This is a genomic window from Corynebacterium sp. HMSC055A01, from assembly GCF_001809405.1.
Taxonomy (GTDB): Bacteria; Actinomycetota; Actinomycetes; order Mycobacteriales; family Mycobacteriaceae; genus Corynebacterium; species Corynebacterium hesseae.
Window position 1 is genome coordinate 1 of sequence record NZ_KV797517.1, and the last position, 57,342, is coordinate 57,342.

Sequence of the window (57,342 nt, forward strand, 5' to 3'; positions counted from 1 at the left end):
ATTTATCCACACGAAATGTCCCTTAAGCCTTCACCAAGACCGTGTCCCGTCCTGATCAAGCTGGCGCCGAGGCTGCTGGGTTGAGATGGCTTGCGCAGGCGCTTGCCGCCGTCGTCGTGGACGTCACCGAAGTCACCTCTACTTCTCTTAGCACGCGGCGGGTGGAGCAGGCGCGGCCGAGCGCTCCTGCTGCCCGCGCCTTTGGCGCTGCGCTGCGCACGGTCCATGAAGCGGGAGCGCCCGCCTTTGGCGCGCCGCCGGCGGGCTGGGAGGGCGCGAACTTCATTGGGCGCGTGGAGCAACCCTGCGAACCATGCGAATCCTGGGGCGAGTTCTACGCTGAGCAGCGAGTGCTGCCTTTCGTGGATGGACTGCCTCAGGGGGTGCAGGGGATTGTCCGACAAGCATGCGAGGCGATAAAAGCTGCGGACTGGGACGTGAAACCGGCTCGCATTCACGGTGACCTGTGGGCAGGTAACGTACTGTTTACTGACGTTTCGGCCGTGATGATCGACCCAGCTGCACACGGCGGTCACCCGTGGACGGACCTCGCCATGCTCGAACTGTTTGGCACGCCGTTCTACGAGGAAATCCTCCGCGGGTACGGGGCGCCCAAGGAATACGAGAATTGGGTGCCCATGCATCAGCTGCACCCGCTGGCGGTGCATTCCTTAACGCATGGGCCCGCGTATTACGGCCCGCTCGAACAGGCGGCGGAGGCCACGCTCGACGCGTTGCGTTAGCGCGATTCCATTGCTTAAGAGCGCACTGCAACAGGCAGAAGATTATTGCGGCCCAGGCGGCATGGTGCGCTTGTGGGCGCCGCGGCGCCACAGGGTCTCGATGCGCGATTGGGCGGCGGCAGGCACGTCCTTCCCCTCGAGGTAGTCGTCGATGTGGGAGTAGGTGACGCCGAGCGCTTCTTCGTCAGAGAGCAAGGGGCGGTCATCCTCTAGGTCTGCGGTGGGAACCTTCTTCCACGTGGAATCTGGTGCGCCGAGATGCTTCAGAAGCTGAGCACCCTGGCGCTTGTTGAGCCCGGCGAGGGGCAGGACGTCGGCAGCGCCGTCGCCCCACTTGGTAAAGAAGGCGGTGACGTTTTCGGCGGCGTGGTCTGTACCGATGACCAGCGCGCCGACTTCGCCGGCCAGCGCGTACTGCGCGGCCATGCGCAGGCGGGCCTTGAGGTTGCCTCGATTGAAGTCCCCCAGGGAGTCCTGGTGTAGGGCGTTGGCCACGGCGCCGTCGAGAGCCGCGGTGGCCTCGGCGATGTTGACGGTGAGGCAGTGGTCGGGCTCGATAAAGTCGAGGGCGATCTGTGCGTCATCCTCGTCGGCCTGTACGCCGTGGGGAAGTCGCACGGCCCAGAAGTCCGCGCCGTCGACGCGGGCCACCGCCAGCTGTGCCAAGCGCCCAGCCAGGGTGGAGTCCTGGCCGCCAGAGATGCCTAGGACAAAGCCCTTCGCGCCGGTTGTGCGTAGGTAGTCCACCAAAAATGCGACGCGGCGCTCAACCTCTTTTGCCGGATCGATACTGGGTTTTACGCCGAGGGCCTTGATGATGTCGTGCTGGAGGTCTATGGATTCATGTGACATGACGCCAATGGTAGCCGCCTGCGACAATAGGAACCCGTGAACAAAGATACGTACGTCATGATGGTCGCAGGTGTCGCCGCCCTGGGTGGCCTGCTCTTTGGGTATGACACCGGAGTGATGTCCGGCGCCCTCCTCTTCGTGGGGCCGGAATTCGGCATGTCCGCCCACGAGGAGGGGCTGGTGACCTCGATGCTGTTGGTTGGGGCGGCTGTCGGCGCGCTGGCAGCTGGGCGAGTGGCGAGCATGATCGGGCGGCGTCGCACCCTCATCGCCGGTGGACTCATCTTCGTGGCTGGTTCCGTGTGGTGCGCGCTTTCAAGCTCGGCCGCTGAACTCGCTGCCGCCCGCACATTCCTCGGCGTGGCAGTGGGCGCGGTGTCGATCGTCTCCCCGATGTATATCTCCGAAATCACCCCGGCGGCTGTGCGGGGCCGGATGGTCTCCCTCAATACGCTCATGATCGTCGTGGGGCAGCTGCTGGCGTATGGCGTGAACTCGCTGTTGGCTGCAAGCGGCAGCTGGCATTGGATGCTGGGGCTGGCCGCGGTCCCGGGCGCGGCGCTGGCGCTCGGCATGGTCTTCCTGCCCGATACCCCGGCATGGCTCGCGGCACAAGGGCGACCGCGTGAAGCTGCCGCGGTCAGCGCTCGGGTCGGTGCGCAGGGAGCGGAGCTGGAAACTGGCGCGCGGCCGAGTACGGGTGAATGGAACGCTGTGCGACGCCACCGCTGGATGCGCTGGGCCATCGCACTCGCCATGCTCATGGGCTTGACCCAGCAGATTACGGGCGTGAACGCCATCGTGTACTTTGCGCCCGCGATGATGAACCAGGTGGGTATCTCCACCACTAACTCGGTATATACGTCGATGGTGATCGGTGCGGTGTCCGTCGTGGCGTGCCTCGTGGGCATGCGCGTGATTGACCGGCTGGGACGCCGCCGGCTGCTGTTGGCGGGCCTAGGCGGAAACGTGGTCTCGCTCGTGGTCCTCGCGGTGGCCTATCACTTCGCCCATGACTCCATTCCGCTGGCCATGCTGTCGTTGGCGTGCATGGCGGCATTCATTGCCTTCCAACAGGCGGCGGTCTCCCCGGCCACGTGGTTGCTCATGTCAGAAATCGTGCCGCCTGAGGTTCGAGGGGTGGGCATGGGAATCGCCGGGCTGGCGCTGTGGGTGAGTAACTGGGCGGTGGCGCAGTTCTTCTTGCCGGTGGTGGAGTGGCTCGGAGGTTCGCTGGCCTTTGGAATCTTCGCGGTCTTAGGCCTCGTTGCGGTGGGATATACCCGCGCACTCGTTCCGGAAACGGCGGGGGAGCGCCTCGAGGATGTTGCCGAGCAGCTGCGCTCCCGCTACTCCGAAAGCTGAGTGTTTTGGTAATGATGCGCGTGTGGGGTAACATTTTTCCTCGTGTCATTGCTGGGTGTCTTCCCAGCTATGCTTTGAACTAATCAATCGCATCAAGATTGCGCATAACGAAAGGAGCGCCCGATGAAGGTTCGCAAGTCGCTTCGGTCGCTGAAGAAGAAGCCGGGCGCCCAGGTTATTCGCCGCCACGGTAAGGTCTTCGTGATCAACAAGAAGGATCCGCGCTTCAAGGCTCGCCAGGGCTAAGAAACGAGTTTCCTCGTCTCCGCCTTCCCCGTTTTGTGGGGAGGGCGGATTTTTTATGCCCACCTGCCTGGACAGATGCAGTTTAATGAATATAATTATCGGGCGGACTTCAGCAGGGGTCCGGAAGATAGTTGAAAGAAAGAAGAATAATGAAGAAGCGTCTCGCGGCGGCGGTGTGTGCTGCTGCAGTTGGGTTCACTGTCCCGGTAGCTCATGCTGCGGACTTTGAGTTTGAAAGCTTGGCGGATCCCTCGCTGGGAATCAACGAGCCCTCGTGCGAGCCGAGCGGCGAGGTACGTGAGCCGGTGGTGCTTCTCCACGGCACGTCGGACAATTCTTCGACGTGGAACGAACTGATCCCGGTCCTGCAGGAGGAGGGGATGTGCGTGTGGGCCTTTGACTACGGCGCGGACGACGTGACGCTGCAGAACGCGAATCCTCGTGCCAAGGCGATTGCGGACTTGGATGAGTCTGCGCGCGAAATTGCAGGGCAGATTGATTACGTGCGCGAGGTGACCGGAAGCGACAAGGTTAATCTGGTGGGCCACTCGCAGGGCGGGCTGCACATCAAGACCTACACGCAGATGTACGGTTCGGCTGAGCACGTTTCCCACGCTGTGGCCATTGGTGGCAACCTCCATGGCACAACCCTCAACGGGATGGGCGGGGTTCTGGCCAAGATGATTGCGGCGATGCCACACTTTGCTCGGTTCTTGGCAAGCTCTGCAGGTATCCAGCAAGTTGTCGGCTCTGAGTTCATGGAGAACCTCAATGCGCTGCCTGATACGGCGCCGGGGCCGCTCTATACCTCGATCTATTCGCCTGCCGACGTCACGGTGACCCCGAACTCTTCCTCCATGCTTACACCTGTCGACGGCGCCGACGTGGTCAACATCGATCTAGGGGAGCTGTGCGGAGCGGAGCCGCTGCATCCGGACCTGCCGCGGGATCCCATGACGATGAGCCAGGTGCTCTTTGGTCTGACCCGCGAGGCGGGGCAAGGGGCTGATTCTGGAACCTGTGTCGAGCCAATGCTTGATTAGATTTCATTGGCAATAAAAGGGGCCGGTATCGAGGGCGCGACCTGGGGCCGCGCCCTTTTGTGGACTTTGTCACAAACTAAGTGAATCTTCGGTAAACGTGCAGGGAATATCAACGGTGTAGTTACCGCCGTGGGGACGGGCGGAGTGATGGGGTGTCAACATGTGGGGTCGGGCCAAGTTACATCCTGGGAATACCAGGCATGTAACTACTACATGTAGTGCTAGTTGCGGGGTGCGGGCACAAAGTATAGTGTCGTTGATGTTGCTCGAGCGGCGGTCCGATATCGCTGTTCAGAGCCTGTAGGCAGAGCCGTTGAACGCTCTGCCAGTATCGAATTCAACAGTCACTCCGCGTGTAGCGCCGAAGGAAGCCAAAGGAACGTCACATGAGCATCACTGTCTACACTAAGCCCGCTTGCGTCCAGTGCAACGCCACCAAGAAGGCTCTCGACCGTGCTGGTCTCGAGTACGAGTTGGTGGATATCTCCCTCGATGATGATGCCCGCGACTATGTCATGGCCCTCGGATACGTCCAAGCGCCGGTCGTGGAAGCGCACGGCGAGCACTGGTCCGGCTTCCGCCCGGATCGCATCAAGGCCCTCACTGCGATGGTGGCGAGCGCCTAGGTTAACGCCATGTTGGTCGTGTATTTCTCTTCCGCTACGGAAAACACCCACCGCTTCGTCGAGAAGCTCGGCCTTCCCAGCGCACGCATCCCGCTGCGTCTTAATGACGAGCCCCTCACCGTGAATGAACCTTATGTTTTGGTCTGCCCGACATACGGGGGAGGGGCGTCGATAAGCGGGCAGAACACGCGGCCTGTACCCAAACAAGTCATTCGTTTCCTGAATGATGAACACAACCGCAGCTTCATTCGCGCCGTTGTAGCCGGAGGAAACAGTAACTTCGGCAGTGACTTTGGCAAGGCGGGTGACGTCATCGCCGCCAAGTGTAAGGTTCCTTATGTGTATCGCTTCGAGCTTCTCGGAACCGAGGAAGATGTCACAATTTGCCGTGAAGGCCTCCTGGCCAACGCGGCAGCTTTAGGTTTAGCCGCCTAAAGCCTCATCCGTACTATTTCGTCTCTCCATTTCGCCATAGCAAAGAAAGGCCCGTGAACGTCGTGACCACGCAACTGGGTAAGACCGTCGCCGAACCTGTGAAGCCGGCCGAGCAACTGGATTATCATGCACTTAACGCGCTGCTGAACTTGTATGACGAGAACGGCAAGATTCAGTTCGACAAGGACCGCGAGGCCGCGAACCAATTCTTCCTCCAGCACGTCAACCAGAACACTGTCTACTTCCACGACTTGGAAGAGAAGATGCGCTACCTGGTGGAAAACAAGTACTACGAGCCAGAGCTCATCGAGCAGTACGACTTCGATTTCATCAAGTCCCTGTTCAAGCGTGCCTATGCCTTTAAGTTCCGGTTTAAGACCTTCCTTGGCGCCTACAAGTACTACACGTCGTACACCCTGAAGACCTTCGACGGCCGCCGCTACCTCGAGCGCTTCGAAGACCGTGTGTCCATGACCGCACTCTTCTTGGCTGATGGTGACACGGAGGTGGCTGAACACCTCGTGGATGAAATCATGACCGGCCGCTTCCAGCCGGCTACCCCGACCTTCCTTAATGCCGGCAAGGCCCAGCGTGGCGAGCTGGTGTCCTGCTTCCTGTTGCGCATCGAGGACAACATGGAGTCGATTGGGCGCTCTATTAACTCCGCCCTGCAGCTGTCCAAGCGCGGCGGCGGCGTTGCCCTGCTGTTGTCCAACATCCGCGAATCCGGCGCGCCCATCAAGCACATCGAGAACCAGTCTTCCGGCGTCATCCCCGTGATGAAGCTGCTGGAGGATTCCTTCTCCTATGCCAACCAGCTGGGCGCTCGCCAGGGCGCTGGTGCGGTGTACCTCAACGCGCACCACCCGGACATCATGAGCTTCCTTGACACCAAGCGTGAGAATGCGGACGAGAAGATCCGTATCAAGACCCTTTCGCTTGGCATCGTGATCCCCGACATCACCTTCGAGCTGGCAAAGCGTAACGATGACATGTATCTGTTCAGCCCGTACGATGTCGAGCGCGTCTACGGCAAGGCCTTCGGCGATATTTCCATCACCGAGCACTACGAAGAGATGGTCGAGGATCCGCGTATCCGCAAGAAGAAGATCAACGCTCGCCACTTCTTCCAGACCGTCGCGGAGCTGCAGTTCGAGTCCGGTTACCCCTACATCATGTTCGAGGACACCGTGAACCGCGCCAACCCGGTCAAGACTGGGCGCATCAACATGTCGAACCTGTGCTCCGAGATTCTGCAGGTGAACGCCCCGTCAGAGCTTAACGACGACCTCACCTACAAGACCTTGGGCAGCGATATTTCCTGCAACCTTGGCTCCCTCAATATCGCGGCTACCATGGATTCCCCGGACTTCGCCTTGACGGTGGAAACCGCTATCCGTGGCTTGACGGCTGTGGCGGACAAGACCTCCATCGACTCCGTTCCCTCCGTGCGCAAGGGCAACGATGATTCCCACGCGATTGGCCTGGGGCAGATGAACCTGCACGGTTACCTTGGCCGCGAGCACATTGAGTACGGCTCCGATGAAGGCTTGGACTTCACCAACGCTTACTTCGCCGCCATCATGTACGCCGCGTTGCGTGCGTCCAACAAGCTGGCCCGCGAGCGTGGCGAGTACTTCACCGAGTTCCCCGAGTCTGACTATGCCAGCGGTGAGTTCTTCGACCGTTATGATCCGGCTGACTTTGCTCCGCGCACGGAAAAGGTCAAGGAGCTCTTCGCTAAGTCCTCGATTCACACCCCGTCGGCGGAGGAGTGGGCTGCGCTGAAGGCGGACGTCGCCAAGCACGGCATCTACAACCGCAACCTGCAGGCAGTGCCGCCGACCGGATCGATTTCGTACATCAACAACTCGACGTCCTCGATTCACCCGATCGCCTCCAAGATTGAAATCCGCAAGGAAGGCAAAATCGGCCGCGTCTACTATCCGGCGCCGCACATGGACAATGACAACCTGGAGTACTTCAAGGACTCCTATGAGATCGGCTACGAGAAGATCATCGACACCTACGCCGAGGCCACGAAGTACGTTGACCAAGGTCTGTCGCTGACGCTGTTCTTCAAGGACACCGCCACTACCCGCGATATCAACCGCGCCCAGATCTACGCATGGCGCAAGGGTATTAAGACCCTCTACTACATCCGCCTGCGCCAGATGGCTCTGGAGGGAACCGAGGTTGAGGGCTGCGTTTCCTGCATGCTCTAGTCCCTGTTAGTCCTTGTTCGCACGCGCCTCAATCAGGATGGCGCGTGCGATTTTTTCTGCCTCGGGGGAGTCGCCGCGGTGGATTGCCTCCGCTAGATCCAGGTGGCGCTGTTCGGTGCCGGCCGTGGGGTTGCGTTTGCGGGAGCCAAAGAGGGAACGCCCGCGCACCATGGACAGCAGATAGGGGCTGAGAGCTGAAAACATCTCATTGCCCGAGGCGTGGAGAACCATGGCATGAAAACGCAGGTCGGTAGCGAGGTGTTCACCGACGCGCCGCGTTGGCGTGTCTTGGAGGCGTTGGGCCAGCTCTAAGATCTCCTCCTTATCTTCTTGGGACGCATGCAGCGCAGCGAGGCCGGCGGCGACGGGCTCGATGGCAAGGCGCAGTTCATTGAGTGAGGCGCGCTGCCTGTCGCGGGATTTCTCTGAGCTTAGGCGCCACGAAATGATGGCGGGATCATAGACCGCCCACTCGCTGATGGGGAGCACCGTGATACCTACGCGGCGTGAAGAAGAGACCATGCCTAAGTGCTCTAGGGCGCGCATTGCCTCGCGGGCTACGGTTCGGGAAACTCCGAAACGCGCGCAGAGATCGGTGAGCGTAAAACGCTCACCGGCGGCAAGGGTGCCGCTGACGATGTCGGCGCCCATGGTGTCTAGAACGGTGCTGAGTAGGGGAGCGGAGGGCTCAGTCACGGGGAGCCGGTACCTCCATCGACATTCGGGGGCGTGTGAATAGGGCTTAAGTATAAAACACGCAGGAATTTTGGCCCCTAGTTTTACCGGGTACCATGGCACCAGACTCACAATAACTAGTAAGACGAGGTGACGTGCGTGTCTCACGAGTACGACGATTACATCGCTAGCCACGAGGCTCCGGTGAAGGCAATTAACTGGAACACGATTCCAGATGAGAAGGATCTCGAGGTGTGGGATCGCCTCACCGGTAACTTCTGGCTCCCGGAAAAGGTGCCGGTGTCTAACGATATCCAGAGCTGGAAAACTCTGACTGAGAAGGAGCAGGAGACCACCATGCGTGTCTTCGCTGGTCTCACTCTGCTCGATACCATCCAGGGCACCGTCGGTGCGGTATCGCTGCTTCCCGACGCCACCACTCTCCACGAAGAGGCGGTCTATACCAACATCGCCTTCATGGAGTCTGTTCACGCGAAGTCCTACTCCAATATCTTTATGACGTTGGCGTCGACTCCCATGATTAACGATGCCTTCCGCTGGTCCGAAGAGAATGAAAACCTCCAGCGCAAGGCAAAAATCGTCATGTCCTACTATCAGGGCGATGACCCGCTGAAGAAGAAGGTTGCGTCTACTTTGCTGGAATCCTTCCTCTTCTACTCAGGCTTCTTCCTGCCGATGTACTTCTCGTCACGCGCAAAGCTGACGAACACGGCCGATATCATCCGCCTGATCATCCGCGATGAGGCTGTTCATGGCTATTACATTGGTTACAAGTTCCAGCAGGGCTACAAGAAGCTCTCGGAGTCGGAGCAGGAAGAGATGAAGGGCTACGCCTTCGACCTGCTCTATGAACTCTACGAGAACGAGATCGACTACACCGAGGATCTCTACGATGAGTTGGGCTGGACCGAGGATGTAAAGCGCTTCCTTCGCTACAACGCCAACAAGGCGCTCAATAACCTAGGCTTCGAGGGGCTTTTCCCGGCTGATGAAACCCGCGTGTCCCCGGCCATCCTGTCCTCCTTGTCTCCGAACGCGGATGAGAACCATGACTTCTTCTCTGGCTCCGGTTCCTCCTATGTGATTGGCAAGGCGGAGGAAACCACCGACGAGGACTGGGACTTCTAAGTACCATCCACTGCCACGCCGCACCTCCTAGAACGATCAACCGAAAGTTTGATTCTTTCAGGGGGTGCGTTTTCGGGTTTTAGGGGCCCGCACACTCGGCCATCTGTGTTCTAGATCACCGCCTGGTGAGGCATGGTGTAGCGGGTCTGCCACGTACAAGGGGTTATCCGGATAAAACGGGGCTAGCAAGGGCTACGGGGAATATCAGAGCGCTGGAAATTTGGCCCTGAGGTGCCCTAATATAAGGCGAGTAAACCTAGGTGTTTAATCACTGGGCGTGTGGCGCGATAAAACGCGTGATACCGATGTGGTTAGACGCTTGTTCTTCAGGAGGATTTTATGACCGCTGTGGCGCCACGGCTCGACGATTACGTCGCGCCTACACGTCCGGAGCCGACTGGTAACGCAAAGACCGGTTCCAAGGCGTGGATGTTGCTAACCACCACCGACCACAAGCAGCTGGGCATCATGTACATGATCATGGCCTTCAGCTTCTTCTTCCTCGGTGGCTTCATGGCTCTGCTGCTTCGCGCTGAGCTTTTCACCCCAGGATTGCAGTTCCTGTCCAACGAGCAGTTCAACCAGCTCTTCACCATGCACGGCACCGTCATGCTGCTGCTGTTTGCAACACCAGTGGTGTGGGCATTCGGTAACTATGTTCTGCCTCTGCAGATTGGCGCACCGGATGTGGCCTTCCCGCGTCTGAACGCTTTCGGTTTCTGGATTACCTTGACCGGCGGCATCGTGATGCTCGCGGGCTTCTTGACTCCGGGCGGCGCTGCTGACTTCGGCTGGACCATGTACGTCCCGCTGTCTGACGCGGTTCACACCCCGGGTATCGGCGCTGACATGTGGATCGTCGGCGTGGGTGCTACCGGTGTCGGTACCATTGCTTCCGCCATCAACATGATCACCACGGTCCTCACCCTGCGTGCACCGGGCATGACCATGTTCCGTCTGCCGGTCTTCACCTGGGCGGTGTTTACCGCATCTGTCATCGTCTTGATGATCTTCCCGCTGCTGACCGCTGCAGCTCTGGGTGTTCTCTATGACCGCAAGCTGGGCGCCCACATCTTCGACTCCGCCAACGGTGGCGGCATCCTGTGGCAGCACCTCTTCTGGTTCTTCGGCCACCCAGAGGTCTACGTCTTGGCACTCCCGTTCTTCGGCATTATCTCTGAGGTTGTCCCGGTCTTCGCCCGCAAGCCGGTCTTCGGTTACATCGGCCTGGTCTTCGCCCTGCTGGCAATTGGTGCACTGTCCATGGCCGTGTGGGCTCACCACATGTTCGTCACCGGTGCGATTCTGCTGCCGTTCTTCTCCTTCATGACCTTCCTCATTGCGGTTCCGACCGGCGTGAAGTTCTTCAACTGGGTCGGCACCATGTGGAAGGGCCACATCACCTGGGATACCCCGATGATCTTCGCCATGGGCTTCCTGGCAACCTTCCTCTTCGGTGGTATGACCGGTATTATGCTGGCCTCCCCGGCACTGGACTTCCACCTTGCTGAGTCCTACTTCCTGATTGCTCACTTCCACTACACCCTGTTCGGTACCGTGGTGTTCTCCGCCTTCGCTGGCCTGTACTTCTGGTTCCCGAAGATGACCGGCCGTATGCTCGATGAGCGCCTGGGCAAGATTCACTTCTGGCTGACCTTCATCGGCTTCCACGGCACCTTCCTGATTCAGCACTGGGTGGGCAACATGGGTATGCCGCGTCGTTACGCCGATTACCTGGAGTCTGATGGCTTCACGGTCTTCAACCAGATTTCCACCATCTTCTCCTTCGTTCTCGGCGCCTCGGTTATCCCGCTGATTTGGAACGTCTTCAAGTCCTGGCGTTACGGTGAGATCGTCACTGTGGACGATCCGTGGGGCTACGGCAACTCCCTCGAGTGGGCCACCTCCTGCCCGCCGCCGCGCCACAACTTCGTGTCGCTGCCGCGCATCCGTTCCGAGCGCCCGGCCTTCGAGCTGCACTACCCGCACATGGTTAAGCGCATGCGCGAGGAAGCACACGTCGGCCACTAAGCACTCACTAGCTGAGTACTCCTGAAAACGCCGCCTCCCCATCACCGCGATGGGGAGGCGGCGTTTGCCGTAGGTGAAAAGATTACGAACGTGGTGTGAGATAATAGGCCCCGTGGATAGTCAAAGTGAACAAGTCTTCGCCGTTGTTACCGCCTCCGGCCCCGATAAGCCAGGCGTGTCGGCGGCCTTCTTCCGCGTACTGGGCTCTCATGATGTGGAGCTCGTCGACGCCGAGCAAGCCATCTTCTCCGGTCGGATTTCGCTGTCCGCCTACATTCGGGTTCGTGCCTCTCGCCTTGAGGCATTGGAGCAAGGATTGCGCAATACGTTGAGCATCTACGCGCAGTCCATCAACGTGGACCTGCGAGAAGAAGAGTCAACCTCACGCCCGCGCTCGACGCACGTCGTCGTGGTTCTGGGACGCCAGCTCAACGCCAGCCAGATGTCCGCCATTGCTAAGGAACTGGCTAACCTCAACGTCAACATCGACCGGATCCGCGGGCTCTCCACTTATCCGCTCAATGGCTTGGAGCTGTATATCACGATCGATGGTGCTGCCGATCCTGTTCGCGCCATGCTGGCCCGCCTAGCTACCGAGCAAGGCGTCGACATCGCCATCGAGCGCTCTGGCCTGCAGCGCCGTTCGAAGCGGCTTATCTGCTTTGACTGCGATTCCACCCTTATCACCGGCGAGGTCATAGAAATGCTGGCCGCCCACGCCGGCAAGGAAGCCGAGGTTGCCGCAGTGACCGAGCGCGCGATGCGCGGCGAGCTGGACTTCGAGCAATCCCTACGCGAGCGTGTCGCCACCCTGGAAGGTTTGCCGGAGTCCGTCATCGCAGAAACCGCCGCCGATATTTGCCTGACCCCGGGCGTGCGGACCACCATCCGCACGCTCAAGCGCATGGGCTACCGCGTTGCGGTAGTCTCTGGTGGCTTTATCCAAGTCCTCGAGGCTCTGGCACGGGAACTCGACCTCGACTACGTGCGCGCCAACACCCTCGAAATCGTGGACGGTAAGCTCACCGGCCGCGTCATCGGTGACGTGGTGGACCGCAAGGCCAAGGAGAAGTTCCTGCGCGAATTCGCTGCGGATTCGGGTCTGAGCATGCTGCAGACCGTTGCCGTCGGCGACGGCGCTAACGATATCGACATGATTTCCGCCGCCGGCTTGGGCATCGCCTTCAACGCCAAGCCAGCGCTGCGCCAGGTTGCGGATACCTCCGTCAACCACCCGTACATGGATGAGATCCTGCAGATCCTCGGTATCCCGATGGAAGAAGTTGCCAGTGAGTAATCTCCGCGAGGCCCATCGCCGTCTTGCGGCTGCGTGTAGCGAGCGCAGTTGGCGCGATGACCCTGAGGACCCGAACAAACCCGAGACCATTCAGGCGATGCAGATCGCGCTCAACCTGCCCAAGCAGGATCCGCCCGCGCGCACCGAGGTGCTCGAGGCGGCAGCTAAAGGCGTCGTCAAGCTCTGCCTCGATGATAGGGCTGGCCAGGATGGGGCCATCGCCGAGGCCCTAGGGCAGTGGTACGGGCACCGCATCCGCAAGGTGGCGCGCCGCGCACGCAACAAGGCCTGGCGCGATGTGCAGACCCTGCCCGGAGTCACCGTGGATGATCGCGCCCGCGTCTTCCTCCCCTCGGCGGTGCAGGACGTGCACCCACTCGTGGCGAAGCTGCAGATCGGCCACACCGATCTGCCCCAGGATGAGCCAGGGCCCGCGCTTGGCGACGCCCCCGTGATCTACGTCGACGCCTCCCTCGCCATGAGCGCGGGAAAGGCCGCAGCACAAGTAGGGCACGGCTCAATGCTACTGGCCGCGGCGATGAGCGCCGAGGAAGTGGAGGACTGGGCAGCACAGGACTTTGTGCTGTCCGTGCGCGAAATCCCCCATGAGGAGTTTGCCGTGGCTTGTACGCGTCAGGGAGCGGTGGTGGTGCGCGACGCCGGCTTCACCGAGGTCGCCCCGGACTCAGCCACGGTGTGCGCGCTGCGCCGCCCCTAGCGGGCCTCAACTAGGCGCTTGAGCGCGCCGCGCACGACCTGCGGGTCGCTCGTGGGCCACATCTGCGGCATCGAGGCGCGTAGGTAGGAGCCATAGCGCTTGGTTTCCAAGCGGCTATCGAGGACCGCGACGACCCCGCGGTCCGCAGTGGAGCGCAGGAGGCGGCCCGCGCCTTGGGCCATAAGCAGCGCCGCGTGCGTAGCGGAAACCTCCATAAAACCGTTGCGCCCAGCCGCCTTAGCTGCTTCGGTGCGCGCTTGCATGAGGGGATTATCCGGGCGGGGGAAGGGGATACGGTCGATGAGCACCAGGGAACACGCGGGGCCCGGGACGTCGACACCCTGCCAGAGAGTGAGCGTGCCGAACAGACAGGAGTTCTCGTTCTTCGTGAACTTATCAACGAGCGCGCCGATGGAGTCCTCGCCTTGGAGATAAATATCGAAAGGGAGCGTGGGCTTGAGTTCCTCGGCCGCTTGTTGTGCGGCCCGGCGTGAGGAGAAGAGACCGAGGGTGCGCCCGCCCGCGGCCATGATGAGCTCGCGGATTTCCTTAAGCGTCTGCGGGCTGAGTCCGTCGCGGCCCGGCTGCGGCAGGTGCGCTGCGGTATAAAGGATGCCGCTGCGCGCGGGGTCGAAAGGATAGCCCACGTCGAGACTATCCCATGTACCTTTGGGCAGGCCCCATTGTGCGGCCATGGCGTCGAAGCGCCCGCCCAAGGCAAGCGTGGCGGAGGTCAGCACGACAGTCTGTTCGCCGAAGAGCTTTTCGTGCAACATGCCGGCGATGGAGAGCGGGGCCACGGCCAGGGTGTCGTTTAGCGTGCGCTCATCGCGTTCCAGCCACACCACGTCGGCGTGTGCTGCGGGGTCACCGGTGGCGAAGACGTCGAGGATGCGGGCGATGGCTTCGACGAGGCTGCCGAGGTGATTGGCCAGGTTTTGGCGCTCGGCAGATTTTTCTGGGTCTTGGGCCTGTTCGCCTTCGGGGGCGCGGGCGATGGTCTCGCGGCAGTCGCTTAACGTGTCCGCGAGGCTCATGAGTTGTTGCTTGGCTTCCTCCGGAAGATCGGTCCAGCGGCCCGGCGTGAATTCACCGAGTAGTTGGCTCAGTTCATTGGCTTGTTCGCTCAGCCGCTGGTCTTTGCCATTGGCGCCGAGGGACTTGGCGCGGTTGGCCGCCATTTTGAGGGCGCGCCCGGTGATCTCGGCGGTAGAGACCGAGGTGATGCGGCCATCTAGCTCGTGTGCCTCATCGATGATGACGACATCGTGCTCTGGCAGGATGTTGATGTCTGCCACCGCATCGATGGCGAGCAGCGCGTGGTTGGTGACGACGATGTCGACGTCTGCCGCGCGGCGCCGCGCGAGCTCCGCGAAGCAGTCCTCGCCGTGCGGGCAGCGGGTAGCACCAAGGCACTCATTGGAGGTGACGGAGACCTGCCGCCAGGCTAGATCAGGCACTCCCGGTTCGAGGTCCTCGCGGTCGCCCGTCTCGGTGTCCTCCGCCCACTCGTAGACGCGCTGGACATGGCGGCCGAGGCTGGAGATGGCGTCCTGATCGAGCAGGGCGTCTTCGTCGTCAAGCTCAGCGGCGCGGGAAACCTTGTTGAGGCAGACATAGTTGGAGCGACCCTTCATGATGGCGAAGGTCGGCTTCTTTTCCAGGTGCGGTTCGAGGGCCTCGGCGAGGCGCGGCAGGTCTCGTTCCACCAGCTGGCGTTGCAGTGCCAGCGTGGCCGTGGAAACAATCACGGTGTGCCCGGTCTCTTGCGCGTGGCGAAAGGCAGGGACGAGGTAAGCCAGTGATTTACCCGTACCCGTTCCAGCTTGCACGGCGAGGTGGCGCTCTTTTTCCAGCGCGGTGGTCACGGCTTCCGCCATGCGCACCTGGCCGGCACGCCGCGCACCTCCGAGGGCGGAGACGGCAGCGTCGAGGAGGTCAACCGTTGAGTCCTGCATTTGAGTCAGTCTAGTCGGTTGCCTCCCGCACGCATCCTATGAGCCGAACCCGATGAAGCGGGTCGGCACCGCAGGTTCGTCGCGGGTCAGAGCCAAACCTTCCCACGGCAGAGTGGTGATGGCGTGGGCTAGGTACTCGCGGGCTTCGTGGAGGGTGGGCAGATTGTCCATGATCTCCCCGTCGCGCATGAGCGGCACCGTCATGTCGCGGGTGCTCAGCGTTCCGGTGTCTGGATCTTCGGCGGAGAAGGGGAGCACGAGCTCCTCGACGGCCACCCCGGAGGAGCGGTAGGTGCGCAGGGAGCGCTTTGCCCCGCCCTGCGACTTCTTCGAGGAGGAACGCTTGGCCACGGGGTGGCCATCGACCTCGACGACCTTGTACACCATGCTGGCGGTTGGGGCGCCAGAGCCGGTGACCACCGAGGTGCCCACGCCGTAGACGTCGACGGGATCTCCGCGCAGGCCAGCGATGGCGAACTCGTCTAGGTCGGAGGAGACAACGATCTTCGTGTTGTGGTTGCCCAAGTCATCGAGCTGTTTGCGCACGCGGCGGGTGACAGCGGCCAAATCGCCGGAGTCGATGCGAACGCCGCCCAGCTCGGGGCCGGCTACCCGCACGGCGGTTTCCACGCCCTTGGTGATGTCGTAGGTATCCACCAACAGGGTGGTGCCCACGCCGAGGGTTTCGATCTGTCCGCGGAAGGCCGCCTCCTCGTTCGGGGTTCCGTCTTCGTTGACGTGCGCGAGCGTCCATGCATGCGCCGCAGTACCGGAGACCGGGATGTCGTAGCGGTAGCCAGCTTCCAGGTTGGAAGTGGCCTGGAAACCGGCTAAGTAGGCGGCGCGGGCGGCGGTGACGGCGGCGTACTCGTGCGTGCGGCGCGAGCCCATCTCGATGATGGGGCGGCCATCCGCAGCCACCACCATGCGTGAGGCCGCAGAGGCCACTGCGGAATCGGAATTCATGATGGACAGGATCACGGTTTCCAGGATCAGGCATTCGCCAAAGGTTCCGCGCACGGTCAGCAGCGGCGAGTTGGGGAAGTACAGCTCGCCTTCGCGATAGCCGTCGATGTGCCCGGAGAAACGGTAATTAGCCAGGTACTCCTTGGTCTCTGCATCGAGGAAGTCCATCTCCGCCAGCTGCTGAGCGGTGAAGCGGAAGTCTCGGACTGCGCGAAGGACACGCTCGGTGCCGGCGACAACACCGTAGCGCCGCTCGTTGGGGAGGCGGCGGGCAAACACTTCGCAGGCCACCTGGCGGTGCGCGGAGCCATCGCGCAGCGCAGCCTGCAGCATGGTCAGCTCATACTTATCGGTAAGCAGGGCCGTAGAACGATCGCTGGGCGCGATCCCAGAATCCTGGACGTTGTCTGAGGTAGTAGTCACATCGAAGATGCTACTCAGCGCGTACCGAAAAATCAGCAGTTCTATGCTTCGAGCTGAATGACAACGTAGACTTCGCCGTCGCTGTAAGCCGTGCCCACCGCAGCGGTGGTCATGCGGGCATCGCGCAAGGCGGCCACGTGGGAGGGGGAAGCTCGGAAGGCTTCGACAAACTCATATCCACTCGCCGTGTCCAAAGGAAGGTGGTGCTGGACCATCTGCACGTTTTCTTCAGATGGCCCTTCTTCGTGTGTTACCGCGTTGCATTCTGCCTTTTCGCGGGCAGCGGTTTGGCGGTCGATCCCGGGCACCAGCGGGGTTAGGCCATCCTCCTTACGCCACGTGTTGAGCGCCTCTATGAGCTCATCCTGGATGGTGGCGAGCTGGCGTTGGACGGGGACGTCGGGAAGCTCGTAATCGCACGTCGCCGGCGCGGGAGGCTCAGAATCCTGTGAGCTGCCGTTATCGGAGGGGTTGGTCAAGCTGAGCACGGCGGTCACGAGCGTGCCACCGAGGACCAATACGGTGATGATGCGCTGCACGAGAGGCACAAGGTCTTCTCTTGAGGGTTGGCGTCCCGCGAGAATGTCAGTAACGGCTGGGGGAAGGGAGAAAGAATTCATCGATGCCACCTGCAAACGACAATCAGGTTAAAGGTCGAAGACAGTATAACTGTTCGCGCGATAAAAAAATTTGGCTAGTGTAGAGGACATGAAAGCGCACAACGAAACGTCCGCAGTCGTGGTGATGAGTTCGCCCATGGCCACCCCGGAGCTGGATGAGGCGATTGACGTCGACGTCGCCACGAGCGAAAACCTGCCGTGGATGTGCATTGTCTGGGATGACCCAGTCAACCTAATGAGCTACGTTTCCTACGTGTTCCAGACCGTTTTGGGTTATGACAAGAAGCGAGCTAACGAGCTGATGATGCAAGTCCATACCGAAGGTAAGGCGGCAGTGTCCTCGGGCGAACGCGACAAGGTTGAAGCTGACGTGAAGAAACTACAGGTCGCCGGCCTGTGGGCCACGATGCAGCAGGCAGGATAAGAGTATGCAGACGTGGAAGAAGAAAAAGTCCTTCATGCGTGGTGCGAAGTACACCACGGTATTCGAGCCCATGGAGCGTGAAGTCCTCGGTGATCTCACCGCGACGGTCTCCGAGGCCATCATCGCCCGCGCGCAGTCAGCGCCGAAGGATGAATTAGCGGACATGCTCGACATGCCCACTGGCCACACCGAAGCACCGGAGGATCCGTCACTGGCCCGTCTCTTTCCAGACTTCCAGAAGCCAGGGGATGAGGAGTTCGATGGTGATAATTCGCTGCTGCGCTCGCTGCACGAGAATGACATCGCGCGCGCCAAGCTGGAGAATCTCCAGGTGATTAACACCGCCCTTGGCCCCACCGGCGGGGTAGAGGTGGCTATCAGTGAGGAAGAGGCGCATGCTTTCCTCGCCGGCCTCAATGACCTGCGCCTCTACATTGCTGCGGGAGACGTGCCGCAGGATACCCCCGGGGCAGACCGCGATGCGCTCGTGGAATGGCTGGCCTTCTGCCAGGATTCGTTGCTCAACGTCATCATGGACTAGCAGAAGCGCAGGCCGGGATTGGAGACGTAGTCCTTGCCTCACGCTTGCTAAAGTTGGAGGCATTATGACCACGAGTGGACCCTTTGGCCAGCAGCAATCGCATGAGCCCAACCCTTTCCAACCCCGCCCGGCAGGACCGGGAACGGGGCACCAACCCGTACTCAACAAGGGGGACTCGAAGAACTACACCCGGACCGGACGTTTAAAAACGGCTGCGTCTTTAACGGTGGGCTTCCTGGCCGTCGAGTGGATCATCCACATCATCAACTTCCTGTTCTTTGGAAGCGAGCTGGGACAGTACGGCATTCACCCGTTGGATTTCAACGGTATCTGGGGGATCTTCACCGCGCCGCTGCTCCACGCAAACTTTGAGCACCTCATCGGTAACTCGCTGCCAGGTGCGGTGTTTTGCTTCCTGATTGGCCTATCCGGGCGTAAGGCGTGGTGGGAGGTCACCATCATCGTGGTACTCATCGCTGGTGTTGGCACGTGGCTGCTGGGCGGGCCGGGAACCTCGCATATTGGAGCCTCGGGCGTGGTGTATGGCTGGTTGGCCTACCTCATTGTGCGGGGTATCTTTAACCGCTCGTTGAGCCAGTTCCTCGTTGGCTTAGGCCTTGGTTTTGCCTACTCCGGCCTCATCTGGGGCGTGCTGCCCATCTATGAGGGAGTGAGCTGGCAGGGCCACCTTTTCGGTGCCATTGGCGGCATCGTCGCGGGCATGGTGATCACCTCTGATGACCCGATGAGAAAGGTTAAGCCTGCGCCTCGAGGAGTGATGAACTAATGCCTGATGCAACCTCTCCCATTGGGATTTTTGATTCAGGCGTAGGCGGACTCACCGTTGCGCGCACAATCATTGAGCAGCTTCCCAACGAATCCATCGTCTACATCGGCGATACCGCCCATGCCCCTTATGGTCCGCGGCCCATTGCCCAAGTGCGGGAGCTGTCCACGGCGATTGCTGATGAACTCGTGGAGCGTGGCTGCAAGATGCTGGTGATTGCGTGCAACACCGCCACCGCAGCCTTCCTCCACGATGCCCGCGAGCGCTACGACATTCCGGTCGTCGAGGTGATTCGCCCGGCCGTGCGCCGTGCCATTGCCACCACCCGCAACGGCAAGATCGGCGTGATCGGTACGGAGGGCACCATTAATTCAGGTGCTTACCAAGATCTTTTTGCGGTCAACCCGAACGTTGAGTGCGAAGCAGTTGCTTGCCCGGACTTTGTGAACTTTGTCGAGCGCGGCATTACCGCTGGGCGTCAGATCCTCGGTGTGGCGGAAGGCTACCTCGCGCCGCTGCAATCGGCGGGGGTCGACACACTCGTCCTCGGCTGCACGCACTACCCGCTGCTCACAGGCGTCATCCAGCTCGCTATCGGTGACAACGTCACCTTGGTGTCTTCCGCCGAGGAGACCACAAAGGACGTTTTGCGCATCCTCACCAACACGGACATGCTTGCCCCGGCGGGGCAAGTGCCATCCCGCAGTTTTGAGTGCACTGGTGACCACACGGCGTTCGAGCGTTTGGCTACGCGATTCCTGGGACCCAAGATTTAGCACCGGCAAAGATGTACAATCGAGCCAAATCTCGCATCCCCCATTGTTTCGTGGAACTATTGAACGCATGAAGCTGACCATCCTAGGCTGTTCCGGGTCGGTGCCCACTGTGGGTAATCCGGCCTCTGGCTACCTCCTGTCATTCCCCTCGGCTCCGTCCATCATCATGGACCTCGGCCCGGGTACGCTTGCTCGCCTGCAGGAACTCCAGGATCCTTGCGATGCTCACGTGGCATTAACGCATCTCCACGCTGACCACTGCCTAGACTTCCCGTCGCTGATGGTCTGGCGCCGCTTCCACCCCACGGCCCCGGCAGCTTCCCGCAATTTTTGCCTCGGCCCGGCGGCGACTGAAACACACTTGGGCCGGTTGTCATCGGATGCTCCGGATGGGGTGGATGATATGAGCGATTCCTTTGCGTTTAGTCCGTGGGTGGATCGTGAGCGCCAGCTTGTCGACGATGTCTACATCACGCCTTTCCGTACCGTGCACCCGGTAGAAACATATGCCCTGCGGGTCGAGCACACGAAGACCGGCGCAACTGTGTGTTATTCGGCGGATTCCGCTTATACGCCCGCGCTCGTTGAGGCTGCCCAAGGCGTGGATGCTTTCCTCTGTGAGGCTGCATGGGGCGAGACTTCGGAGGATAAGGCTCCAGACATGCACATGTCGGGAGCAGAAGCTGGGCGCCTAGCGCGTGAGGCTGGGGTAAAGAAGCTCGTGCTTGTTCACCTACAGCCGTGGGGCGATGTCGCCGCAACATATGCCGCCGCTGCCCGCGAGTTCGACGGAGAGATCGTCGTCGGCGCCGCTGGGATGGAGCTCGAGTTCTAACACGCGCGGTAGGGTAGTGGGCATGACTGATTTCACTCGTGCTGATGGTCGCGCGCTCGACCAACTCCGTAGCGTTCGCATTACCCGTAATTTCACCACCAACCCGGCTGGGTCGGTGCTGGTGGAGTTCGGCAACACCCGAGTTATGTGTACGGCTTCCGTGGAATTCGGGGTGCCGCGTTTTAAGAAGGATTCCGGCGAGGGCTGGCTGACTGCTGAGTACGCCATGCTGCCTTCTGCAACCCACGAGCGCATGCCGCGCGAGTCGATGAAGGGCAAGGTCAAGGGCCGCACCCACGAGATTTCCCGCCTGGTGGGCCGCAGCCTGCGCGCCGCCGTGGACCTGTCTGAGCTGGGGGAGAACACCATCCAGCTGGATTGCGACGTGCTGCAGGCAGACGGCGGTACCCGCACGGCGTCGATCACCGGCGCGTATGTGGCGCTGGCTGATGCGATTGCCTACCTCAAGGAGGAAGGCGTCGTCCCGGGCGAGCCACTTCTGGATCCCATCGCTGCGGTTTCCGTCGGCATCATCGACGGCCACGTGTGCCTCGACCTGCCCTATGAAGAGGACTCCCGCGCGGAGGTCGATCTCAACGTGGTGATGCAGGAAGGCGGAGACTTCGTTGAGATTCAGGGCACCGGCGAGCACGGTCTGTTCGGCCGCGCGGAGCTCAACGACATGTTGGACGTGGCGCAGGCCGGTTGCGCCCAGCTTATCGACGCTCAAAAGGCGGCCCTCGGATGGTAAAGCTCCTCGTCGCTTCGAATAATGCCAAGAAGCTCAAGGAACTAGAGAAGATCCTCGCCGATGCCGGCATCGCGGGCATCGAGCTGCTCCCGCTGTCCGCGGTGGAAGCTTACCCGGAGCCCGTGGAGGATGGCCGCACCTTTGCCGACAACGCGTTGATTAAGGCGCGCGCCGGGGTGCAGCACACCGGCTTGGCAACGATTGCGGATGATTCCGGCCTCGCGGTGGAAGAACTCAACGGCATGCCTGGTGTGCTCTCGGCCCGGTGGTCGGGCGGACACGGCGACGATGAAGCGAATAATCGTTTGCTGTTGGGGCAGATGTCCCACGTGCCCGCGGAGCGTCGCGCAGCAGCATTCGTGTCGGTCTGTGCCCTGGTGACCCCGGATGGCCAGGAGCACGTGGTGGAGGGCCGGTGGCCAGGCTCCTTGCTCACTGCGCCGCAGGGCGAGAATGGCTTCGGCTACGATCCCCTCTTCCAGCCCGAGGGCGAATCCCGTTCCGCCGCGGAGATGTCCCCGGAGGAAAAGAACGCGGTGTCGCACCGTGGCCGCGCACTGGCGCAGCTGCGCGAACCTTTGGCGGCCCTCGCCGGGCAAGCCTAAGCGCGGCCCTGCGCGGAACTGGGAATAACAAAAGCCCCGCTCGAAATTTGCCGAGCGGGGTTTGAAATTGTGCGCCCGGTGAGACTTGAACTCACACGTCATAAGACACTAGAACCTAAATCTAGCGCGTCTGCCAATTCCGCCACGGGCGCTGGTTTCGTTGCTGCGAAGTACTACCTTCTCTGCGCAACGTCCACTAGCCTACAGGGCAGCAGGCCGCGGAAGGAAATCCACTTTTCACGGCGTGGTGGGTAGGCTGTTGTGGGTGAGCACCAACCCAGCACCGAAAAAGCGGATGAAGGTTCGATGGTGGCACATCGTCCTCATCGTGTTCTTTGTCGTGCTCTTTTTGTTCCTTGCCTATTGGCAGTGGACTCGGTTCCGCTCTGGCTCGGGAACCTTCCAAAATCTGGGATACGCCTTCCAGTGGCCGCTCTTCGCGGTGTTCGTGGTCTACGCATATCGCACCGCTATGCGCTACGAGAATGAGCGTATCGACGCAGAGAACGAAGCCCTCGAGCGGGGAGAAGAACCAGCTCAGTATGAAGCAAAGAGCGTGAGGTCAACCAAGGAACAAGCCGTGACCAAGATCGACGAGGATTTCCTGCCACCTCGGCCGCAGGTTGATGTGGAAACCTTCAACGCCATGAACAAACAGCGCCGCCGTCGCGGCACCGAAGAGGAGAATTAATGAGCAACTCAGTGAGCAACGCCGTCCACCCAGACCGCCAGGCCCGCATCCGTGGTCCGCTGAAGTTCTTTTCCATCGCCGCCACGGTTACCGGTATCTTCCTTCTTATTTTGGTTGTGCGCATGATCCTGCAGTACGGCGTAGGCATGGAAATGCCGTCGTGGGCCACGCTCATTGCCCAAGCCCACGGCGTGGCCTATATGGTCTACCTCGTTTCCATCCTGGTTCTTGGGCCGCGTGTCATGTGGCCGGTGAGCAAGTTGTTCACCACGGCGCTTGCCGGTGTTGTCCCGTTCCTGTCCTTCTGGATGGAGCACAAGCGTCGCACTGAAATCGTCGAAAAGTTCCAGCTTTAGGCGCCTTCCACCGGCACCATCGTGAGGTTGGCGCCGGCATCGACCACATCCTGGGCTAGATCCTGGGATAGGTCAGTCGTTGTGATGACCGTGTCTACTTGATCAAATGTGGCCACGCGGTGGGCTGACATGCGCGTGAATTTCTCTGGTGTGGTGACAACGATGACTCGTCGGGCGGCTTGGAAATAGGCCCGCTTAATGGTCGCCTCGGTGAGGTTCGGGGACATAAGGCCTACCGACGGAGTACACGCGCAGATTCCGACAATCGCGAGGTCGAAGCGCATAGACAGGACTGTTTCAACCGCTTCCGCCCCGTACACCGCAAGATCGTCGCTGTTGACGGTTCCGCCGGGAATGATGACGTCACTGCCCGGCGTCTTGGCTAATGCTGCGCCCGCGTACAGGGACATCGCTAGTGCTGTGATGTCCATGCCGGCGAGATTGCGGGCAACGGCAGTTGGTGTTGTCCCTGAGTCAACGAGCACGCAGGAGCCTGGTTCAACGAGGCGGGCAGCCTCCGTAGCAATCGCCCGTTTGCCGGCGGGATCCTCTTTTCGGCGTACCTCCAGGGGATAGCGGGCGCCCCTTCGAACCGCGGGGCGCGCTCCTCCGTGAAATCGTTCGAGGGCCCCTACTTCTTCCAGCGCCGCGAGGTCGCGGCGGATGGTAATAGCGGAAGCTCCGGTGAGTTCTTGTAATTGGCTGACCGTTTTGCTTCCTGAGTCAACGGCCCAAATGATTCTGCGCTGGCGTTCTTCCTTGTCCATGGGCTTGATTGTATCGGCATGAAATGACCATGGTTGGTGAACGCTTCAATCTTTAATCTGTAGCTTGTCAAGGCAAAAAGCCATGTCATGCACGATTAAGGAAGATGATTGAAATGCGCAAGACCATAACCCTTGGGCTTATGATGAGCAAACGGCTCGCTGATGACATCGCCGCTTATGTGCCGCAAGGAGCTTCTGCCCGGTGGATCGGTAGCGAAGTGGAAGCGCGTGCGTGCGACGGCGTGATTGTCGACGCCACAGAATTCGCTGGTATTCTTCCCGATCAGGTTGTGCTGGTGCTTGGCGACGTCAACGGGGTCGCCGAAGAGCGCCTTCGGAAGTCGGGCTCGGTGGTCATGGATCGTCACCTGCGCACGCATATCGACACCCTGTTAATGGCTTTTGCTGCTTTCGCTGAGCAGCAGGCTCTCGTCTCGGTGGTTGCAGGTGACGTGTAGTAAAACTGCGGAGACTAATTTGGAGCGTAGCTATCTCTACTACGCACGAAAGGCTAAGCCTCATGTCTCCTCGCAAACTCAGCACCACGCTCATCGCGTTGGTGGTGCTTCTTTCACTCGCCTGTGCCGGTTTAGGTGTGTATGCCGTGCGCCAACCACATGAGGTGTACACCGCGCCGGTAGAGTCAACCACTTCGCAGGTAATCAACGCAGTCGAGCGCGAGGAGCAAGTCGTCTTGCTTAGCCTCGGTATCCAAGGACTCACGGAGAAGTCCTCCGCCGGGCAGGTATTTGGCGTGAGGGTTCCGTGGACCGGCCGCACCCAGTTTGTGCAGTATTCCTACAAAGCCAAGCTCGGTATTGAGGGCAAGGAAGTCCGTGTCACCGAAACTGGCGAGCATGCTTATACGGTCCACATCCCGGATTTTATCTTCATCGGGCACACCGACGAGGAGTTCAAGACCGCCGTGGAGAACAACGGCGTGTTGAGCTGGACCACGCAGCCGCTCGACGCTGCCTCCACGGTGTCGGACGTTCTCAGCGCCGATAAGAAGCGCAAGGACATCAACGACAATCGCGAGCTCCTCCAAGACCAGGCCCGCAATTTCTATGAAGGCATCATTCGTGGAGTGGACCCTGACGCCCACGTCAGCATGGAGTTCAGCTGACCCTTGTCTAGTGTGGGGTGAGTTCATCACCCCACGTCGAGTGGCCTTTTACGTGGAATGTTCCTTCTTCTGCGTCGAGTACCCTCTTTACGAGGAATGAACCTAGTAACGTCGAGTGACTTCTGGTCACTCGATCTCCGTGAACTTGCGGTCCCAATAAGCGCGTACCGGGTTGGCGTCCGCGAGGAGGATGTCGAAGCGGTCGTTGGCAATCTCGATGATTTCGCTCAAGACCACGCGCTGTTCCAGCTCATCCGAGTTGGACAGGCGGCGCACGCCCGCATCGATGACGCGGTCGGCCGAGTCGTTGGTGTCCAGGTATGCCACAAACGGCATGTCGAAGTGCTTGCGGTAGGCCGTTGAAACGTCGATAAGCTGCTGTGTCTGTACGTCATCGAGGTCATCCAGGGCCAGGGAACCGCGGTCGGCGGAGATGGTGGCGGCCGAGTCAGCGTCGACAAGCAGCAGCTCATCCATCGCCGGGTAGTCGTGGATCAGTGCACGGTGCTTCTCACTCGGGGCGGTGAGCACCGCAACTTGGATTGCTTCCCGCAGTTGGCTGACGTCCTGGAAGGGACGCAGCTCCCAGGCGGCTTCAAGCGGCCAGGTCTCGTTGTTAAAGAGCGGGCGCAGGGCGCTGACGAAGCTATCGCGCTCCATTTCGTTGAGTTCCTTGAGCGAAACGCCGGCGCCGTCGAGGCGGCTGACATCATCGCCGGACTGCGAGCCGACGTGGAAGAACAGCAGGTTGAGCAGAATCGCGGTAATTGCACCGATGGACATTCCGGAGGAGACAAAGATCTGCGCCCATTCCGGGAAGGCGGTGGCGACGTCCGGCTTGAAGGTGACCAGCATGGCCAGCCCCAGCGCGGTGGTAACGATGGCGGCGTTGCGACCGTCAGCGATGTCTTCCTTGGCGATTGTCTGCAGACCCGCCCAGGCAACGTTGGCGAAGAGTGCGAGGGATGCACCGCCGAGCACCGGGGAGGGGATAGCCGCCACGATCGCTGCGGCCTTGGGCAGCAGGCCCAGGATGATCATGAAACCGGCAGCCGATGCCGCCACCCAGCGCGACTTCACACCGGTCAAGCGAACCAAGCCGACGTTTTGCGCGAAGCAGGTATACGGGAAGGAGTTCATCACGCCGCCCAGGGTGGTGGAGAGGCCATCGGCGCGGATGGCGCGCACAACGTCATCGCGCTTGATGCGCTTCTTTACAATCTCACCGGTGGCGAAAACATCGCCGGTGGTCTCCACCATGGTGATGATCATGACGATGATGAGGGAGAGAATCGCCATGATGTCGAACTTCGGCATACCGAAGTAGAAGGGGGTAGTCATGCCGATGGCGTCGGCCTCACGCACGCCGTCGAAGGACGTATCACCCAATACGAGTGCCAAAGCGGTGCCGATGATCAAACCAAGCAGTACCGACAGCGTTCCAAGGAAACCGCGGAAGAAGCGCTGAACCACGATGATGATGGCCAGCGTGCCGAAGCCATACAGCAGATCGCGCGCGGCCGGAACCCCGTCGGCGTAATTGACAAAGTCATTTGCAGATACCGCCAGCAGCGATGTACCCATGACCAAGAGCACGGTGCCGGTGACAATCGGCGGGAAGTATTTGAGCACGCGTCCAAAGACCGGCGCGGCGAAAAACGTAAAAATACCGGCGGCAATAATTGCGCCATAAATCGTAGGCAGCGGCTGGTCACCCGCGCTGAGTCCGATAGCAATGATGGGGCTGACCGCCGTGGTGGTCACACCCTGGATGATGGGCAGGCGAACGCCGATGTGCTTGCCGACGCCCACCGCCTGGATCAACGTCGCCAGACCACAGGTCAACAGGTCGGCGTTGATGAGGTGGATCGTTGTGGCCTCATCCAGCCCCAGCGAGCCCGCGATAAGCAGCGGGACGATGACCGCGCCAGCATAAAATGCGAGGACGTGCTGGAGTCCGAGCGCTGCCAACTTCGGGGCTGGTGGGACGGCGTCGACCGGGTGTGTGGGCTGAGGGGCGGTTGCGATGTCGGACACGCGGGGAGGCTCCTTGCTAAAAAGCGAGACGAGGATACTGCGCATAACAATAGAGCGCGGCAAGGACACGCACCAAGAGCTCGCCCCAAAAAGTGTGGGAAAGGCCACGTCAGGGGGTACTTTACCCCCGCATCCAACCGTACGGCCGTTACCTATGACGGAGCTGACCTGTGCAGTGCTCACACTGGCACCCTTGGTGGTGCGCGGCCCGCATTTGCCGATATGAGCTTGTGCGTCTTTACCCCTACTATGGGCTACAGAGAGGGGTTCGGTGACGGACGGGTTGACCGAATTGCCCGTGAATTGAAGTCACCTAAAGCCCTTCTGCGACTAAGCATTACGCGTCGTGTGAACTACGAAGGGAGTCAATATAGTGACCACCGCAACTGAACAGTCCGTGCAGTTCGAGGCATGGAAGGGCTTCGAGCCCGGCCCGTGGACTGAGAACATTGACGTTCGTGATTTTATCCAGCGCAACTACACCCCTTATGACGGGGATTCCTCCTTCCTTGCTGGACCCACCGAGAAGACCAAGAATGTGTGGAATCACCTGGAGGAGAACTACCTGTCCATCGAGCGCCAGAAGCGCATCTTCGACGTGGACACCCACACCCCGAGCGATATCGATGCTTTCCCGGCCGGCTACATCTGTGAGGACGACAACGTCATCGTGGGCCTGCAGACGGATTCTCCGCTGAAGCGCGCCATGATGCCCAACGGCGGCTGGCGCATGGTCAAGCAGGCTATCTTTGAGGCCGGCAAGGAAGTTGACCCAGACGTAGAGAAGATCTTCACCCGCTACCGCAAGACCCACAATGACGCGGTCTTCGATATCTACACCCCGCGCATCCGCGCAGCGCGTTCCTCTCACATCATCACCGGCCTGCCGGATGCCTATGGCCGCGGCCGCATCATTGGTGACTACCGCCGCGTGGCCCTCTACGGCGTGGATTACCTCATCGCTGAGAAGGAGGCATCCAAGCACGCAGTCGGTGATATCGGATTCTCCGAGCACTGGGCACGCTACCGCGAGGAGCACGCCGAGCAGATCAAGGCTCTGAAGAAGCTCAAGGTCATGGCTGAGTCCTATGGCTTCGATATCTCGAAGCCCGCGAAGACCGCCCACGAGGCAGTCCAGTGGACCTACTTTGGCTACCTGGCCTCCATTAAGTCTCAGGACGGCGCCGCCATGTCCATCGGCCGCCTCTCCGCATTCTTCGACTGCTACTTCGAGCGTGACCTTGCCGCAGGCATCATCACCGAGGAAGACGCCCAAGAAATCATCGACCAGCTGGTGCTCAAGCTGCGCATCGTGCGCTTCCTGCGCACCGAGGACTATGACCAGATCTTCTCCGGTGACCCGTACTGGGCAACCTGGTCCGATGCCGGCTTTGGCGACGATGGCCGCCACATGGTGACCAAGACTTCCTTCCGTCTGCTGCAGACACTGATCAACCTGGGTCCCTCCCCGGAGCCGAACATCACCATCTTCTGGGATCCGCAGCTGCCGGCGGGCTACAAGGAATTCTGCGCCCACATCTCGATTGAGACCTCCTCGATCCAGTACGAGTCCGATAAGCAGATTCGTGAGCAGTGGGGCGACGACGCCGCAATTGCGTGCTGCGTGTCCCCGATGGCCGTCGGCAAGCAAATGCAGTTCTTCGGCGCCCGCGTCAACGCTGCGAAGGCCCTGCTCTACGCCATCAACGGCGGCCGCGACGAGGTCAGTGGCAAGCAGGTCGTCGACGGTTACGAGCCCATCAAGGGCGATGGACCGCTCGACTTCGACGAGGTCTGGCAGAAGTACGAGGAGATGCTGGACTGGGTTGTGGGCACCTACGTTGAGGCCCTCAACATCATCCACTACTGCCACGACAAGTACGCCTACGAGGCCATCGAGATGGCGCTGCATGATTCCGATATCGTGCGCTCCATGGGCTGCGGTATCGCCGGCCTGTCCATCGTGGCTGACTCGCTTTCCGCCATCAAGTACGCCAAGGTCTACCCGGTGCGCGATGATTCCGGGCTGATCGTGGACTACAAGACGGAAGGTGACTTCCCCTTCTATGGAAACGATGACGACCGCGCCGATGACATCGCCGCCACCATCGTTCACACCGTGATGGAGAAGATTAAGGCCATCCCGATGTACCGCAACGCCATCCCCACCCAGTCGGTGCTGACCATTACCTCCAACGTTGTCTACGGCAAGGCCACCGGTGCCTTCCCGTCCGGCCACGAGGCGGGCACCCCGTTCGCGCCGGGCGCAAACCCGGAGAACGGCGCGGATAGCCACGGCATGGTTGCCTCCATGCTGTCGGTAGGCAAGCTGGACTACAAGGATGCACTCGACGGCATCTCGCTGACCAACACCATCACCCCGTCCGGATTGGGCCGCACCCCGGAGGAGCGCATCACCAACCTGGTGGGCGTCCTCGACGCCGGCTTCATCATGGATTCCGAATAGACCACATCCACACCACTTCCTAAGGAGAACACAACATGGCAACCAAAACTTTCGACGAGCGCCTCGCTTCCATGAAGGCCAGCCGCACCGCCAACAACATGAACTCGGGCCTCTACCACGCCAACATCAACGTCCTGGACAAGTCCACCCTGGAGGACGCCGTTGAGCACCCGGAGAAGTACCCGAACCTCACGGTCCGTGTTTCCGGCTACGCGGTGAACTTCGTGAAGCTCACCCGCGAGCAGCAGCTCGACGTCATCTCCCGTACCTTCCACCAGGGCTCCTAAATGGCAGATGGCATTACCGGCGTCGTGCACCTCAACCCTGAAGAAGGGGAGAAGGTGCGCGGCGCCGCCGCCGGTTTAGGAACGGATAACGACCTCGAGGGCTACACCCGCCCGGAGTTGATGCAGGCCCGCCGCTCTGGTGATGTCGCGCTCGTGCACTCCTGGGAGCTGGTGACGGCCGTGGATGGGCCTGGAACCCGCATGACCATGTTCATGTCGGGTTGCCCGTTGCGCTGCCAGTATTGCCACAATCCCGACACCATGGAAATGAAGGTCGGAACCTTGGAGCGCATCGAGGATGTGGTCAAGCGCATCAAGCGCTACAAGCCCATCTTCAACGCCTCCGGGGGCGGCCTGACCATCTCGGGCGGTGAGCCGCTCTTCCAGATCGCCTTCGCTCGGCGCTTGCTCAAGGAAGTTCACGACGCGGGCATCCACACGACGATCGACACCTCGGGTTACCTTGGCGCGCGCCTGCGCGATGAGGACTTGGACAATATCGACCTGGTGCTCTTGGACGTCAAGTCCGGTGACGAGGAGACCTATAAGAAGGTCACCCGCCGCGAGCTGCAGCCGACGATCGATTTTGGGGATCGCCTCAATGCCATAGGCAAGCCGGTCTGGATCCGCTTCGTGGTGGTGCCGGGGCTTACCGACAGCCCCGAGAACGTCGCCAACGTAGCCAAGATCGTCTCCCGCTGGAAGAGCAACGTCGAGCGCGTCGAGGTGCTGCCCTTCCACAACATGGGCGCGGACAAGTGGCACGAGCTGGGCTACCCGTACACCCTGGAGGATACAAAGCCGCCGAAGCCGGAAGACGTGGAGGATATCCGCGAGGTGTTCCGTAAGGAAGGTTTCGTGGTCTACTAGAAGCATGAAACGCTTCGGCCACACCATCAAGGAACACACCATCACCGTCCCCTGGGACTATGATAATCCAGCCGCGGGGGAGTTCGAGCTCTACGCTCGGGAGATCATCCCGCCGGGCGGTGAGAAATACCCGGCGCTGCTCTATAACCAGGGCGGGCCGGGTTTTCCGGCACCGCGGCCGACTGGTGCCACCGGGCTCATCGGCAAGGGCCTAGAGCGCTACCGCTGGATCCTCATGGACCAGCGCGGCACTGGGCGCAGCCACCGCATCGATGAGCTCAGCCCGGCTGAGGATCGCACGGCGCAGCGCTTGGCGCAGTTGCGGCAGGAGAATATCGTGCGCGATGCTGAGCACCTCCGCGAGCACCTCGGCGAGGATTCCTGGGATCTCTACGGCCAATCCTTTGGCGGCTTCATCATTACCGCCTATGTTTCGATGTTCCCGGATTCCATTGGGCGCGCCTTCCTTACCGGCGGCCTACCCACCCTGACCAAGGGCGCGGATGATCTCTACCGCACGACCTTTGCCAAGCTCAAGGTGCGCCATGAGCGCTTCTATGCCCAGTTCCCGTGGGCGCAAGCTCGCATCGAGGAAATCCTCCACCACCTAGACAACTCGGAAGAGCTGCTGCCGACAGGGGAGCGCCTGTCTGCGCGCCGCTTCCGCACCATCGGCATCGAACTGGGCCGCGGTACCGGATTCGATTCTCTGGGCTACCTGCTGGAGGAGCCTTTCCGCACCGTGAACGGCGAGAAGCGCTTGCGTTCGGACTTCCTCAACAACGTCGGTAGCCGCGTGAGCTTCCAGGCTGGGCCTCTCTACGCGGCCATCCATGAGTCCATTTACGGTGGCGTGGGCGGCCAGGCTGTGACCGGCTGGGCGGCGCACCGCGTGCGCGAGGAATTCCCCGAGTTCGCCGAGGAAGGCACCTATCTGACCGGCGAGCACATTTTCCCTTGGCAGTTCGACGAGGACCCGGCGCTGCGCCTCTTCAAGCAGGCCGCCGAGGAGCTCGCCGCCCACGAGTGGGCAAGCTCGCCGTACGATGCCGCCAAGCTTGCCGACGCCCCCGTTACCGCCTCCGCCGCCATCTACCTTGACGATATCTTCGTGCCCTTCGAAGACTCCCTGGCCACGGGGGAGACCTACCGCGACTTGCGCCCGGTGGTGACCAACCGCTTCCAGCACAACGGTATTAGCGAAGACGGCGCGGGGATTTTGGGCGAGCTCTTCCGGGCGGCTGACGAGCGTTAACGGGTGTCGAGTGCGTTCGGGGAGCAATCTCCCCCAAGATGTAGTGGTGGTCACCGTGTGGCACACTAGTTAGGAAAATCCAACCGAAGCAGAAAGGATAAGCCTATGGGCGGACTCATCGTCATCGGCGTGATTCTTCTAATTATTATTGCCACCGCCTTCGACGGTTTCTACATCGTCCGGACGAAGGAGGCCGCCATCATTGAGCGGATGGGTAAGTTCGTGAACGTTGCTCACGCGGGCTTGCACTTCAAGGTGCCTTATGTCGACCGCGTGCGCGCCAAGATCAGCCTGCAGATCCGTCAGCTCGACGTCATGGTGGAAACCAAGACCAAGGACAACGTCTTCGTCCAGATCCCCGTTGCCGTGCAGTACGAGGTAGTTCAGGGCAGCGAGCGTCAGGCCTTCTACACCCTGTCTAACCACGAGCAGCAGATCGTGGCTTATGTTCAGGACAATGTCCGCTCTTCGGTTGCCAACATGGACTTGGATGATTCCTTCTCCTCCAAGGACACCATCGCCCGCAACGTGGCGATGTCCCTGCGCGATAACATGGCCGCCTACGGCTGGAACTTTGTCAATACCCTGGTCACCGATATCCGCCCGGATGCCCGCGTGCGCGAGTCCATGAACTCCATTAACGCCGCACAGCGTGAGCGCGAGGCAGCCGTTGCCCAGGCAGAGGCCGAGAAGATCCGCGTGGTCAAGGAAGCCGAAGGTGCGGCCGAGGCCAAGAAGCTGCAGGGTCGCGGTGTGGCTGACCAGCGTAAGGAAATCGTCGAAGGTATTGCCCAGCAGTATGAGCTGCTGCGTGCTGCCGGCGTGCAGGAGAACCCCGAGACCCTCATGCTGGTCTCCCAGTACCTCGACGCCATGGTAGACGTGGCCGACCGCGCCCACACCAATGTGCTCTACATGCCGTCTAATCCGGGCGGCATGCAGGATCTCTTCGGTGGTATGCGCGACGCACTGCTGTCCACCAACGCTATTAATGAAGCGCCGAAGCCGTCGGTTTCCCTGTCCGATAACAAGCACAGCCGCGAGGATTCCGGTGCTGCACGTCGCCGCCGCGAGGAGCAGGACCGCCGTGAGCGCGATGAGCGCGCCCGCCGCGATGCTGAGATGATGGAGCAGGCGCAGCGCGCACAGCAACAAGCACAGCAGCAGGTGCAGAACGCACCGCAGCAGGGCCAGGGCTTTAGCCAGATTCCGAGCTTCCCTTCCCCGCCGCAGGGCAATAACCAGCCGCAGAGCGCGCGCGACTACTTTGACCAGCTGCGCAACCAGCTCAATAAGGGCAATAACTAAGCACAGCGCTTCAGACTAAGCTCAGCACATAAAAGGAGGGCCTTCCCGCTTGGGGAAGGCCCTCTTTCGCTGCCTTGGGTGGTGCTAGGCGGCCGTTACTTACTTGGTGTAGCCGATGTTCTCCACCTCGATGACTGCGAAGGAGTTGGCGCCGAAGTTAGCGATATCGGGGTGGGTCGCAACCATGGTCGGGCCGTTGAAGATAGGAATGATGCCGTACTGGGCAAGGGCTTCTTTCTCCAGCTCATTGGATTTTTTGATCTGCTCGTCTGGGTCAGCGATCTGGGATAGCTCGTCGATCTTCTTGTCCAGTTCTGGTGTGCCCGTGCCGGAGCGGTTGAGCTGGGAGCCGGTGCGATAGGTCTGGCCGAAGTAAGCGACACCGAAGGGATCGCCGGAGGAGAAACCCATAGGCAGAATATCGAAGTCGTACTTGGAGGTGATCTCGGAGAAGTCAGAGACTGGGCGTTCCTCCACCTTCAGGTCCACGCCGATATCTTTCATCATCTTTTGGGTGGCGGTGGCCATGGCCTTGCTGATGGATGAATCTCCCAGCAGCGTGTAGCGCATGGACAGCTTCTTGCCGTCCTTCTCGCGGATGCCGTCGCCGCCTTCCTTCCAGCCGGCCTCATCGAGGAGCGACTTGGCTTTCTCCGGGTCGAACGTAATGACCGCGCCGACGTTGTCCTCGTAGCCCTTCTGGGTTTGGTAGAGGTTGAAGGAACCTGGCAGGTCCTCGGTGTAGCCGTTGAGTCCGTTGAAGCGGATGCCGGAGAGCGTGGAGCGGTCGATGCCGGCCATAATGGCCTCGCGCACCTTAATGTCGGAGAGAATCTCGTTCTTGGAGTTGAGCGTGTACAGGTTCTTGCCTGGGGTCATGGCGGTGCGAATTTCAACGTCTGGCATGTCCTTGACGGCCGCCAGGCGTTCCTTGTTGGCCACGCCGGTGGCGTCAATTTCGCCGGCCTTGAACGCGTTGATGGAGGCCTGGTCCTCCATCTGGCGGTAGGTCACCTTGTCTAGGAATGGCTTATCACCCCACCACTTCTCGTTTGGAACGAAGGTAGCGCTGCCGTTCTTGAAGTCGACGCTCTCGACCTTGTACGGGCCCGCACCCCACTCCGGGTGGACCTTGCCCAGGTAGGCCTCGTTGAACTTCTCCGCGGAGTCAACCTGTGGCGGGAGCAGGACGTTGAACAGACCCTGCCACCACGGATAGGCCTGTTTAAAGGTGATGACGGCTTGCTTGTCGTTCTCACCCGGCTTGACGGACTCGATGAGCTCGTAGCCGTCGGTGGCGCTAACGTTGACGTCCTTGTTCTCACCGTTGTTGAACTTCCACGTGTTCTCAAAGGATTTCCAGTCAATCGGGGTGCCGTCGTTGTACTGCGCCTTCTCGTGGATGGTGAAGGTGACGACAGTCTTTCCGTCCTTTTCTTCGTCTTTGACGTCGGTGATGTAGTCATTGTTGACGTGGAACTCACCCGCGCCATCGAAGAGGCCAATTTGCGGGTTGTAGTACTTCCACAGGCTCAGGGTGTATGAGGTGGCGTCGGCCTGGAAGGTGTTCTGCTGCTGGGAGATCTCGTCGATAGCCAAGCGCAGCTCGCCACCCTCCTTGAGCTCGGAGCGGTCCTTGGGGTTGTAGGAGCCGTCCAGCTTGACGTCGAGCTTCTCGCCGGAGGCGGAATTGCCTGATCCATCGGAGCCGGAGCCGCCATCGGAGGCGCAGCCGGTCAGGATGAGGGCAGAGGCGGTGACCACTGCGAGGGCGGTCCTGCGGAGCTTCATATTCATATGTGTGTCCTTTCGAGAGGAAACATGGAGACAAAGGTGAGTATTTAGTTATAAGTCTTGCTAAGCCGGGGTTTCGGCGGGCTGGTAAATCTCGCGCACCCGGTCACGCTCCACGGCTGGATCCGGCACCGGGATGGCGGAGAGCAGCGCGCGGGTATAGGCGTGTTGCGGGTTGTCGAAGACCTTGTCCGTGGGGCCGTATTCCACGAAGTCGCCCTTGTACATCACGGCGACCTTGTCGGAAAGGTGGCGCACCACGGAGAGGTCGTGGGCCACGAAGACCAGGGAGATACCCAGGCGGTTCTTCAGGTCGTGCAGCAGGTTGATGATGCCGGCCTGGATGGACACATCGAGTGCGGAGACAGGCTCGTCGAGCACCACGATGGAGGGGTTGGTGGCCAGAGCACGGGCCAGGCCGATGCGCTGGCGCTGTCCGCCGGAGAAGTGTCCGGGGAAGCGGTCCACCTGGTGGGATTCCAGGCCGACGAGCTTCATCAGCTCAGCGACGCGCTGGCCGACGTCCCCCTCATACCCCAGCGACTCCAGCGGCTCAGCGATGATCTCGCGGATGGTCATACGCGGGTTGAGCGAACTCATCGGGTCCTGGAAGACGATCTGGATGTCCTTGCGCAGCTTGCGGCGCGCCGACGCGCTCAAGCCGGAGGTGTTGGTGCCGTTGACCACGATGGTGGAACCCGCTGGCGGGTTGAGGTCCATGATTTCCAGCAGGGTGGTGGTCTTGCCGGAGCCGGACTCGCCCACGATGGCAAAGCACTCCCCCTGGTGCACATCGAAGCTGACGTTTTTGACCGCGTGTACTGTGCCGACGCGGCGCTTGAGAATCGCTCCCTTGATAAGAGGGAAGTCCTTGACCAGGTTCTTGACCTCCAAGGTGACCGGCCGCTGCTCGTAGGGAGTATCGCCCAGGGTATCTGCGGAAATCTTCGGCAACGGGTACATGCGCTCGCCGCCGATGGTGCCGTCCTTGATCTCGTCGGAGCGCAGGCAGGAGGCAAAGTGTCCGGGGACGTCGTCAAGCGCGCGCAGCTCCGGTTCCAAGGTTCGGCACTCATCCTTCACCACTGGGCAGCGGTCCGCGAAGGGGCATTCGGCGGCGACGTCGATAAGCTGCGGCGGGGTACCCACGATGGGGGTCAGTGGTTCGTCGGTGGCCTTGTCCACGCGCGGCGTCGACCCGAGAAGGCCCACGGTATAGGGCATCTTGGGGTTGTTGAAGATAGTGTCGACATCACCGAGCTCCACCGGGCGCCCGGCGTACATGACGAGGACATCGTCAGCCGTGCCGGCGACTACACCCATGTCGTGGGTAATCATGATGACCGCGGCGCCCGTTTCGCGCTGGGCCACCTTGAGGACCTCCAGGATCTGGGCCTGGATGGTGACGTCGAGCGCAGTGGTGGGCTCGTCGGCGATGATGACGCGCGGGTTGTTGGCCATGGCAATAGCGATGACGACGCGCTGGCGCATGCCGCCGGAGAATTCGTGTGGGAAGGACTTCACGCGCTTTTCCGCCTCCGGGATGCCGACGAGCTCGAGCAGGCGAATGGCCTCTTTCTCCGCTTCCTTCGTGGAGACATCGCGGTGGGTTTGGATGGCTTCGATGAGCTGGTCACCGATGGAGAACACCGGGGTCAGGGAGGAGAGAGGATCCTGGAAGATCATGGCGATATCCTTGCCGCGGATCTTCGACATTTCCTTGTCGGACTTGCCAATGAGATCGGTGCCGGCATAGACCACGGAGCCTTCCACCTTGGCGTAGTCGGGCAACAGGCCCATGACGGCCAAAGAGGTCACGGACTTACCGGAGCCTGACTCGCCCACAATCGCCAGGGTGCGGCCCGGCATGAGGTCGAAGTCGACGCCGCGCACCGCGTGGACGGAGCCGGCCTCCGAGGGGAAGGTGACGGTGAGGTTGCGCACGGACAGCACCGGCTCGGTGGATGAAGTGGGATCGGTGGCGCGGCTGGCCGGGATGGCGTTGGCGGTGCGTGCAGTATTCTGCGGGGTCATGCTCGGCCTCCGGAGTTCGAGTTGGGGTCAATGGCATCGCGCAGGCCGTCGGCGATGAACGCCATGGAGACGGTCAGCAGCGTGAGGATGCCTGCGGGGAAGTAGAAGAGCCAGGGCGAGGCCTCGACGGCGTTGGCGCCGCCGGCCAGGAGGGTGCCCAGGGAGACGTCGGGAAGCTTCACGCCCAAGCCCAGGAAGGACAGCGCGGTCTCCGACATGATGGTGGACACCACGCCCAGGGCCGCCTGGATGATGAGCAGCGAGCCGATATTGGGAACCACGTGACGGAAGATGGTGCGCAGACGCGAGACTCCCATGTAGTCGGCAGCACGGACATAGTCGTTCTCGCGCACGCTGAGCGCCATGGCCCAGATGACGCGTGCCGGGTACATCCAGCCGCAGGCGATGAGCACCACGATGAGCAGCTTCCAGTCGCCGCCGGAATCGGAGACCACCAAGGCGATGAGCAGGAAGGTCGGGATAGCCAGCAGGAAGTGAATGACTGCCAGGATGACCTTTTCCACCGCACCGCCGTACATGGCCGCGGCCGCGCCGATGAAGGCGGAGATCAGGGTAGAAGCCAGCGAGACGATGAGCGCAATGATCAGCGAGCGGCCCAAGCCGTGGACGGTCTGCGCAAAGAGATCGTTTCCGGAGTCCGTGGTTCCGAACCAGTGCTCCGGGGAAGGCCCGGTGGAGAGGTTGAAGAAGTCAGGCTCGTCGAAGGACCACGGGGTGAGGTAGCTGCCGAAGATGGAGAGCAGCGCGAGTAGCACGAAGATGACGAGTCCGACGGCAGCTGCCTTGTTGCGGAAGAAGCGGCGAACGTACAGCTTGAGCTTGGAGGTGCCGCGGAAATCACTGCTGGAGAATTGCTTGCGCTGCGCGTCATCGACGTCGACGCCGGAGCCGAGCGCGGATTGTGCGCTGGGTTCGGTCTGCGGTGAAAAGTCCGCAGTGGCGGCATGCGGGCGCACGCCGAGGTTATCAGCTGCCGTATCGATAGCGAGGTCGTTGCGGCGGTGGCGCTCGGTGTGGCGCGCTTCGGAGCGTGGCGACGTGGATTTCTTTTCTGGAGACATTTAGCTCACCCTTACTCGCGGATCGAGGGCGACGACGACGAGGTCAGCCAGGATTGCGGAGAAGGCAATCATGACGGCACCGAAAGCGGCGACGGCGGTGGTGCCGTTGACGTCGTTGCGGCTGATGGTTTCGATGAAGTACTGGCCCATGCCCTTCCACGCGAAGATGGTTTCCGTCATGATGGCGCCGGTGAAGATACCGGGAACGGAGAAGGCCACGGAGGTTGCGACCGGAATGATGGAGGTGCGCAGGGCGTGCTTGCGGATGGCCTGGGAGCGCGTCAGGCCTTTGGCCCGGGCGGTGCGCACGTAGTCGGCGTTCAAGTTATCCAGCAGGAGGGTGCGCTGCATCATGTGGTAGCCGGCGTAGCTGATGATGATGAGCGAGATGGACGGCAAGATGAGGTGTTGCGCCATATCCAGCAGCTTGGGGAAGAAGCCTTCGACGCCGAGGCTGGAGGCACCCGTTACGTAGACCACGCGGTGGCCGGTGACGCGGTTGATCCACAGGCCGCCGGCGACGACCAAGATGGAAGCCACGACGACGTGCGTGTTCATGGTGATGATGGAGACGCCCTGCCAAAAGCGGTCGGCCGCCTTGTACTGGCGGGAGGCGGTGTAGACGCCGAGGGCGACGCCGATGACGACGGAGAGAATCGTGGCCACGAGCAGCAGCTGTGCCGAGACGAGCGCGCGGTGCCCGATTTGTGCGCTGACCGGGTCACCGAGAGGGGAGGTACCCCAGTCCCAGTGGAAGATGATGTTGGACAGCCATCCCCACCAACGCTCAAGGAGCGGGGTCTCCGGGTTGAGGCCGAGTGGCGTGAGAATTCGGCCGATTTCTTCCGGCCCGAGCGGTGGGTTGCGGCCGACATAATTTGATCGGGGATCAAGGAAGGTTGCGGCCAGGAGGTACGCGATATTAGTCGCGAGGAAGATGACTACCAGCCAGCTGGCGGTCTTCTTGATGATGTACTTGAACATCACTATTCCTTCGCAGGGTGTGGTCTCAACGGGTTTGGGAAGTATAGAGCCGTGAAAACTCACGGCATCTATGTGACCTAGACCTCCGGCTAGGTGCTGTGTCACATATTAAAAGAAATGTGAGACAGGAGGGGAAGATTTATTGTTTTTGTTTCATGGGGGGTATCACCTGCACGTCCGTAGGTTGCATTTATTACATATCAATAGGCCTATAGAAATTATCGGGCGTGAGGAATGTAGGTGCAGTGCGCACCAAGGTTCCCGCCGCCGAAAACCCTGCATAACCGTTTAGGGGTGAGTGAATATTATGCGCATAATTTCGGGGGTAGTGGGAGGGGTATCAGGGCATCTAAAAGGGGTAAAAATACTCAGCAAGCATTCAGTAGCCGACGGAGCGCATCCTTCTCCGCTGCCGTGACCCAGATTTCATAGGCCGCCTTCACCTCTACGATGCGGCGCGCATACTCACAGCGAAATCCTTTGTTGGGCGGCAGCCACGTAGCGGCATCGCCAGCGCCTTTTTGCTGGTTGAGAGGACCATCGACGGCGAGGAGGTTGCGGGGATCATTAGCAAAGTCGCGGCGTTTTTCTGGTGACCATTGCTGGGCGCCTTTCTGCCAGGCGTCGGCAAGCGGCACAACATGATCGATCTGTACCGCACGTGATGTCTGCGCCCCGCGCTGGAACTCAATGTCCTGGCCCGAATAGGGATCGTGCAAGGTGCCGGAAAGTGCCACGCAGTCGTGGGTGCCTTCCTTGAGAACGAGGCTCTCCGGATCCAAGTCCCTGCGAAGGATGTCATTGCGGGTATCGCAGCCGTTGTGGCCGAACTCCACGGTGACGTCATCGGACCACGCCTGGCCAAACTCTTCGCGCTCATAGCCGGTCCTGGGCGCGCGGCCTTTGACCTCCAAGGAATCTAAAGCGGCGAGCGCTTCGGCGATGTCCGGCGCAATGCTTGGCGCGGGTGTGGCCTCTTCGGCTTGTTCTTCTGCTGGGCCTTCCTGCGTGGGTGCCGCTGTCTCAGTGGCCTTGGGCCGCTCGGGCGTAGGTTCGGTTGGGGCGGGGAGGATAAGGCCGATGGCCACTAGTACTGCTACCGCGGCGTTGAGTAGCGCGGCGATGAAGAACGGGGTACGAGTGGCCATGACGCATTGATCCTAGTGGGTAGAATCGGCACACGGTATGAGTATCGATATGTTCTTTGACGAGTACCTCGCTGAACGCGGTCTGACGCGCTCGGCCGAGGTTGTCCCGGACCACGCCTGCCAGGTCTTTTGTGATGCGCCTGAGCCGAAGACCCAGTCTTCCCTCGAAGAGGCGGTTCAACTCGTCGCCCACACCTTGGGGGAGTAGTGCAGGTGTCTGATTTTCACGTCTCTGCGCCTTTGTCGCCTTTGTCCGCGCGCTTGGGCTCCGAGCCCTTTGCGCTGTCTTTTTCCGGTCAGGGTTATGCCTGGCTGCCGACGTTGCGCGATGCCCTTGCTGCCGGTGCGCGGCCACACATCGCGGAGTACCTCGGCGCGGCCGAGGAACTCCTTGCCCCGCTGGAGGAGGAACTCCTGGCTGCCACTCCGCACGGGTTTGCGCCTCTGGACTGGGCAGACGAGGAGCCGGCGTGGGCGCACGCGCTTGCCGACGCCTCGCTTTCCACCCCCGGCATCCTCACCGCGCAGCTAGCGGTCCTCGAATCTTTGCGTGCGCAAGGAATAGAACTCGAGGATGCCGTCACCAGCATCGGACATTCCCAGGGCGTGCTTGCCGCGGCGGTCGTTGAGGGACGCATGAGCCCAGCCGAGGCTCTGGCGCGGGCACGCCTCATCGGCGCGGCTCTGGAGACAACCGCACGCAGTGCTGGGCTGGTCCGCACCCCGCAGGGCGCGCCCATGGCGGCGGTGACCGGCGCGACGAAGCAGCAACTACTCGACGCCGGCGCCCACATCGGGCTCGACAATGGGCGGGGGCGCTTCGTCATCGTCGGAACACCGGCTGAACTTGCCCGAGTGAAGGCCGCGCTGCAAGAGGACGCGACTCAGGCGGAAGGGGCGGAAGGGAAGACCGCCGCAGTTACCGTTTCCGACCTTGACGTGTCAGCTGCTTTCCATCATCCCACCATGCAGTGTGCGGTGGACCAGGTGGAAAGCTGGGCAGCTCGGATCGGACTGGAACCCGAATCCGCCGCGCAGCTCGCGCGGGCAGTATTGACCGATTACGTGGATTGGCCCGAGCGCGTTGACATAGCGCTTCAGGCCGGGGCGCGTTGGATTCTGGAAATCGGGCCCGCCCGCGGGGTGGAGCTGCTGACTCGGGAAATCGTCGCCGGGCGCGGTGTAGGCACGCTGGCCGTCGCTGCATCGGAAGGGTTGGCCCAGCTCGTGGAGCCGGGCCGCGCACCCATTTTGCCTCGCGCGTGGTCCGAGTGGGCGCCGCGCGTGGCGGACGGGCGTCTGGTGACTGCCTTTACGCAGGCCACTGGTTACTCACCGGTCATGCTCCCCGGGATGACCCCCACCACGGTGGATCCGGCCATCGTCGCCGCGGCCGCCAACGCTGGGCACTGGGCGGAGCTGGCCGGCGGGGGTCAGCACACCGATGACATCCTGCAGGAGAACCTGAGCACCTTGAGCCGGCTCTTAAAGCCAGGGGTTAATGCCCAGTTCAACGCGCTGTATCTCGCGGCTTCCCAGTGGCGCCGCCAAATTGAGGGGCCAAACTCGATTCTGCGAGCGCGCGCCGCAGGAACGCCTATCAACGGCGTGGTGATTTCCGCGGGCATTCCTCCTGTGGAGGAGGCCGTGGAGCTGGTGGAGAAGCTCCACGGGGCAAACATCCCTTGGGTCGCCTTCAAGCCGGGAACTTCGGCGCAGGTGGAGGAGGTGCTCCGTATCGCCGATGCTCTCCCCGAGACCACCGTCATTGTGCAGCTGGAAGGTAGCGCGGCCGGTGGCCACCATTCCCTAGAGGGCCTTGATGAGGTCCTTGTTGCCACCTACGCGCGGATTCGTGAGCGCGACAATGTCCTCCTCGCCGTTGGCGGGGGAATCGGCACCCCGGCGCGTGGCGCGGAGTACCTCCTGGGCACGTGGGCGCAACGCTTCGGCCTGCCCGCAGCGCCAGTCGACGCCATCATGGTGGGCACCGCTGTCATGGCAGCGAAGGAATCCACTGCATCCGAGTTTGTGAAGCAGACTCTCGTCGCCGCGCATAGCGGGGACGTTGTGTCGGGCCGCTCGGACCTAGGGGCGGACATCCATGAGCTGGATAACTCTTTCGCCCGCGCCGGGCGCCTTCTTGATGAGGTGGCCGGTGACGCCGAGGCCGTGGAGGCGCGCCGCGCGGAAATCATTGAAGCCATCGGGCGCACATGCAAGCCCTATTTCGGGGACGTTGATGAGATGTCCTATTCCGAGTGGCTACAGCGCTACCTTGAGCTGTCCTACCTGGACGGCTGGGTTGATGAATCCTGGTTGAGGCGATTTACCCGCATGGTGGCGCGGGCCGAAGCTCGCCTCCATCCGGCAGATCACGGCGAGATCGAGCTGCGCGTTGAGGTTGACCGCGAGAACCCGGCTGAGGCAATTAATCAGCTAACCGAACTCTACGGTGACGCCGCGCTGCACCCGACCGACGCCGCGTGGTTCATTCAGCTCGTGGATGGTCCCGGCAAACCCGCAAACTTTGTGCCGATCATCGATGCTGACGTACGCCGCCGCTGGCGCCGCGACACCTTGTGGCAGGCCCACGATGAGCACTACGAGGCCGACAAGGTCTGCATCATCCCCGGCACGGCGGCTGTTGGGGGAATCGGGCAGGCCAACGAACCGGTGGCGCAGATACTTGGCCGCTTCGAGCAGGCGGCGCTTGCGCTTCTCGACGGGACTGACGATGACTCTGGCGAGCCCGCCTTTAGCGCTGAAGAGCTCATCCGCCGCGCCCCGGGGCTCAACTGGGCTGGGCGCGAGCAGCCCAACCCCCTGCGCCTTGGCCTTGATGGGGCCGAGCTGGAAACTGCGGGCGAGGAGGCCATGTGGTTGACCGTGCCTTTCCACTCCGGAGCTGAGCTGCGCGTTCGCATCACCCCGCCGCGCATACCGGGTGCCTCACCACTCGTAAAGGTCGAGGATGCCGAGACCGCCATGTGGGAGCTGCTGTGCCAGGCCCTCGGCGGTGACCTACCAAACGCAGGCTCTGGGACTGCGGCGACGGTCAGCGCCCACCTCAGTGCCACCGACATCGCTCACTACGTGGCGGTGACGAGCGGGGAGATGAGCGCTGCTGTTTCGCCCGATGTTCTCGTCGGCCCCGCCTGGCCGGCCACCTTCGCCGTGCTGGCCAGCGCCCATACGGCGACAGGGGAGTCGGTAGTGGAGGGCTTTCTTGACCTGGTCCACCTCGAGCACTCGCTGAGCCTCAAACCAGATACCTGGGAGCTGCTTCGCGCCAGCGCCGCGCCGGGCTCCGAGCCTTTGGACCTGCGCTACACCGCCGAGTTGGAGGAGGTACGCGATACGCCGTCGGGGCGCGTTGTCGACGTTTCTGTCACTGTCACTGTCGCCGTACACGGCGACGAGCATGACTTCGCGCAGTTGCACGAGCGCTTCCTCATCACCGGGCGCCGCGGTGACGCCGCGCTCGAGACCGTGGGCGCCACAGTTCAAGGCTCGCAAGAAAACAGCGCAGAGCTGTCCTTCCGTGAGACACCGCGCTCCTTCCGCCACCGCACCAGCGCTGTGGCACCGGAATCCTTGCTGCCCTTCGCCGTGGTCACGGGGGATAGGAACCCTATCCACCTGTCCGCGAACGCAGCGGCACTGGCGGGGCATCGTGAAGGCCCCATCGTCCACGGCATGTGGACCTCGGCGCTCGCGCAGGCGGCCGCGGCTTTTGACGGCGCCCGCGTCCTCGACTGGTCCGCTACCTGGCTTGCACCAGTGCTGCCGGGGAGTGAGGTGGAGTTTGTGGTGGAACGGGTGGGCGTCGACAAGCGGCGCGGCTACGGTGAGGTCCGCAGCGTGACCGCCACCAGCCAGGGCGTGCCGGTGCTGCAGGCGCGAGCGACGATGAACAGCCCGATTACCTTCTATGCCTTCCCCGGCCAGGGCATCCAGTCCCCGGGGATGGGGATGAAGGACTATGCGGAATCCGCAGCAGCGCGCGCGGTGTGGGAGTGCGCGGACAAGCACACGCGGCAGAGCTTGAGCTTCTCCATCCTGGAGATTGTCCGCCACAACCCCGACACCGTGGTGGTGGGTGGTGAGACCTTCACGCACCCGGACGGGGTGCTTTATCTGACGCAGTTCACACAGGTGGCCATGGCCACCCTGGGCTGCGCACAGATCGCGGCACTCAAGGAAGCTGGGGTCCTCGAAGACAGTGCCTTCTTCGCTGGCCACTCGGTGGGCGAGTATAACGCCCTGGCCGCCTATGCCGAAGTCCTGTCGCTGGAGGCGGTCCTAGACATCGTCTATGTCCGCGGGCTGACCATGCACCGACTGGTCGAGCGCGATTCCGCTGGCCAGTCCCTCTATGGTTTGGCGGCGCTGCGCCCGCACAAGATGAAGATGAGCGCGGGCGAGGCCTTCGCCCATGTCGTCCGTGTGGCCGCGGAGACGGGTGAGTTCCTCGAAGTGGTCAACCACAATATCGCCGGGCGCCAATACGCGGTCGCCGGAACGAAGGCGGGCCTGGATGCGCTGGCGAACGACGCCGAGCGCCGCGCCCCCGGGCAACGTGCCGTCATCCCCATCCCGGGGATTGACGTGCCCTTCCACTCCTCCCGCTTAGTGGGCGGTGTGGTTGATTTCCGCGCGCACCTCGACGCACTCATCCCTGAAGAAATCAACCTCGACGCGCTGGTGGGGCGCTATATCCCTAACCTCGTGGCGCGGCCCTTTGCGCTGAGCCGCGAGTTCGTGGAGTCCATCGCCGCGGTGGTGGATTCGCAGCCCATCGAGGAGATCCTCGCGGATTTCGATGGCGCTATGGCATGCCCGGCGCGCCTGGGCCGCACCCTGCTCATCGAGCTATTGGCCTGGCAGTTTGCTTCCCCGGTGCGCTGGATTGAGACCCAGGACCTGCTCCTTGGTCAGCTCGGCGTGGAGCGTTTCATCGAGGTTGGCGTTGGCACCGCGCCCACGCTGACCAACATGCTGGGCCAAACCCTGCGGCTGCCCCAGTACGCGGGCAGCGCAGGCATCGAGGTGCTCAACTACGAGCGCGACCGTGAGCGGGTCTTTGCCGAAGACGCCGAGACGGCACCCGAGTCAGCAGCGAAGGATTCTGCGGACGCCGTCGAAGCACAGGCAGATGAGCCTGAGTCGAGGCAGCCAATTGAGAGCGCACACCGGGAAGACTCCGTGCACGCCCCGCGCGAGGAGGCCCCAGCCGCCGTCGAGGATCGCCCGCTCAGCGTGCACCAGGCTCTTGAGATGCTCATCGCGCTGTGGACCAAGGTCCGGCCTGATCAGATGGCCGCGACCGATTCCATAGAAACCCTCGTGGAAGGCGTGTCCTCCCGCCGCAACCAGTTGCTCGTTGACCTCGGCGTGGAGTTCGGTATCAGCGCCATCGAGAATGCCGCGGACGCACCCATCCCGCAGCTGGCGGAGAGCGTGGCGCAGCGCGCGCCGGGCTATGCAACGTTTGGGGAGGTCCTCGCGGAGCACGTCGCGCAGGCGCTCACCCGGCTGACCGGGCCCGCGGGCAAGAAGCCGAGCTACGTGGCCGAGCGCGTGAGCACTACCTGGGGATTGGGCCCGGGCTGGGCCGATCGCGCTATTGCACAGCTGGTCCTGGGCACGCGCGAGGGCTCGTCACTGCGCGGCGGGGAGCTGGCCAGCTTGCCCATGACCGGTGCGGCATCGGTTGCTGAGCTCGATGCGCTGATCGACGCCTCCGTGCGCGCCGCCGGCGAGCGCGAAGGAGTCTCGCTGCAGAAGGCCGTTGCTCTAACGCCACACGAGACCGTGGACCCGGAGGCGGTGCGCACTTATACCGAGCGCCTTGAAGCGGCGCTGGAGGACTCCGCCCGCGCCGCACTCGCCGCCTTGGGGCGCGAGGAGACCGCGACTGAGCAGGGGGACAGCGCTTCGCACACGGAGCTGGAGCAGCTCGTTGCAGCGGAGCTCGGCCCGGACTGGCAGCGCCAGGTCGCCCCCGCTTTCGATGCGCGCAAGGCAGTGCTTCTCGACGACCTCTGGGCCACCGCCCGCGAGGACATCGCCCGCGCGGCCGCCGCCGGGGAAGCAGAGCCCGAGCTGGACGTGCTGGGCGCCGGCGAGGAGGTGGCGCTCCTGGCTGAGCACTTCGGCTATGAGGACCTAGCCCGCGATGCCCGCACCCCGGCGAATGGATTGCTCTTCGCCGGGCAGGTGGCCGTGGTGACGGGTGGCTCGCCGGGTTCGATTGCCGCAGAGCTCATCGGTGAGCTGCTCGCGGAAGGCGCGACCGTGATTGCGACGACTTCCCAACTAAGCCACGAGCGCCTCGAGTTCTATAAGGAGCTCTATCGCAGCCGTGCCGTCGGCGCGGCAGCACTATGGGTTGTTCCGGCGAACCTTAATTCCTTCGCGGACGTGGACGCGCTTGCGGAATGGATTGCGGCGGAGCGCACCGCCACCGTCGGTGGAAAGTCTGTGCAGCTCAAGCCTGCTTACGTGCCGGATCTGCTCTTCCCCTTCGCCGCGCCGCGTGTCGCCGGCACTCTTGCGGATGCCGGGGCAGGGGCGGAGTCCCAGATGCGTCTGCTGCTGTGGTCGGTGGAGAAGCTCATCGCGTCGCTGTCCGCCGTGGGTGCGGATACACATGTTGGCCACCGGCTACACGTGGTGCTTCCGGGCTCACCCAACCGCGGGCGCTTTGGCGGCGATGGCGCCTACGGCGAGGCCAAGGCGGCCCTCGACGCCCTGGTTAACCGCTGGTCTTCCGAGCAATCCAGTTGGGGTGCGCGCACCTCGTTGGTGCACGCCCAGATCGGGTGGGTGCGCGGCACCGGCCTGATGGGCGGCAACGATCCGCTGGTTACACAGGTGGAGGCCCGCGGCGTGCGAACCTTCTCGGCGAAGGAAATGGCGGTGCAGCTTATCGACGCCACCGCCTCCCCTCGCATCCGCGCCGAAGCAGCACAGGCGCCGCTGAGCGTGGACCTCACCGGCGGGCTGGCCGAGGCTGAGCTGGACCTTGCTGCACTTGCCAGCGCGGCGCAGTCCGAGAACAGCGACGCATCGCGCGTAGCCGGTAGTTTGTGCGAAGGGAAGGCGCCGCGAACGGTAAAAGCCCTGCCGAACGTGCTCAGGCCTGCCGAGTGCACCAGCCCAGACTTCAATGGCGTGACGCAGTCCCTCGAGGACATGGTGGTCATCGTCGGGGCCGGCGAGCTCGGCCCGCTGGGTTCATCGCGTACTCGCTTTGAGGCGGAGGTCGGCGGGGACCTGTCTGCTGCTGGAGTGCTGGAGCTGGCGTGGAGCCGCGGGCTCATCAGCTGGGATGAGCGCACAGCCGGATGGCTGACGGCCGAAGGAGAGGAGGTAGCCGAGGAAGACGTCTACGCGCGCTTCCACGACGAGGTTCTCGCCGGGATTGGTGTGCGCCGCTTCCACGATGACTTCGGCCCGCACCTGCCCATGGTGGATAACCTCGCGCCCGAGCTGACCACCATCTACTTGGAGAAGCCGCTGAGCTTCACCGTGCAGGACGAAGAGACAGCACGCAGCTTCGTCGACAGCTGCGAAGGCGCTACGCTGCGCCGCGTCACTGATGCGACCGGTGAGGATGAATGGCAGGTCGCCCGACCCGCGGGCTCCGCGGTGCGGGTTCCGCGGCGCGTGGCCATGACCCGCTTTGTGGGTGGCCAGATTCCGGAGGGCTTCGACCCGCAGGTCTACGGCATCCCCGCGGACATGGTGGATAACCTCGACCGCCTCGCCCTGTGGAACCTCGTGTGCGCTGTGGAGGCCTTCCTGTCAGCGGGCTTTAGCCCCGCCGAGCTCTTAGCCCACATCCACCCGGCGCGCGTGAGCTCCACCCAGGGAACCGGCATGGCAGGCCAGGAGGCGCTGCGCTCGCTGTACGTCGATAAGCTCTTGGCCCAGCCGCGGCCCAATGACGTCCTCCAGGAAGCGCTGCCCAACGTCATTGCTGCGCACGTGATGCAGTCCTATGTCGGCGGCTATGGCCAGATGGTGCACCCCGTGGCCGCCTGTGCCACGGCGGCGGTGTCGGTGGAGGAGGGCGTCGACAAGCTGCGCCTGCACAAAGCCGACTTCGTCGTGGCCGGCGGCATCGACGCCCTGTCGATTGAGGGAATCACCGGGTTCGGGGACATGGCGGCCACGGCCGATAGCGCGGAGATGGCGGCGAAGGGGATTGAGCATCGCTTTTTCTCCCGCGCTAACGACCGCCGCCGCGGCGGCTTCGTGGAATCCGAAGGCGGCGGGACCATCCTGCTAGCGCGGGGAACCTTTGCAGCGGAGATGGGGTTGCCGGTGCTTGGCGTGGTGGGCTTTGCCGAGTCCTTCGCCGACGGCGCGCACACCTCCATCCCCGCGCCGGGCATGGGCGCGCTCTCGGCGGCGCGGGGTGGGCAGGACTCCCGCCTGGCCCGCTCGCTGAAGTCCCTCGGCGTGGGCGCGGACGATATTGCGGTGGTGTCGAAGCACGATACGTCCACCAACGCCAACGACCCCAACGAATCGGATCTGCACGAGCGCATCGCCGCCGCACTCGGCCGCAGCCCCGGCAACCCGCTGTATGTGGTTTCGCAGAAGAGCCTGACCGGGCACGCCAAGGGCGGTGCCGCCGCCTTCCAGCTCATCGGTCTGACTCAGGCGTTGCGTAGTGGAGTCCTCCCGCCGAACCGTTCGCTTGATTGCGTTGACCCCGTGCTGCGCCGCCACCCGCACCTGGTGTGGCTGCGCCAACCGTTGGACCTGCGCCGCACCCCGCCGAAAGCCGGCTTGGTGACCTCGCTGGGCTTCGGTCACGTATCCGCCCTCATCGCGCTCGTGCACCCGGGTGCGTTTTATGCCGCGCTGGTTCGTGAGTGGGGTGAGGCCGAGGCCGAAGCATGGCGCTCAGCCGCCGCCGAGCGCGAGTGGTGTGGCTTGCGGCGCCTGGAAAAAGCCATGCGCGGCGGGCCCGCCCTGTACGAGCGGCCGGTGAACCGCAACCTGGGGACGGGCACAGCCGCCGAGGTAGCTGAACGCGAGGCCGCAGTGCTGCTGAGCGAGTCCGCGCGCCTGCGCGGAGGCACCTTGGATCCGGAGGGAGGAAGCACGGCTCAACGGGGGTAGCAAACCGTGGAGTATCCCCAGCTTGTACCCTCTGGAACGATAAAGAAGCAGGTCAGACGGGTTGGAGAAGTCCCTCCACCTGGGGCACCATGCAAGGGTGAAAAATGCTAAGAAACCACTGCTAGGTCTCATCTCGGTCGCTGCCGCCGCCGTGCTTACTGCATGTTCGGCCACCGGTGGCGCGCCCCGCCCCGACGCTGACGGCGAGCTAGCCGGTGGCGTCGACACCGAGCGCCTTGTCGTCGCCATGATCTCCCACGGCGCGCCGGGGGATACCTACTGGGACCTCGTGCGCAAGGGCGCGGAGGATGCCGCCCGCAAGGACAATATCGAGCTGCGCTACTCCTCGGACCCGGAAGCGCCCAACCAGGCAAACCTGGTGCAGTCCGCCATCGACTCCGGCGTGGATGGCATCGCCGTGACCATGCCCAACTCTGGTGCGATCGGGCCTGTGGCCAAGAAGGCTTCCGATGCCGGCATCCCGACCGTGGGGCTTAACGCCGGCATGGATGATTACCAGAAGTATGGAATGAGCGCCTTCTTCGGCCAAGAGGAAAAAGTGGCCGGCACCAAGGCCGGCGAGCGCCTCAAGGATGAGGGCGCCAAGCACGTCTTGTGCGTTATCCACGAGCAAGGCAACTCCTCGCAGGAGTCGCGCTGCGCCGGCGTGAAGAAAGGGCTGGACAACGGCAAGGTTGAGCTTCTGTACGTCAACGGCAAGGATCTGACTGCCGCGCAGTCCACCATTAACGCGAAGCTGAGCCAGGATCCCTCCATCGACTGGGTCATGGCGCTGCAGGCCTCCGTGGCTATGCGCTCCGCCGACGCGGTTGCCGACGCCTCCTCCAAGGCCAAGGTCTCCACTTTCGACACCAACGCCGAGCTTGTCGGCGCCATCGCGGATCAGCGTATCCAGTGGGCCGTCGACCAGCAGCCCTATATGCAGGGCTACCTCGCCGTCGACTCGCTGTGGTTGGCGCACCGCAACGGATCCACCATGGGCGGCGGCCGCCCCGTCTACACCGGCCCCTCCTTCGTGGATTCCACCAACGTGGACATCATCTCCGAATCTGCTAAGGAAGGCCTGCGATGAGCGAAACCACGACTGCATCCGACGAGGCACTATCCAGCCCTTCCGATACCCGCCTGACTCGCCGCAGCGGTTTCGCGCGCCTCATCCGCCGCCCGGAGCTGGCCAGTCTGCTCGGCGCGGTGGTCATCTTCGTCCTCTTCATGATCGTGGCGCCCGCCTTCCGCTCGGTGGAGGCCTTCTCTACGGTGCTTTATGCCAGCTCCACGCTGGGCATCGTGGCGTTGGCGGTGGGCCTGCTCATGATTGGTAATGAGTTTGATCTGTCCTCCGGTGTGGCGGTGACGTCCGCGGCGCTTGTGGCCACCATGCTCAACTACAATTTCCACCTCAACTCGTGGGTGGGCGTGGGCCTATCCCTGCTGACCGCGCTAGCCATCGGCGCGCTCAACGGCTTCCTTGTGGTGCGCACAAAGATCGACTCCTTCCTTATTACGCTGGCGGCTTTCCTCATGCTGCAGGGCCTCAACCTGGCGATTACCAAGCTGGTGACCGGCCAGGTGGCCACCCCGACCATCGCTGACATGGAAGGATTCAGCTCGGCCCGCGTCATTTTTGCCGGCACCATCCACATCGGTGGCTTGAGCATCCGCGCCACCGTCATCTGGTGGATCCTCTTCGTCGCCATTGCCTCGTGGGTGCTGTACAAGACGCGCTGGGGAAACTGGATCTTCGCCGTGGGCGGCGATGATGAAGCCGCCCGCGCCGTCGGCGTTCCCGTGCGCCGCGTCAAGGTGGCGCTGTTCATGCTCGTCGGCTTCGCGGCGTGGTTCGTGGGCATGCACACCCTCTTTGCCTTCGACTCCATCCAGGCCGGACAGGGCATCGGTAACGAGTTCCTCTACATCATCGCCGCGGTCATTGGCGGCTGCTCCATGACCGGCGGGCGCGGCACCGCGGTGGGCACCGCCATCGGCGCGCTCATCTTCGGCATGACCAACCAGGGCATCGTGTACGCCGGCTGGAACCCCGACTGGTTCAAGTTCTTCCTCGGTGCCATGCTGCTCTTTGCCGTGCTGACGAACACCTCGGTGGCCAACTTTACGAGGAAGCGATAACCATGATTGAGCTGCACGATATTTCCCAAACCTTCGGCAACTTCCACGCCCTGCGCGGCATCAACCTTTCTGTGAAAGAGGGCGCGGTGACCTGCGTGCTGGGTGATAACGGCGCGGGCAAGTCCACACTGATCAAGATTCTGGCCGGACTTAACCAGCCCACCGGTGGCACCATCACCGTCGATGGGGAAGAGGTGAACTTCACCAGCCCTCGCGATTCCCTCGACGCCGGTATCGCCACCGTGTACCAGGATTTGGCGCTGGTTCCCTCGCTGTCGGTGTGGCGCAACTTCTTCCTGGGCCAGGAACTTACCGGGGCGCTGGGGAGCTTGCGTGAGGAAGAGATGAAGCGCATTACGCACGAGCAGCTGTCCGAAATGGGCATTGAGCTTGGCGACGTCTCCGTGGAACTCTCCGCGCTCTCCGGCGGCCAGCGCCAGGTGGTGGCGATTGCCCGCGCCATCTACTTCGGCGCGCGCTACATCATCCTGGACGAGCCCACCGCAGCACTCGGAGTGAAGCAGTCGGGCATGGTGCTGCGCTTTATCGACGCCGCCCGCGAACGCGGCATGGGCGTGGTCTTCATTACGCACAACCCGCAGCACGCCTACCTCGTGGGCGATCACTTCATCGTGCTCACGGTGGGGCAGATGTCGCTGGACGCCTCCAAGGAGGAGGTCACGTTGCCGGAGCTGACCCAGTGGATGGCGGGCGGCGACGAGCTGGAGGAGCTCAAGCAGGAGCTGGCACGCTAAGCTTGCCCGCATGACAAAAAGTGGCGTGAGCGTGGGCACCGACCTGGTGCACATCCCCTCCTTTGCCCAGCAGCTGGAGCTTCCCGGCACGCGCTTCGCGCAGGTTTTCAGCGCCTCCGAACTGCGCGTGACGCAGGCCCGGGGGCTGAGCGGTGCTGCCCGCGCGCAGCACCTGGCGGGGCGCTGGGCGGCGAAGGAGGCCTTCATCAAGGCGTGGTCGCAAGCGCTCTACGCGCACCCGCCGGTCATCGCAGAGGAAGCCGTGGACTGGGCGGAGATTGAGGTCCGCCCGGATGCGTGGGGGCGAGTAGCACTCGAGTTGCGTGGTGAGATTGCCCGCCTCGCGCGGGAGTCCTTGGGGGATTTTTCAACTGCGCTGTCGATTAGCCACGATGGTGATTACGCCACCGCCATTGTGTACCTTTCGCGCTAAACACGCCTGGTCGCACCTGGCTTCGCTGGGTGTGGCTAGGCGCTCGTGGCGATGGCGAAGAGATAGGCGATGAGCATGCGCTTAATCTCTTCCACCACGCCATCAAAGCTTTCCTCGGAGCGCATGGTGCTGTAGTTGAGCAGGGAAACCACGGTGTGGACGAGGAAGGCGGCGATCTCCACACGGGCATCGGCGTCCATGCCCTGGGCAAGAGGCTCGATGATTTCCGCGATGGGCTTGAGCAGGCTGAGCTCCGTGTCGGCGGCCGTGGCGCGGGTCGCGGGTGTGGACTGCACGGCATGCCACACCGCTCGGCGCGAGGGGTCGTTGCGCCAAACACGAGCCATGCGGTCGATGAATTCTTCGAGGAAGTCCGGCCATTGCAGGGCCGGAACGCGCTGGGAAAAGCGCTCAACCTCAGCCAACATCTCCGCGGTGTCTTGGCGGTCGAGCTCGCAGATCAGCACGTACTTGTTGGCGAAGTACTGGTAGAGCGTGCCAATCGGCACTTCCGCGCGGCGCGAGACTTCGTCGAAAGTAAAGGACTCGAAGCCATAGTCCACGAGCGTCTCCCGCGCGCAGGACAAGATCCGGTCATACTTGGCCCGGCTGCGCGCCTGCGCTGGGCGACGCCTCGGGACCAGAATCTCCGGTGACTTCGAGCTGGATTCCACGGTTTAGTTGAGCCCCTTAAGCACGCGGGCGACGTGGCCGGTGGCCTTGACGTTGTACATGGCTTGGCCGATCGTGCCGTCCTCTTCTACAAGGAAGGTAGAGCGGATAACGCCTTGGACGATCTTGCCGTAGTTCTTCTTCTCGCCGAAAGCGGCATAAGCCGTCATGACTTCCTTGTCGGGGTCAGACAGCAACGGGAAGTTGAGCTCATGGTCCTCGCGGAACTTTGCCAGTGCCTCGGGCTTGTCAGGGGAGATTCCCACCACGGCGATGTTCATGTCATTGAGCTGCTCCAGGCTGTCGCGGAAGTCGCAGGCTTCCTTCGTGCAGCCAGGGGTGTTGGCGCGCGGGTAGAAGTAAACCACGACGCGCTGGCCAGCATAGTCACTCAGACTTACGGTGTTGCCGGCATCATCGCTCAAGGAAAAAGCGGGAGCCTTGTCTCCTACGGACAGTCGTTGTGCTTCAGTCATGCTGTCTACCTTACCGTGCCCTACGGGGAGGCTATCTGGCGAATCTACGCCACCGAGGGTGAAACAAACGTTGGCCAACTCTGCAGGGGAGCTGGCGGTCAATGTAGAATGTCGACGTTAGAACCACAACGGTTAGAAATACACTAACCGCAACAACACCGAACGAAGCCAAATTCAGGAGATTCACGTGGCACGCAACATTGATGATATCCAGCGCGACATCGAGCGCACCCGCCGTCAGCTGGCTAGCACCTTGGATGAGCTGGCTGATCGCAGCAAGCCGCAGAACTTCGTCGAGGACGCTAAGGGCGCGGCAACCCAGAAGCTGCAGGAGCGCAATGTGCAGATGGCGCTCGCCGGCGTTGGTGCAGCCGTCGTAGGCCTTATCGCTTTCTCCGTTTTCCGCTCCAAGCGCCGCAAGTCCGATATCAAGGAACTGCAGCGCCTGCTCGCTGAGCGTCGCTAGAGCCGGTTAGCGCCGTTGGGCGCGACTGCATACCTAGAGGCCCTGCCTTGGGAAATACCCCGGGGTGGGGCATTTTTGTGCTCCGTATGCGTTACTGGAAGCATTGCCTACCCTATGCCGGCTTTGGGTAGCCTTACCTGTCTGTGTAGTATGAACCTCCGAACAGACCATAAGACCAAAGTTTGAAGGAGAAATCGTGCTTCACGTATCGACGCATGCAGGCCAGGCATCCCGTCCGCGCGCCGGGCGAGTAGTAGGGGCGTGCGCCATGGTGGCGGCGCTGGCCAGCGCGCTGGCGGGCTGTGCCTCCGACAATGCCGATGCCGGCAGCGAGCAGGCCACGGGAGCGCAGGGGACTGCCGCTGTGAGTTTCACAGACCTTGCCGGCCGCCAGGTGGAGCTGGACCACGCGCCGGAACGCGTCATCCTGGGAGAAGGCCGCAGCGTCTTTGCCACCGGCATCCTCAACAAGGAAGACCCGCTGGACAAGGTCGTGGCCATCGGATCGGACCTGAAGCAGAATGTGCCCGACTACTACCGCGAGTTGGAAAAGACCACGCCCAAAGTCAACGAGCTGCCGGAAATCGGCGGCTTCACCAAGGGCGATGTCACTGTGGAGGAGCTCATCAGCCTCGACCCGGACCTCATCGTGCTCTCCAAGGATCAGTACGAGGCCTCCCAGACCGCTGGGCTCACCGACAAGCTGGATCAGGCCGGCCTGACCTATGCCGTCACGGACTTCCGCGCCAAGCCCTTGGAGAACACCATTCCCACCATGGAAATCTTCGCCGATATCTTCGGCCACGAGGACCGCGCGGAGGAGTTCATCGCGGACTGGCAAAAGAACGTGGATCTGGTAACCGAGCGCGCCACGAAAGCGCAGGACAAGCCCTCCACCTTCGTGTGGCGCGCAGCGGGTGTCTCCGATTGCTGCGGCTCGTGGAATGACTCCAACATTTCTGAGCTGGTCAACGTCGCCGGTGGAAAGAACGTGGCAGACGGCATCATCGAGGGTGAGTCCGGCGCGCTGACCCCGGAGAAGGTCATCGACGCCAATCCCGACATGATCATTGCCACCGGCGGCGACTGGTCCGCCAAAGTGGATAACGCAAAGGGCCACACCGGCTTCGCTGCCGCCGGCTATGGCATCAGCGAAAAGGATGCCCACGAGAGCGCCGCTTCGCTGGCCGGCGTCCAACCTGGTTTTGAGGATCTTTCTGCCGTCAAGGAGCACAACCTCCACGGCCTGTGGCACCAGTTCTACAACTCGCCCTTCAACTACCTGGCACTCCTTCAGATCGCCGCGTGGCTCCACCCAGAGGACTACGCAGACGTCAACGTTCAGAAAGAATGGGCCGAAGCCCAAGAGAAATACTCGCCCGTCCCCGGCGACGGAACCTTCTTCAGCACCAACTAGTCATGAGCATTCTCACCTCAACCGCGCGCTCGGCAAGCCCTGAACGGACCACGCACGCAGAAACCGCGGTGCTTCCCGTGGAGGCCCTCGCACGCGAGCACTCCCGCGTGACCCGCCGCCGCATCGCCATCGTCGCTGGGCTTATCGTCGTAGCGCTCGCCGCATTCGTTCTTAGCGTGATCGTTGGCGCCATCGACCTCACCCCGGGGCAGGTGCTGCGGGGGATGGTGGATCCGGGAGGCGTCGACAAGCAAACGCGTACAGTCCTGTGGAGCCTGCGCCTGCCTATGGCCGTCATGGCGCTGCTTATCGGCGCCAGCCTGTCACTGGCTGGCGCGCAGATGCAGACCATCCTGGATAATCCGCTGGCGGAGCCCTTTACCCTCGGCATCTCCGCGGCGGCTGCCTTCGGCGGAGCCAGCGCCATCGTGTTGCGTTGGCAGCTTCTGGCCCAGCCGCAGTTCAACCTCGCGCTCATCGCGTGGCTGTCGGCGGCGCTGGCCACGGCCATCATCGTCGTTGCCGCCGTTATTCGCGGTGCGAAGTCCGAGACGATGGTGCTGCTCGGCATCGGCCTCGTCTTCTTTTTCCAGGCCATGCTGGCGCTCATTCAATACCGTTCCTCCAGCGAGGCTCTCCAGCAGATCGTCTTTTGGTCCATGGGTTCGCTCACCCGCGCTAGCTGGCAGGCCAACGCCGTGCTGGCCGGCGTGCTTGCGGTGGCGTTGCCCATCCTGGGAGCGCTGTCGTGGCGGCTAACGGCGCTGCGGCTTGGTGACGCCCGCGCCACCGCCCTCGGTATCAACACCTCCCGCCTACGCGTGATTGTTCTCGTCGTGGTCTCGCTCGTCGCGGCCACCACCGTGGCTTTCGCCGGCATCATCGGATTTATCGGGCTGGTGGGACCACACATTGCGCGCATGTTGGTGGGTGAGGACCAGCGTTACTTCGTGCCGGCCTCCATGGCCGCGGGCGCGGCGGTGATGTGCGCCGCCCACGCGCTAAGCCTCCTGATTAAGCCCGGGCTGGCTATCCCCATCGGCATCGTCACCTCGCTTCTGGGCGTGCCATTCTTCATTGCCATCGTCATGACCCGGAGGAGGGCATTGTGGACGTAGAACTCACCATCACCGATCTGACCGCCGGTTATGGTTCGCGCACGGTGGTAGACGGGCTGAGCCTTCCCACCCTGCGCGGCGGGCAGGTCGTGGGGCTGCTGGGGCCGAACGCGTCCGGCAAGACCACCACCATTAAGTCGCTCGCCGGCGTGCACCGCGCGCGGGGCGGCACGGTGGACTTTCGCGTCGACGGCCAGAGCCCGCGCGGACAGCGGCGCCGCCAGCTCATCGGCTATGTGCCGCAGGGCCTGCCGCACACCGCGGCGCTGCGCGCGTTTGAGGCGGTGCTGATTGCGGCGCGACGCGAAGCGTGCGAGGACCCAATCACCCGCACCGCCGAGGTCCTGCACTCCATGGGGCTCGACGACATTGCGCAGCGCTACCTCAACGAGCTCTCCGGCGGCCAACGCCAGCTCGTC

At 62.2% G+C, this 57,342-nt stretch carries 51 protein-coding genes and 1 tRNA gene (1 of these 52 only partly in view); 37 read left to right on the forward strand and 15 right to left on the reverse strand.

Going from position 1 to position 57,342, the window contains the following annotated elements; translation table 11 throughout:
• Positions 1-41 precede the first annotated feature (41 nt).
• Complete coding sequence (locus tag HMPREF2604_RS00005) at positions 42-743, forward strand: fructosamine kinase family protein (RefSeq protein ID WP_070562106.1); 702 nt, start codon at positions 42-44, stop codon at positions 741-743.
• Between the two features lie 42 nt (positions 744-785).
• Here HMPREF2604_RS00005 and nadE read toward each other — a convergent pair whose 3' ends face one another.
• Positions 786-1,595, reverse strand: coding sequence for an ammonia-dependent NAD(+) synthetase (gene nadE, locus HMPREF2604_RS00010; RefSeq protein WP_371440681.1), 810 nt, complete (start codon positions 1,593-1,595; stop codon positions 786-788).
• Between the two features lie 36 nt (positions 1,596-1,631).
• Between nadE and HMPREF2604_RS00015 the strand changes: the two genes are divergently transcribed.
• The 6 genes from HMPREF2604_RS00015 to nrdE all read left to right on the forward strand — a co-directional run bounded on the left by HMPREF2604_RS00015 (position 1,632) and on the right by nrdE (position 7,535).
• Positions 1,632-2,960 (forward strand): sugar porter family MFS transporter, encoded by a 1,329-nt coding sequence (locus tag HMPREF2604_RS00015; RefSeq protein ID WP_070562110.1) that lies wholly within the window; start codon positions 1,632-1,634, stop codon positions 2,958-2,960.
• Between the two features lie 123 nt (positions 2,961-3,083).
• Complete coding sequence (ykgO, locus tag HMPREF2604_RS00020; RefSeq protein ID WP_003847162.1) at positions 3,084-3,206, forward strand: type B 50S ribosomal protein L36; 123 nt, start codon at positions 3,084-3,086, stop codon at positions 3,204-3,206.
• A 149-nt stretch (positions 3,207-3,355) separates the two neighbouring features.
• A complete protein-coding gene (locus HMPREF2604_RS00025; RefSeq protein ID WP_070562113.1) occupies positions 3,356-4,249 on the forward strand; it encodes an esterase/lipase family protein in 894 nt (297 codons plus the stop codon).
• Between the two features lie 386 nt (positions 4,250-4,635).
• Positions 4,636-4,875, forward strand: a complete 240-nt coding sequence (gene nrdH, locus HMPREF2604_RS00030; RefSeq protein ID WP_070522434.1) for a glutaredoxin-like protein NrdH — start codon at positions 4,636-4,638, stop codon at positions 4,873-4,875.
• A gap of 9 nt (positions 4,876-4,884) precedes the next feature.
• Positions 4,885-5,310, forward strand: a complete 426-nt coding sequence (nrdI, locus tag HMPREF2604_RS00035; RefSeq protein WP_070562116.1) for a class Ib ribonucleoside-diphosphate reductase assembly flavoprotein NrdI — start codon at positions 4,885-4,887, stop codon at positions 5,308-5,310.
• A gap of 62 nt (positions 5,311-5,372) precedes the next feature.
• Positions 5,373-7,535, forward strand: coding sequence for a class 1b ribonucleoside-diphosphate reductase subunit alpha (gene nrdE, locus HMPREF2604_RS00040; protein ID WP_070562210.1), 2,163 nt, complete (start codon positions 5,373-5,375; stop codon positions 7,533-7,535).
• 6 nt (positions 7,536-7,541) lie between these two features.
• On the opposite strand, the gene HMPREF2604_RS00045 is transcribed toward nrdE, so the two are convergent.
• Positions 7,542-8,186, reverse strand: a complete 645-nt coding sequence (locus tag HMPREF2604_RS00045) for a FadR/GntR family transcriptional regulator (protein ID WP_154737106.1) — start codon at positions 8,184-8,186, stop codon at positions 7,542-7,544.
• Between the two features lie 183 nt (positions 8,187-8,369).
• Here HMPREF2604_RS00045 and nrdF point away from each other — a divergent pair, with 183 nt between their 5' ends.
• The 4 genes from nrdF (at position 8,370) to HMPREF2604_RS00065 (ending at position 13,405) form a co-directional block, all read left to right on the forward strand.
• The gene (nrdF, locus tag HMPREF2604_RS00050) at positions 8,370-9,359 is read left to right on the forward strand and encodes a class 1b ribonucleoside-diphosphate reductase subunit beta (RefSeq protein WP_070522424.1); all 990 of its coding nucleotides are present in this window, start codon (positions 8,370-8,372) and stop codon (positions 9,357-9,359) included.
• A gap of 339 nt (positions 9,360-9,698) precedes the next feature.
• Positions 9,699-11,390 (forward strand): aa3-type cytochrome oxidase subunit I, encoded by a 1,692-nt coding sequence (gene ctaD / locus HMPREF2604_RS00055; protein WP_070562122.1) that lies wholly within the window; start codon positions 9,699-9,701, stop codon positions 11,388-11,390.
• A 103-nt stretch (positions 11,391-11,493) separates the two neighbouring features.
• Positions 11,494-12,687, forward strand: a complete 1,194-nt coding sequence (serB, locus tag HMPREF2604_RS00060; RefSeq protein ID WP_070562213.1) for a phosphoserine phosphatase SerB — start codon at positions 11,494-11,496, stop codon at positions 12,685-12,687.
• Positions 12,680-13,405: a peptidyl-tRNA hydrolase gene (locus HMPREF2604_RS00065; RefSeq protein ID WP_070562125.1), complete on the forward strand. Its 726-nt coding sequence runs from the start codon at positions 12,680-12,682 to the stop codon at positions 13,403-13,405. Before serB ends, HMPREF2604_RS00065 begins: the two co-directional genes overlap by 8 nt.
• Here the strand turns inward: HMPREF2604_RS00065 and HMPREF2604_RS00070 are convergent.
• From HMPREF2604_RS00070 to HMPREF2604_RS00080, 3 genes are read right to left on the reverse strand one after another with little or no spacing between them, the layout of a single operon-like run.
• The gene (locus HMPREF2604_RS00070; protein ID WP_070562127.1) at positions 13,402-15,363 is read right to left on the reverse strand and encodes an ATP-dependent DNA helicase; all 1,962 of its coding nucleotides are present in this window, start codon (positions 15,361-15,363) and stop codon (positions 13,402-13,404) included. The two genes, HMPREF2604_RS00065 and HMPREF2604_RS00070, sit on opposite strands and share 4 nt — an antisense overlap.
• A gap of 36 nt (positions 15,364-15,399) precedes the next feature.
• Positions 15,400-16,752, reverse strand: a complete 1,353-nt coding sequence (locus HMPREF2604_RS00075) for a nicotinate phosphoribosyltransferase (RefSeq protein ID WP_070562131.1) — start codon at positions 16,750-16,752, stop codon at positions 15,400-15,402.
• 41 nt (positions 16,753-16,793) lie between these two features.
• On the reverse strand, positions 16,794-17,372 hold the full coding sequence (locus HMPREF2604_RS00080) for a CAP domain-containing protein (RefSeq protein ID WP_070562135.1): 579 nt from the start codon (positions 17,370-17,372) through the stop codon (positions 16,794-16,796).
• 88 nt (positions 17,373-17,460) lie between these two features.
• Here HMPREF2604_RS00080 and clpS point away from each other — a divergent pair, with 88 nt between their 5' ends.
• From clpS to rdgB, 7 genes are all read left to right on the forward strand, one after another.
• Complete coding sequence (clpS, locus tag HMPREF2604_RS00085; RefSeq protein WP_070522406.1) at positions 17,461-17,796, forward strand: ATP-dependent Clp protease adapter ClpS; 336 nt, start codon at positions 17,461-17,463, stop codon at positions 17,794-17,796.
• Positions 17,797-17,800: 4 nt separating this feature from the next.
• Positions 17,801-18,337, forward strand: coding sequence for a DUF2017 domain-containing protein (locus HMPREF2604_RS00090; RefSeq protein ID WP_070522403.1), 537 nt, complete (start codon positions 17,801-17,803; stop codon positions 18,335-18,337).
• A 64-nt stretch (positions 18,338-18,401) separates the two neighbouring features.
• Positions 18,402-19,124, forward strand: coding sequence for a rhomboid family intramembrane serine protease (locus tag HMPREF2604_RS00095; RefSeq protein ID WP_070562138.1), 723 nt, complete (start codon positions 18,402-18,404; stop codon positions 19,122-19,124).
• The gene (gene murI, locus HMPREF2604_RS00100) at positions 19,124-19,900 is read left to right on the forward strand and encodes a glutamate racemase (RefSeq protein ID WP_070562141.1); all 777 of its coding nucleotides are present in this window, start codon (positions 19,124-19,126) and stop codon (positions 19,898-19,900) included. Before HMPREF2604_RS00095 ends, murI begins: the two co-directional genes overlap by 1 nt.
• Before the next feature lie 67 nt (positions 19,901-19,967).
• Complete coding sequence (locus HMPREF2604_RS00105) at positions 19,968-20,735, forward strand: MBL fold metallo-hydrolase (protein WP_070561735.1); 768 nt, start codon at positions 19,968-19,970, stop codon at positions 20,733-20,735.
• Between the two features lie 22 nt (positions 20,736-20,757).
• A complete protein-coding gene (gene rph / locus HMPREF2604_RS00110; RefSeq protein ID WP_010191250.1) occupies positions 20,758-21,486 on the forward strand; it encodes a ribonuclease PH in 729 nt (242 codons plus the stop codon).
• A complete protein-coding gene (gene rdgB / locus HMPREF2604_RS00115; protein WP_070516103.1) occupies positions 21,480-22,091 on the forward strand; it encodes an RdgB/HAM1 family non-canonical purine NTP pyrophosphatase in 612 nt (203 codons plus the stop codon). The genes rph and rdgB overlap by 7 nt, the downstream gene beginning before the upstream one ends.
• 70 nt (positions 22,092-22,161) lie before the next feature.
• Here the strand turns inward: rdgB and HMPREF2604_RS00120 are convergent.
• A tRNA-Leu gene (locus HMPREF2604_RS00120) sits at positions 22,162-22,243 on the reverse strand.
• A gap of 143 nt (positions 22,244-22,386) precedes the next feature.
• Between HMPREF2604_RS00120 and HMPREF2604_RS00125 the strand changes: the two genes are divergently transcribed.
• Positions 22,387-22,782 carry an SURF1 family protein gene (locus HMPREF2604_RS00125; protein ID WP_070530048.1) on the forward strand — a complete coding sequence of 132 codons (396 nt, stop codon included), beginning with the start codon at positions 22,387-22,389 and terminating at the stop codon, positions 22,780-22,782.
• Positions 22,782-23,138, forward strand: coding sequence for a DUF3817 domain-containing protein (locus HMPREF2604_RS00130; protein WP_070530046.1), 357 nt, complete (start codon positions 22,782-22,784; stop codon positions 23,136-23,138). The genes HMPREF2604_RS00125 and HMPREF2604_RS00130 overlap by 1 nt, the downstream gene beginning before the upstream one ends.
• On the opposite strand, the gene HMPREF2604_RS00135 is transcribed toward HMPREF2604_RS00130, so the two are convergent.
• Positions 23,135-23,905, reverse strand: coding sequence for a DeoR/GlpR family DNA-binding transcription regulator (locus HMPREF2604_RS00135; protein ID WP_070562145.1), 771 nt, complete (start codon positions 23,903-23,905; stop codon positions 23,135-23,137). The two genes, HMPREF2604_RS00130 and HMPREF2604_RS00135, sit on opposite strands and share 4 nt — an antisense overlap.
• A gap of 104 nt (positions 23,906-24,009) precedes the next feature.
• On the opposite strand from HMPREF2604_RS00135, the gene HMPREF2604_RS00140 reads away from it, so the two are divergent.
• Together HMPREF2604_RS00140 and HMPREF2604_RS00145 are read left to right on the forward strand one after the other, a co-directional pair.
• The gene (locus HMPREF2604_RS00140) at positions 24,010-24,363 is read left to right on the forward strand and encodes a hypothetical protein (RefSeq protein WP_070562148.1); all 354 of its coding nucleotides are present in this window, start codon (positions 24,010-24,012) and stop codon (positions 24,361-24,363) included.
• A gap of 62 nt (positions 24,364-24,425) precedes the next feature.
• A complete protein-coding gene (locus tag HMPREF2604_RS00145; RefSeq protein ID WP_070562152.1) occupies positions 24,426-25,031 on the forward strand; it encodes a hypothetical protein in 606 nt (201 codons plus the stop codon).
• Positions 25,032-25,157: 126 nt separating this feature from the next.
• Here the strand turns inward: HMPREF2604_RS00145 and HMPREF2604_RS00150 are convergent, their stop codons facing one another.
• Positions 25,158-27,068, reverse strand: a complete 1,911-nt coding sequence (locus HMPREF2604_RS00150; RefSeq protein ID WP_070562155.1) for a solute carrier family 23 protein — start codon at positions 27,066-27,068, stop codon at positions 25,158-25,160.
• Between the two features lie 373 nt (positions 27,069-27,441).
• Between HMPREF2604_RS00150 and pflB the strand changes: the two genes are divergently transcribed.
• The 5 genes from pflB (at position 27,442) to HMPREF2604_RS00175 (ending at position 33,255) form a co-directional block, all read left to right on the forward strand.
• Positions 27,442-29,535, forward strand: a complete 2,094-nt coding sequence (gene pflB, locus HMPREF2604_RS00155) for a formate C-acetyltransferase (protein ID WP_070530034.1) — start codon at positions 27,442-27,444, stop codon at positions 29,533-29,535.
• A 35-nt stretch (positions 29,536-29,570) separates the two neighbouring features.
• Positions 29,571-29,822 carry an autonomous glycyl radical cofactor GrcA2 gene (gene grcA2, locus HMPREF2604_RS14415; RefSeq protein ID WP_070525314.1) on the forward strand — a complete coding sequence of 84 codons (252 nt, stop codon included), beginning with the start codon at positions 29,571-29,573 and terminating at the stop codon, positions 29,820-29,822.
• Entirely contained in the window at positions 29,823-30,692 is an 870-nt protein-coding gene (pflA, locus tag HMPREF2604_RS00165) for a pyruvate formate-lyase-activating protein (protein ID WP_070562158.1), read from the forward strand.
• Between the two features lie 4 nt (positions 30,693-30,696).
• The gene (locus HMPREF2604_RS00170; protein WP_070562162.1) at positions 30,697-31,947 is read left to right on the forward strand and encodes an alpha/beta fold hydrolase; all 1,251 of its coding nucleotides are present in this window, start codon (positions 30,697-30,699) and stop codon (positions 31,945-31,947) included.
• A gap of 105 nt (positions 31,948-32,052) precedes the next feature.
• Positions 32,053-33,255 (forward strand): SPFH domain-containing protein, encoded by a 1,203-nt coding sequence (locus HMPREF2604_RS00175; RefSeq protein ID WP_070562165.1) that lies wholly within the window; start codon positions 32,053-32,055, stop codon positions 33,253-33,255.
• Between the two features lie 99 nt (positions 33,256-33,354).
• Here the strand turns inward: HMPREF2604_RS00175 and HMPREF2604_RS00180 are convergent, their stop codons facing one another.
• The 5 genes from HMPREF2604_RS00180 to HMPREF2604_RS00200 all read right to left on the reverse strand — a co-directional run bounded on the left by HMPREF2604_RS00180 (position 33,355) and on the right by HMPREF2604_RS00200 (position 40,297).
• Positions 33,355-35,052 carry an ABC transporter family substrate-binding protein gene (locus tag HMPREF2604_RS00180; protein ID WP_070562168.1) on the reverse strand — a complete coding sequence of 566 codons (1,698 nt, stop codon included), beginning with the start codon at positions 35,050-35,052 and terminating at the stop codon, positions 33,355-33,357.
• Positions 35,053-35,112: 60 nt separating this feature from the next.
• Complete coding sequence (locus HMPREF2604_RS00185) at positions 35,113-37,083, reverse strand: ABC transporter ATP-binding protein (protein WP_070562172.1); 1,971 nt, start codon at positions 37,081-37,083, stop codon at positions 35,113-35,115.
• Positions 37,080-38,165 (reverse strand): ABC transporter permease, encoded by a 1,086-nt coding sequence (locus HMPREF2604_RS00190; protein WP_070562175.1) that lies wholly within the window; start codon positions 38,163-38,165, stop codon positions 37,080-37,082. The genes HMPREF2604_RS00185 and HMPREF2604_RS00190 overlap by 4 nt, the downstream gene beginning before the upstream one ends.
• On the reverse strand, positions 38,166-39,149 hold the full coding sequence (locus tag HMPREF2604_RS00195) for an ABC transporter permease (protein WP_070522351.1): 984 nt from the start codon (positions 39,147-39,149) through the stop codon (positions 38,166-38,168).
• A 368-nt stretch (positions 39,150-39,517) separates the two neighbouring features.
• On the reverse strand, positions 39,518-40,297 hold the full coding sequence (locus HMPREF2604_RS00200; RefSeq protein WP_070562179.1) for an HNH endonuclease family protein: 780 nt from the start codon (positions 40,295-40,297) through the stop codon (positions 39,518-39,520).
• Between the two features lie 37 nt (positions 40,298-40,334).
• Here HMPREF2604_RS00200 and HMPREF2604_RS14010 point away from each other — a divergent pair, with 37 nt between their 5' ends.
• The 6 genes from HMPREF2604_RS14010 (at position 40,335) to HMPREF2604_RS00225 (ending at position 52,774) form a co-directional block, all read left to right on the forward strand.
• The gene (locus HMPREF2604_RS14010; protein WP_154762460.1) at positions 40,335-40,505 is read left to right on the forward strand and encodes a hypothetical protein; all 171 of its coding nucleotides are present in this window, start codon (positions 40,335-40,337) and stop codon (positions 40,503-40,505) included.
• Between the two features lie 5 nt (positions 40,506-40,510).
• Positions 40,511-49,438: a type I polyketide synthase gene (locus HMPREF2604_RS00205; protein WP_070562216.1), complete on the forward strand. Its 8,928-nt coding sequence runs from the start codon at positions 40,511-40,513 to the stop codon at positions 49,436-49,438.
• A gap of 97 nt (positions 49,439-49,535) precedes the next feature.
• Entirely contained in the window at positions 49,536-50,531 is a 996-nt protein-coding gene (locus HMPREF2604_RS00210; protein WP_070525334.1) for a substrate-binding domain-containing protein, read from the forward strand.
• A complete protein-coding gene (locus tag HMPREF2604_RS00215) occupies positions 50,528-51,586 on the forward strand; it encodes an ABC transporter permease (RefSeq protein WP_070530017.1) in 1,059 nt (352 codons plus the stop codon). The genes HMPREF2604_RS00210 and HMPREF2604_RS00215 overlap by 4 nt, the downstream gene beginning before the upstream one ends.
• Positions 51,587-51,588: 2 nt before the next feature.
• Positions 51,589-52,341, forward strand: a complete 753-nt coding sequence (locus HMPREF2604_RS00220; RefSeq protein ID WP_070525338.1) for an ATP-binding cassette domain-containing protein — start codon at positions 51,589-51,591, stop codon at positions 52,339-52,341.
• A gap of 10 nt (positions 52,342-52,351) precedes the next feature.
• The gene (locus HMPREF2604_RS00225; protein ID WP_070562184.1) at positions 52,352-52,774 is read left to right on the forward strand and encodes a holo-ACP synthase AcpS; all 423 of its coding nucleotides are present in this window, start codon (positions 52,352-52,354) and stop codon (positions 52,772-52,774) included.
• A gap of 35 nt (positions 52,775-52,809) precedes the next feature.
• Here HMPREF2604_RS00225 and HMPREF2604_RS00230 read toward each other — a convergent pair whose 3' ends face one another.
• Together HMPREF2604_RS00230 and bcp are read right to left on the reverse strand one after the other, a co-directional pair.
• Positions 52,810-53,448 carry a TetR family transcriptional regulator gene (locus tag HMPREF2604_RS00230; RefSeq protein ID WP_070522336.1) on the reverse strand — a complete coding sequence of 213 codons (639 nt, stop codon included), beginning with the start codon at positions 53,446-53,448 and terminating at the stop codon, positions 52,810-52,812.
• 3 nt (positions 53,449-53,451) lie between these two features.
• The gene (gene bcp, locus HMPREF2604_RS00235) at positions 53,452-53,922 is read right to left on the reverse strand and encodes a thioredoxin-dependent thiol peroxidase (RefSeq protein WP_070522333.1); all 471 of its coding nucleotides are present in this window, start codon (positions 53,920-53,922) and stop codon (positions 53,452-53,454) included.
• Between the two features lie 187 nt (positions 53,923-54,109).
• Between bcp and HMPREF2604_RS00240 the strand changes: the two genes are divergently transcribed.
• The 4 genes from HMPREF2604_RS00240 to HMPREF2604_RS00255 all read left to right on the forward strand — a co-directional run.
• Positions 54,110-54,388 carry a DUF3618 domain-containing protein gene (locus HMPREF2604_RS00240; protein WP_010191207.1) on the forward strand — a complete coding sequence of 93 codons (279 nt, stop codon included), beginning with the start codon at positions 54,110-54,112 and terminating at the stop codon, positions 54,386-54,388.
• A 268-nt stretch (positions 54,389-54,656) separates the two neighbouring features.
• On the forward strand, positions 54,657-55,805 hold the full coding sequence (locus HMPREF2604_RS00245; protein ID WP_070561410.1) for an ABC transporter substrate-binding protein: 1,149 nt from the start codon (positions 54,657-54,659) through the stop codon (positions 55,803-55,805).
• A gap of 2 nt (positions 55,806-55,807) precedes the next feature.
• Entirely contained in the window at positions 55,808-56,923 is a 1,116-nt protein-coding gene (locus tag HMPREF2604_RS00250; RefSeq protein WP_154762459.1) for a FecCD family ABC transporter permease, read from the forward strand.
• Positions 56,914-57,342 carry the 5' portion of an ABC transporter ATP-binding protein gene (locus tag HMPREF2604_RS00255; protein WP_070562187.1) on the forward strand. Its footprint extends 333 nt past the window's final position, so only the first 429 of its 762 coding nucleotides appear in the window; the start codon lies at positions 56,914-56,916; its stop codon lies beyond the right edge, outside the window. Before HMPREF2604_RS00250 ends, HMPREF2604_RS00255 begins: the two co-directional genes overlap by 10 nt.

Coding starts and splice junctions, on each gene's coding strand:
- HMPREF2604_RS00095 (WP_070562138.1), top strand. CDS start 18,402: ATGACCACGAGTGGACCCTTTGGCCAGCAGCAATCGCATGAGCCCAAC.
- ctaD (WP_070562122.1), top strand. CDS start 9,699: ATGACCGCTGTGGCGCCACGGCTCGACGATTACGTCGCGCCTACACGT.
- HMPREF2604_RS00185 (WP_070562172.1), bottom strand. CDS start 37,083: ATGACCCCGCAGAATACTGCACGCACCGCCAACGCCATCCCGGCCAGC.
- HMPREF2604_RS00145 (WP_070562152.1), top strand. CDS start 24,426: ATGTCTCCTCGCAAACTCAGCACCACGCTCATCGCGTTGGTGGTGCTT.
- HMPREF2604_RS00125 (WP_070530048.1), top strand. CDS start 22,387: ATGAAGGTTCGATGGTGGCACATCGTCCTCATCGTGTTCTTTGTCGTG.
- HMPREF2604_RS00080 (WP_070562135.1), bottom strand. CDS start 17,372: ATGAATTCTTTCTCCCTTCCCCCAGCCGTTACTGACATTCTCGCGGGA.
- HMPREF2604_RS00170 (WP_070562162.1), top strand. CDS start 30,697: ATGAAACGCTTCGGCCACACCATCAAGGAACACACCATCACCGTCCCC.
- HMPREF2604_RS00105 (WP_070561735.1), top strand. CDS start 19,968: ATGAAGCTGACCATCCTAGGCTGTTCCGGGTCGGTGCCCACTGTGGGT.
- ykgO (WP_003847162.1), top strand. CDS start 3,084: ATGAAGGTTCGCAAGTCGCTTCGGTCGCTGAAGAAGAAGCCGGGCGCC.
- murI (WP_070562141.1), top strand. CDS start 19,124: ATGCCTGATGCAACCTCTCCCATTGGGATTTTTGATTCAGGCGTAGGC.
- HMPREF2604_RS00190 (WP_070562175.1), bottom strand. CDS start 38,165: ATGTCTCCAGAAAAGAAATCCACGTCGCCACGCTCCGAAGCGCGCCAC.
- grcA2 (WP_070525314.1), top strand. CDS start 29,571: ATGGCAACCAAAACTTTCGACGAGCGCCTCGCTTCCATGAAGGCCAGC.
- HMPREF2604_RS00245 (WP_070561410.1), top strand. CDS start 54,657: ATGGTGGCGGCGCTGGCCAGCGCGCTGGCGGGCTGTGCCTCCGACAAT.
- HMPREF2604_RS00250 (WP_154762459.1), top strand. CDS start 55,808: ATGAGCATTCTCACCTCAACCGCGCGCTCGGCAAGCCCTGAACGGACC.
- HMPREF2604_RS00200 (WP_070562179.1), bottom strand. CDS start 40,297: ATGGCCACTCGTACCCCGTTCTTCATCGCCGCGCTACTCAACGCCGCG.
- HMPREF2604_RS00195 (WP_070522351.1), bottom strand. CDS start 39,149: ATGTTCAAGTACATCATCAAGAAGACCGCCAGCTGGCTGGTAGTCATC.
- HMPREF2604_RS00220 (WP_070525338.1), top strand. CDS start 51,589: ATGATTGAGCTGCACGATATTTCCCAAACCTTCGGCAACTTCCACGCC.
- clpS (WP_070522406.1), top strand. CDS start 17,461: ATGAAAGCGCACAACGAAACGTCCGCAGTCGTGGTGATGAGTTCGCCC.
- nadE (WP_371440681.1), bottom strand. CDS start 1,595: ATGTCACATGAATCCATAGACCTCCAGCACGACATCATCAAGGCCCTC.
- HMPREF2604_RS00135 (WP_070562145.1), bottom strand. CDS start 23,905: ATGGACAAGGAAGAACGCCAGCGCAGAATCATTTGGGCCGTTGACTCA.
- rph (WP_010191250.1), top strand. CDS start 20,758: ATGACTGATTTCACTCGTGCTGATGGTCGCGCGCTCGACCAACTCCGT.
- HMPREF2604_RS00130 (WP_070530046.1), top strand. CDS start 22,782: ATGAGCAACTCAGTGAGCAACGCCGTCCACCCAGACCGCCAGGCCCGC.
- HMPREF2604_RS00215 (WP_070530017.1), top strand. CDS start 50,528: ATGAGCGAAACCACGACTGCATCCGACGAGGCACTATCCAGCCCTTCC.
- rdgB (WP_070516103.1), top strand. CDS start 21,480: ATGGTAAAGCTCCTCGTCGCTTCGAATAATGCCAAGAAGCTCAAGGAA.
- nrdI (WP_070562116.1), top strand. CDS start 4,885: ATGTTGGTCGTGTATTTCTCTTCCGCTACGGAAAACACCCACCGCTTC.
- bcp (WP_070522333.1), bottom strand. CDS start 53,922: ATGACTGAAGCACAACGACTGTCCGTAGGAGACAAGGCTCCCGCTTTT.
- HMPREF2604_RS00090 (WP_070522403.1), top strand. CDS start 17,801: ATGCAGACGTGGAAGAAGAAAAAGTCCTTCATGCGTGGTGCGAAGTAC.
- HMPREF2604_RS00225 (WP_070562184.1), top strand. CDS start 52,352: ATGACAAAAAGTGGCGTGAGCGTGGGCACCGACCTGGTGCACATCCCC.
- HMPREF2604_RS00025 (WP_070562113.1), top strand. CDS start 3,356: ATGAAGAAGCGTCTCGCGGCGGCGGTGTGTGCTGCTGCAGTTGGGTTC.
- HMPREF2604_RS00140 (WP_070562148.1), top strand. CDS start 24,010: ATGATTGAAATGCGCAAGACCATAACCCTTGGGCTTATGATGAGCAAA.
- HMPREF2604_RS00070 (WP_070562127.1), bottom strand. CDS start 15,363: ATGCAGGACTCAACGGTTGACCTCCTCGACGCTGCCGTCTCCGCCCTC.
- HMPREF2604_RS14010 (WP_154762460.1), top strand. CDS start 40,335: ATGAGTATCGATATGTTCTTTGACGAGTACCTCGCTGAACGCGGTCTG.
- HMPREF2604_RS00045 (WP_154737106.1), bottom strand. CDS start 8,186: ATGGGCGCCGACATCGTCAGCGGCACCCTTGCCGCCGGTGAGCGTTTT.
- pflA (WP_070562158.1), top strand. CDS start 29,823: ATGGCAGATGGCATTACCGGCGTCGTGCACCTCAACCCTGAAGAAGGG.
- HMPREF2604_RS00175 (WP_070562165.1), top strand. CDS start 32,053: ATGGGCGGACTCATCGTCATCGGCGTGATTCTTCTAATTATTATTGCC.
- nrdH (WP_070522434.1), top strand. CDS start 4,636: ATGAGCATCACTGTCTACACTAAGCCCGCTTGCGTCCAGTGCAACGCC.
- HMPREF2604_RS00180 (WP_070562168.1), bottom strand. CDS start 35,052: ATGAATATGAAGCTCCGCAGGACCGCCCTCGCAGTGGTCACCGCCTCT.